The sequence below is a fragment of the Lysinibacillus sp. fkY74-1 genome (assembly GCF_053165895.1).
The window spans coordinates 57,672-115,342 of the sequence record NZ_CP170173.1 but is presented as its reverse complement, the minus strand read 5'-3'; the positions used below and the strand labels follow the sequence as shown (position 1 = coordinate 115,342).

Genomic DNA, 57,671 nt, shown 5'->3' with positions numbered 1-57,671 from the left:
GGTCGGCTACGCATCGTCGCCTTGGTGAGCCGTTACCTCACCAACTAGCTAATGCGCCGCGGGCCCATCCTATAGCGACAGCCGAAACCGTCTTTCAATATTTCACCATGAGGTGAAACAGATTATTCGGTATTAGCCCCGGTTTCCCGGAGTTATCCCAAACTATAAGGTAGGTTGCCCACGTGTTACTCACCCGTCCGCCGCTAACGTCAAAGGAGCAAGCTCCTTCTCTGTTCGCTCGACTTGCATGTATTAGGCACGCCGCCAGCGTTCGTCCTGAGCCAGGATCAAACTCTCCATAAAAGAAATTTGATTAGCTCAAATTGTTTTGCTGGCATCAATTTTGATGTCCAAAATTTTTTTTCGTTCACTAGCTAGGCTAGCTACTTAAAACTTTATTGATTACGTTTTGCTTGTTCAGTTTTCAAGGTTCATTTAGTTAAATAAGTTGAATGGTGGAGCCTAGCGGGATCGAACCGCTGACCTCCTGCGTGCAAGGCAGGCGCTCTCCCAGCTGAGCTAAGGCCCCATATTTTTTGGAAATGGTCGGGAAGACAGGATTCGAACCTGCGACCCCTTGGTCCCAAACCAAGTGCTCTACCAAGCTGAGCTACTTCCCGTTCGTTTTATGGCGCGCCCGACAGGAGTCGAACCCATAACCTTCTGATCCGTAGTCAGACGCTCTATCCAATTGAGCTACGGGCGCATAAAATGGTGCCGAGGACCGGAATCGAACCGGTACGGTAGTCACCTACCGCAGGATTTTAAGTCCTGTGCGTCTGCCAGTTCCGCCACCCCGGCACATTTGGAGCGGAAGACGAGGTTCGAACTCGCGACCCCCACCTTGGCAAGGTGGTGTTCTACCACTGAACTACTTCCGCATGTGCATAAGTTTTTTTATCTGGCATATTTTAAAAATGGTGCGGGTGAAGGGAGTCGAACCCCCACGCCTTGCGGCGCTAGATCCTAAGTCTAGTGCGTCTGCCAATTCCGCCACACCCGCTTAATATGGTTGGTACTTATAAATGGTGAGCCATGAAGGACTCGAACCTTCGACCCTCTGATTAAAAGTCAGATGCTCTACCAACTGAGCTAATGGCTCGTCTAAAATGGTGCCGGCTATAGGAATCGAACCCACGACCTACTGATTACAAGTCAGTTGCTCTACCTGCTGAGCTAAACCGGCAAATGGTGGAGGATGACGGGCTCGAACCGCCGACCCTCTGCTTGTAAGGCAGATGCTCTCCCAGCTGAGCTAATCCTCCTGGGTATTATGCCTAGCGACGTCCTACTCTCACAGGGGGAAGCCCCCAACTACCATCGGCGCTAAAGAGCTTAACTTCCGTGTTCGGTATGGGAACGGGTGTGACCTCTTTGCCATCATCACTAGACTTATTCAAAAGACAAGATTTATTATAACATATGTAGTTATAAAATGCAAGTTTTTTTAAAACTTTCTTATTCTTTCAAAACTGGATAAACGGTTCATTGAATGCTTCAAACTTTTTTGGTTAAGTCCTCGATCGATTAGTATTCGTCAGCTCCATGTGTCACCACACTTCCACCTCGAACCTATCTACCTCATCGTCTTTGAGGGATCTTACTTACTTGCGTAATGGGAAATCTCATCTTGAGGGGGGCTTCATGCTTAGATGCTTTCAGCACTTATCCCGTCCACACATAGCTACCCAGCGATGCCTTTGGCAAGACAACTGGTACACCAGCGGTGTGTCCATCCCGGTCCTCTCGTACTAAGGACAGCTCCTCTCAAATTTCCTACGCCCACGACGGATAGGGACCGAACTGTCTCACGACGTTCTGAACCCAGCTCGCGTACCGCTTTAATGGGCGAACAGCCCAACCCTTGGGACCGACTACAGCCCCAGGATGCGATGAGCCGACATCGAGGTGCCAAACCTCCCCGTCGATGTGGACTCTTGGGGGAGATAAGCCTGTTATCCCCGGGGTAGCTTTTATCCGTTGAGCGATGGCCCTTCCATGCGGAACCACCGGATCACTAAGCCCGTCTTTCGACCCTGCTCGACTTGTAGGTCTCGCAGTCAAGCTCCCTTGTGCCTTTACACTCTACGAATGATTTCCAACCATTCTGAGGGAACCTTTGGGCGCCTCCGTTACCTTTTAGGAGGCGACCGCCCCAGTCAAACTGTCCGCCTGACACTGTCTCCTGCCCCGCTAAGGGGCATGGGTTAGAATTTCAATACAACCAGGGTAGTATCCCACCGACGCCTCCTTCGAAGCTGGCGCTCCGAGATCTCTGGCTCCTACCTATCCTGTACAAGTTGTACCAAAATTCAATATCAGGCTACAGTAAAGCTCCACGGGGTCTTTCCGTCCTGTCGCGGGTAACCTGCATCTTCACAGGTACTATAATTTCACCGAGTCTCTCGTTGAGACAGTGCCCAGATCGTTACGCCTTTCGTGCGGGTCGGAACTTACCCGACAAGGAATTTCGCTACCTTAGGACCGTTATAGTTACGGCCGCCGTTTACTGGGGCTTCAATTCGCAGCTTCGCTTGCGCTAACCACTCCTCTTAACCTTCCAGCACCGGGCAGGCGTCAGCCCCTATACGTCACCTTACGGTTTTGCAGAGACCTGTGTTTTTGCTAAACAGTCGCCTGGGCCTATTCACTGCGGCTCTCATGCGCTTGCACGCTCAAGAGCACCCCTTCTCCCGAAGTTACGGGGTCATTTTGCCGAGTTCCTTAACGAGAGTTCTCTCGCACACCTTAGGATTCTCTCCTCGACTACCTGTGTCGGTTTGCGGTACGGGCACCTCTCACCTCGATAGAGGCTTTTCTTGGCAGTGTGAAATCAGGAACTTCGTCCATACGGACTCGCCATCACAGCTCAACGTTACAGTGTGCGGATTTGCCTACACACACGCCTTACTGCTTGGACGCGCATAACCAACAGCGCGCTTACCCTATCCTACTGCGTCCCCCCATTTCTCAAACGGTGAGGAGGTGGTACAGGAATATCAACCTGTTGTCCATCGCCTACGCCTATCGGCCTCGGCTTAGGTCCCGACTAACCCTGAGCGGACGAGCCTTCCTCAGGAAACCTTAGTCATACGGTGGACGGGATTCTCACCCGTCTTTCGCTACTCATACCGGCATTCTCACTTCTAAGCGCTCCACCAGTCCTTCCGGTCTGACTTCAACGCACTTAGAACGCTCTCCTACCACTGACATCGTAGATGTCAATCCACAGCTTCGGTGAATCGTTTAGCCCCGATACATTTTCGGCGCAGCGTCACTCGACCAGTGAGCTATTACGCACTCTTTAAATGATGGCTGCTTCTAAGCCAACATCCTGGTTGTCTGTGCAACGCCACATCCTTTTCCACTTAACGATTACTTTGGGACCTTAGCTGGTGGTCTGGGCTGTTTCCCTTTTGACTACGGATCTTATCACTCGCAGTCTGACTCCCGTGTATAAATATCTGGCATTCGGAGTTTGTCTGAATTCGGTAAACCGGGATGGCCCCCTAGTCCAAACAGTGCTCTACCTCCAGTATTCTCATCACGAGGCTAGCCCTAAAGCTATTTCGGAGAGAACCAGCTATCTCCAAGTTCGATTGGAATTTCTCCGCTACCCACACCTCATCCCCGCACTTTTCAACGTGCGTGGGTTCGGGCCTCCAGTAAGTGTTACCTTACCTTCACCCTGGACATGGGTAGATCACCTGGTTTCGGGTCTACGACCACGTACTATTTCGCCCTATTCAGACTCGCTTTCGCTGCGGCTCCGCCTTCTAAAGCTTAACCTCGCACGTAATCGTAACTCGCCGGTTCATTCTACAAAAGGCACGCTATCACCCATTAACGGGCTCTAACTACTTGTAGGCACACGGTTTCAGGATCTCTTTCACTCCCCTTCCGGGGTGCTTTTCACCTTTCCCTCACGGTACTGGTTCACTATCGGTCACTAGGTAGTATTTAGCCTTGGGAGATGGTCCTCCCGGATTCCGACGGAATTTCACGTGTTCCGCCGTACTCAGGATCCACTCAGGAGAGAACGAACTTTCGACTACAGGGCTTTTACCTGCTCTGGCGGACCTTTCCAAGTCGCTTCATCTAACTCGTTCTTTTGTAACTCCGTATTGAGTGTCCTACAACCCCAAGAGGCAAGCCTCTTGGTTTGGGCTCTTCCCGTTTCGCTCGCCGCTACTCAGGGAATCGATTTTTCTTTCTCTTCCTCCAGGTACTTAGATGTTTCAGTTCCCTGGGTCTGCCTTCAAGACGCTATGTATTCACGTCAAGATACTACGCGATTAAACGTAGTGGGTTCCCCCATTCGGAAATCTCCGGATCAAAGCTCACTTACAGCTCCCCGAAGCATATCGGTGTTAGTGCCGTCCTTCTTCGGCTCCTAGTGCCAAGGCATTCGCCGTGCGCCCTTAATAACTTAACCTATCAGCTTTCCATACACTTCACATTTCGTTGTCAGCCTCACTCGTTCAATCAGTCACGTACTGAAGTACGCTCCTTCATTTACTCGATTGCTTCCTAGAACTGCTCGTGTCTGAAAACCTTATCATGTTATTAAGCCTATAAAAAAACTTAAAAAATAAATGTGTTTGTTACAATTTCAATGTCGTTTTATCCAGTTTTCAAAGAACAAGTTTTGAAGTATTTCATTCAGAAAGAATGAACCTTCAAAACTGAACGCAAAACGTAATCTTACAAACCCTAGGTTTGTATTCCGAAAATATCCTTAGAAAGGAGGTGATCCAGCCGCACCTTCCGATACGGCTACCTTGTTACGACTTCACCCCAATCATCTATCCCACCTTCGGCGGCTGGCTCCAAAAGGTTACCTCACCGACTTCGGGTGTTACAAACTCTCGTGGTGTGACGGGCGGTGTGTACAAGGCCCGGGAACGTATTCACCGCGGCATGCTGATCCGCGATTACTAGCGATTCCGGCTTCATGTAGGCGAGTTGCAGCCTACAATCCGAACTGAGAACGACTTTTTCGGATTAGCTCCCTCTCGCGAGTTGGCAACCGTTTGTATCGTCCATTGTAGCACGTGTGTAGCCCAGGTCATAAGGGGCATGATGATTTGACGTCATCCCCACCTTCCTCCGGTTTGTCACCGGCAGTCACCTTAGAGTGCCCAACTAAATGATGGCAACTAAGATCAAGGGTTGCGCTCGTTGCGGGACTTAACCCAACATCTCACGACACGAGCTGACGACAACCATGCACCACCTGTCACCGTTGCCCCCGAAGGGGAAACCATATCTCTACAGTGGTCAACGGGATGTCAAGACCTGGTAAGGTTCTTCGCGTTGCTTCGAATTAAACCACATGCTCCACCGCTTGTGCGGGCCCCCGTCAATTCCTTTGAGTTTCAGTCTTGCGACCGTACTCCCCAGGCGGAGTGCTTAATGCGTTAGCTGCAGCACTAAGGGGCGGAAACCCCCTAACACTTAGCACTCATCGTTTACGGCGTGGACTACCAGGGTATCTAATCCTGTTTGCTCCCCACGCTTTCGCGCCTCAGTGTCAGTTACAGACCAGATAGTCGCCTTCGCCACTGGTGTTCCTCCAAATCTCTACGCATTTCACCGCTACACTTGGAATTCCACTATCCTCTTCTGCACTCAAGTCTCCCAGTTTCCAATGACCCTCCACGGTTGAGCCGTGGGCTTTCACATCAGACTTAAGAAACCACCTGCGCGCGCTTTACGCCCAATAATTCCGGACAACGCTTGCCACCTACGTATTACCGCGGCTGCTGGCACGTAGTTAGCCGTGGCTTTCTAATAAGGTACCGTCAAGGTACAGCCAGTTACTACTGTACTTGTTCTTCCCTTACAACAGAGTTTTACGAACCGAAATCCTTCTTCACTCACGCGGCGTTGCTCCATCAGGCTTTCGCCCATTGTGGAAGATTCCCTACTGCTGCCTCCCGTAGGAGTCTGGGCCGTGTCTCAGTCCCAGTGTGGCCGATCACCCTCTCAGGTCGGCTACGCATCGTCGCCTTGGTGAGCCGTTACCTCACCAACTAGCTAATGCGCCGCGGGCCCATCCTATAGCGACAGCCGAAACCGTCTTTCAATATTTCACCATGAGGTGAAATAGATTATTCGGTATTAGCCCCGGTTTCCCGGAGTTATCCCAAACTATAAGGTAGGTTGCCCACGTGTTACTCACCCGTCCGCCGCTAACGTCAAAGGAGCAAGCTCCTTCTCTGTTCGCTCGACTTGCATGTATTAGGCACGCCGCCAGCGTTCGTCCTGAGCCAGGATCAAACTCTCCATAAAAGAAATTTGATTAGCTCAAATTGTTTTGCTGGCATCATTTTGATGTCCAAAATTTTGTTTCGTTCACCAGTAAATCTAGCTACTTAAAACTTTATTGATTACGTTTTGCTTGTTCAGTTTTCAAGGTTCATTTGGTTGCTAGTTTTTTAATAGCAACTCTTAAATTATAATGTACTCAGTCATCATTGTCAACAACTTTTTTCAAAAAAGTTTTTTTCGTTCACAAGAGACAACTTTTAAATCTTATCACAATCACATTTTGATGTCAACAATTTTTTCGTTTGTCGAATCTTTATGATGGTGTTGTTCTTACGTCTTTTTAACGACAAGTAATAATTTATCATGTTCGCAATTACTTCGCAAGTGTTTTTTTCATAGAAATCAATATTATTGAAAAAACATGCATTAGTAAGCTATTTTATACACTTATGAGAATGTAGATTTTATATCATTCTCTGTTCTAACTTAAATGATTTGTTTTACTATACATTGCTTTCTTTTAAAACTCAACTAATTAAAAACTAAAACATATAAATATAAGCAGGAGTTAAAAGCATCCGCTTCATTTTCTCCTGCTTACTCAACTAAAAAACCTCATCGTTTGTTATTCAAGCTTCGCGCTACTACTTTAAGCCATCATCTTGTGGATCAACTATATTTAAGCACCACAGGAAATTATCCCATGCGGAATACCAGCCACTAAAAATTTCAGAAGAATCATCCCAACGAACATCAAACTTCTTATGTCCGTCGACCTCTACTAAATATAAAGTAAGATTCTCATCTTTTTTGGCAACTACTAATTTCATTCCATGCTCAAGTTCTTCTTCTGTAAATGGAACATCCGATACAGAACGTAATTGAGCCTGTTCAAATACTTGTTTGTTAATAATTTTGTAATTCATTATATGCCCCCAATAAAAGTACTTCTTTTTTATCTACTGTCATTTATAAAACATAGAACTATAAAAGTATAACCTAAATATAATCCACGTTTAAACAACTTAATTTTTTTAATACAAAAAAGAGGAGAATTGCCTTATCCAGCAAATTCCCCTCTTCATTCATTTTATTCTTACTAGAAAAGATGCTTCGACTATTTTGTAATATGACGCATTGTCGGGAATAATAATACATCACGAATGGATGGTGAGTTTGTTAATAGCATGATTAATCGGTCAATACCGATACCTAGTCCACCAGTTGGAGGCATACCATATTCCAAAGCTTCAATGAAATCATTGTCCATTTCATGCGCCTCATCATTACCAGCTGCTTTCTCCGCTAATTGTGCTTCAAAGCGCTGACGTTGATCGATTGGGTCATTTAATTCTGTGAAGGCATTTGCATGCTCACGACGAACAATAAATAGCTCAAAGCGATCTGTGAAACGCTCGTCCTCTGGATTTTTCTTTGCAAGAGGCGAGATTTCCACAGGGTGTCCATATACAAATGTAGGTTGTACTAACGTTTCTTCTATTTTTTGCTCAAAGAATTCATTGATAATATGACCTACTTCATGAACATCTTTCACTTCTACTCCATGTTCTTTAGCAAGAGCCTGAGCTTGCTCTTTTGTCATCGGCTGCCAGAAGTCTACACCAGTTGCTTCTTTTACGGCATCAACCATGTGAACTCGTTTCCAGCCCACTGCTAGGTTAATTTCATCTTCACCATATTGAACTGTAGTCGTTCCAAGAACTTCCTGAGCAACGTGAGCTATCAGGTTTTCAGTGAGAGACATGATATCTTGATAGTCAGCATATGCTTCATAGAGCTCAATCATTGTAAATTCAGGGTTATGGCGTGTAGAAATCCCTTCGTTCCGGAATACACGACCGATCTCATAAACTTTTTCTAAACCACCTACAATTAGGCGTTTTAAGTGCAATTCGATTGCAATTCGCATATATAATTCCATATCAAGTGCATTATGATGAGTAATAAATGGACGAGCAGCCGCACCACCAGCAATTGTATGAAGCATTGGTGTTTCTACTTCTAAATATCCAGCGTTATCTAGATAGTTGCGGATAGCACGGATAATTTTAGAACGTGCTATAAATGTTAGTTTGCTGTCTTCATTCGTCATAAGATCTAAATAGCGTTGGCGATAACGTTGTTCAACATCCTGTAAACCATGGAATTTCTCTGGCATAGGACGTAGCGCCTTTGTTAGGAATGTGAATTCCTCTGCCTTTACTGAAAGCTCCCCAACCTGTGTACGGAATACATTTCCTCGGATACCTACGATATCTCCCAAATCAGCTTGTTTAAATAATTCATACGCTTCTTCACCAACATGGTCTTGACGTACGTAGATTTGAATTTGGCCACCTAAATCCTGAATATGTGCAAAGCCAGCTTTTCCTTTACCGCGTTTTGTCATTATACGACCCGCAATAATAACCTCTTGCAGATTCTCTTCTAGCTGTTCTTTTGTTTGGTCTGCAAATTGCTCCTTTACTTCTGTTGACAAATGCGTACGCTCAAAACGGCTCCCAAATGGATCTTGTCCGTTCTCTAATATAGTCGTCATTTTTTGGCGTCTCACCAAAAGCTGGTCATTTAATTCTTCTATGTTTGACACTTGTTTCACTCCTTAAATAAATAGCGTTTACGTCCATAATATTTCTATTGTACACAATTTTAAAGCTGTAATCATCTGTTTCAGTTTATTTTCAACACAAGATTAGATAATTAATAATTCTAAAAATTAAAGGCCGTAAAATAAAAGCGTCTCTGTCAAAACTAGAGACGCCAACAATACCTTTATCTTAAATAATGAATTCTTTAGCTTCAGGAATGAAGAAATTGGACTCCGATTCTTCATACTCTCGTACAAGACCATTTAATAACGCGCGAAGCTCTGCTGCCGTTTCTGTTTGGTTAATAGCGTTCCGTGCTTTACCATTACCGCGAATCCCCTTCAAATACCATGAAGCATGCTTACGCATTTCACGAACTGCAATACCTTCTCCTTTTAATTGTAGAAGACGTTCAAAGTGAAGTAGACATACATCCATTTTTTCACGTACGCTCGGTTCTTCCTTTAATTCACCCGTTTCTAGGTATTGAACTGTACGATAAATCATCCATGGGTTACCCAAAGCAGCACGACCAATCATCACTGCATCTACACCTGTCGTTTCAAGCATACGTTTAGCATCCTGTGGTGTTTCTACATCACCGTTACCAAGAACAGGAATTTTCACGTTTTCCTTTACCTGACGAATGATATCCCAATTCGCCTTCCCTTCGTACATTTGTACACGGGTACGACCATGAACTGCTACCGCTGATGCTCCAGCACGCTCAACAGCCTGGGCATTTTCAATAGCGAAGATATGCTCGTCATCCCAACCAATTCGCATTTTTACGCTAATAGGTTTTTTCACTGCATCCACCACAGCCGCTACCATTTCATACACTTTATTGGGATCTAATAGTAACCGTGCTCCCGCTTCACATTTAATAATTTTATTAACAGGGCATCCCATATTGATATCAATAATATCAGCGGTTGTATTTTGATCTACATACTTAGCTGCCTCTACTAACGTTTCTTTATCTCCACCAAAAATTTGCAGTGACAGGGGATTTTCACGTTCATCGATATAAAGCATACCTAATGTTTTTTCGTTTTTTTGAACAATGCCCTTATCACTAATCATTTCAGCATATACGAGCCCTGCTCCAAATTCCTTTACGGTTAAGCGGAAAGCAGAATTACAAATTCCAGCCATTGGAGCTAATACAACACGGTTGTCCATGACAATATCGCCAATTCGAAAGGGCTTCTCTGTTGTTTGACTCAACGTTGTCTTCCTCCTATATAGGCATGTACCTATTTATCCTTAATTAAAAATTTTATATAAAGCGCCTACCTAATTCACTGTAAGAGGTTCGTTAGTTGGCTTCCACAAGCTGATACCTTCACTCTCACAGTCCATCTGTTGCAATAAATGATGTGCTTGTTGTAGCTGACCTCCGAATGGCGTTGGAGTAATCTCTACTAATGGCACTAAGACGAAAGCTCGCTCATACATTCTTGGGTGAGGAACAATTAGGTTCTCTGTTTCAATATTTTCGTGATTGTAAAGTAAAATGTCAAGGTCGATAATTCGTGGACCCCAACGAAATTCTCGCACACGTCCTAGTTCCTGTTCAATTGATTGGCAAATCTTCAGCATTTCAGTAGATGATGCATCGGTTTTGAGATGAACAGCAATATTCAAAAAATCTGCCTGATCTGTATAGCCTACTGCTGCCGTTTCATAAACCGACGAAACACGAACAACCTCAATGTTCACCTTCTCTCTTAAGAGAGCAATAGCCTTTTGAAGGTTTTCATATCTCTCACCCATATTTGTACCTATTGATAGATAGACATCTTTCATTAAAAATCACCTCTCGTTACTTCAACAGACACTTCTTTGTAATAGCCATGAATTGGTGGGTCTGGCTTGATCAGTTCTACACGGACACCTTTTACTTTTTCGGGGTAGGTTGTTAAGATCACGTTTGCTATTTTTACAACAAGTGCCTCAATAAGCTTAAAAGGTTCTCCTTCAACAATATCACGGCACACTGCATAGACCTCTGCATAATTTACTGTATAGGCTAGGTCATCTGTTTCTCCAGCCATGGTCATATCTACAGCCAGCGAAACATTTGCTCGAAAACGTTGACCAAGAGTTGTTTCTGCCGCTAATACGCCATGGTAACCATAAAACTGCATGTCCTTTAAATGAATGTAATCCATTATGCCTCCTCCTTATACAGTCGCTTTCCTACTAACACATCCGCCATATGTGCTGCACGTGCCATTTCCTTTACATCATGAACACGTATCATATGACAGCCCTTTTCAATTCCATAAACTACCGTTGCTCCCGTGCCTTCAAGACGTTCATCCACAGGTAGCTTCAGCACATTACCAATCATAGATTTACGTGATGTTGCTAAAAGTACAGGGTAGCCCATCTCCACTAAATCCTCTAAGTGTTGCATCATGGCTATATTATGCTCAGTATTTTTGGCAAAGCCAATGCCAGGATCTAGGATAATATGATGATCAGGAACCCCTGCTTGATGTGCGATAACAATACTTTTTTCTATGTCTGCCTTTGCCGATGCCCAAAAATCAACACCATAATCCAAATTTTCACGATTGTGCATTAAAATTATTGGAACATGTAAATCAGCAGCAACCTGTGCAATTTCCGGTTCAGCTTTTGCTCCCCAAATATCATTTATCATATGTGCTCCTGCCTCAATGGCCGCTCGCGCTACATTTGCTTTATACGTATCCACCGAAATAATGGCATCTACTTCTTTCAGCAAAGCTTGTATAACAGGTACAATACGTGCAATTTCTTTTTCATCTGAAATACGCTCGTAGCCTGGACGTGTAGACTCTCCGCCTACATCAATTATTTTAGCCCCATCAGCCACCATTTTTTTTGCTTGAGCTACCGCAGCTTCGACACTGTTGAACTTTCCTCCATCAGAGAAGGAATCTGGTGTAACATTTAGAATACCCATTATAAAGGTTTCTTTCGTAAAATCTAATGGAATACCATTAATCGTTAATGGTTTCATATATTTTTCTAGCATAAAAACGCTCCTTCTATCGTTGCTCCACTTCTTGAGCAAATGCATCATGCAAACGCATATAAACAGGTCCTCTATTACCTAATAATTGCTGGTTCTCTACGTTAATGATTGGTACAAGCTCCTGCACAGAATTGGTAATAAAGCATTCCGTACTTTGTTGTAAATCTTCCTTCCTATAAAAGCCTTCGCTTACCTCAATACCCAGGGCATTGGCTTTCTTAATAACCCAAGCTCGAACAATGCCAGGTAGTATACCTGTTTCCAAGGAAGGCGTATATAGTATATCATTTTTTACCCAAAAAACATTTGAGGTCACACCTTCAGCAACGTAGCCTGCTTCCGTTAAAAAGAAGCCTTCTTGTTCCGCCAATGATGGTAGCTCAAAACGCCCCAGCACATTGTTGCCAAAGTGATGTGATTTAACTCGCAGCCCTTGTTCAGGTGAATTACGTGGTGTAGTAAGCCATTGAGCAGTCTTTTCAGTTCCACGAGGTGTATCCTGTAATTCCTTACGAAAGAGAATGACGTTGGGTGTTGTGTATTCTGTTGGCTGTAAACCAATATTATGTTCACCTGCTGAAACATTAAGGCGGAAATAGCCATCCTGACCGCCGGCTTGTTGATTTAATTCTTGCACAACCTCCAGTAATACACTTTCAGGATAGGTAAGATGAATGCGATATTGCGATAGAGCCTGCTGTAATCTTTCCATATGTGCGTCCCATCCAAATACTTGTCCTTTATATGTTCGGAATGTTTCAAAGAAGCCCAAACCATATAAAAAACCGTGGTCAAAGGGGGAAATCCGCAGATCCTTTTCTGCCATATAGCTTCCGTTTATCCAGCACCGCATCTATTTCACTCCTTCTACGTACATTTCTATAAATTGACGCAGGAGTTTTTTTCCTTGCTCAGTCATAATAGATTCTGGGTGATATTGTACGCCCTCTATTGGATAATCCTTGTGACGAAGTCCCATAATTTCTCCCTCTTCTGTCCAAGCGGTTACTTCTAGGCACGTCGGTAGCGTCTCTTTTTCGACAATAAGAGAATGATAGCGAGTAGCTTGAAATGGGTTTGGCATAGCTTTATGTAAACCAACTTCAGCATGTAATACAGGGGATGTCTTCCCATGCATAAGGCGCTCAGCTCGGATTACCTGGCCGCCAAACACTTGTGCAATAGCCTGATGTCCAAGACATACTCCTAAAATCGGAATATTTCCCGCGAAATATCGGATAATGTTCAGACTTTCACCAGCCTCATTTGGGCTACACGGCCCCGGTGAAATAACTATCATATCAGGTGCAAGTTGTTCGATGTCCTCTATTGTTAATACATCATTTCGTTTTACTATTATTTCATGTCCAAATTCCCCCAAATATTGTACGATATTATAAATAAATGAATCATAGTTATCAATCATTAAAATCATTTTGCTCGCTCCTCCGCCATTGCCTTAGCCTGCCACATTGCCTTCGCCTTATTTAAAGATTCCTGATATTCTCTTGCTGGAACAGAATCAATGACAATACCGGCCCCTGCCTGAATATGGGCAACCCCATCTTTTATAAATGCTGTACGGATTACAATATTAAACTCCATATCTCCGGTATAGCCGAGCCAACCAATAGAACCAGTGTATAGACCACGTCGCACAGGCTCTAACTCTTCGATAATCTCCATTGTACGTATCTTTGGTGCACCAGTAATAGTACCTCCTGGGAACATTGCACGGATAACATCAGCATTTGTTTTACCTTCTGCTATTTCTCCCCTAACATTCGATACAATGTGCATGACATGCGAATAGCGTTCAATGACCATAAATTCATCCACTTCTACTGTTCCATAGGTTGATACTCGTCCTAAATCATTACGCTCTAAATCTACTAACATCACGTGTTCTGCGCGTTCTTTATCATTGTCAATTAATTCTTGAGCTAATGCTAAATCTTCCGCTTCAGATTTCCCTCTTGGTCGAGTTCCTGCAATTGGTCTCGTCGATAACTCTTTACCCTGGCGTTTGACTAAAAGCTCGGGTGATCCAGAAACAACTGCAAAATCTGGAGCTTCCATATAAGCCATATAAGGTGACGGATTAAAGGCTCGTAATGCCTCATATACATCCATCGCTGTCGCACTTAGATTTTTGGATTGACGAACTGATAAATTAACCTGAAAAACATCACCTTCCGCGATATAGGTTTGTATTTTCTTCACCGCCGCCTCAAATTCAGTCCCTGCGAATGACACAAGCAATTCACTCTCGTCATTGTCTACTTCTATAGCATTTGTTTTTTCAAATTTGCGCGTAGCTAATCCATCTTGGGCTGCAACTTGCCAATTAGTAGCCCACTCATCTAGGTCAACAACACAATCTTCTAGCTTCATTAACGTGACCGTATTGCTTTTCACATCGTGTACTGCCCAGCAATCAAACAGATAAAAGAAAATATCGGGTATATGCAAATCATCTATAGCTGTATTGGGAAGCACTTCTATATTGCGCGCATAATCATATGTCACAAATCCAATTGCCCCCCCCTGAAAGATTGGAAGCTCCGCATTATAAGAAACTTGATAATCCGCCACGAGCTCTTCTAGTAACGCAAGAGATTCACCTGGTAAAACTTCACTTCTACCGTTTCTCCAATTTACTAAAAGTCCGTTCTCTACTGCTTGTGCAGTTGCTAATGGATTCCAAGCTGCTATTGTAAAATGACCACCCCGTCCACTTTCTAAAAAGACATGCGAATGTTGTGTCTCTGTTTGCTTTTTATAACTATAAAAAAATGAATCTGCATCCATCTCTACTGTTTTCGTCAGAATTGTCTTCAAGTTAGTTTTCCCCTTTTAAATCATATGATGTGATTCCATCTTAACTTGAATATTACTTAGAAGCGAATATTTTTATAAGGCTCTATGAAATTCTAAGCGCACTAAAAAAGACCCCTCATCATGTAGGAGTCTTTTTGTATTAACTTATATTAGTCTTCAAATTGATAGAGAGGTGTTGATAGGTAACGTTCACCATTAGAAGGCACAATAGCAAGCACATTCGAACCCTTACCTAAACGTTTTGCAGCTTCAATGGCAGCATAGATTGCAGCGCCAGATGAAATACCACATAAGATACCTTCTTCACGCGCTACTTTACGAGCTACCTCAAAAGCTACCTCGTTTTCAACAGGGAATACAGAAGAATAGATATCTGTATCTAAAACTGTCGGCACAAATCCTGCTCCAATCCCTTGAATTTTATGTGGACCCGGTTGACCACCCGAAAGAACAGGTGAATCTTTTGGTTCTACAGCGATAATTTCAATTGTTGGATACTTTTCTTTTAATACGGAACCAGCACCTGTAATAGTACCACCCGTACCAACCCCAGCTACAAATGCATCTAGCGTTAAGCCATCAAATGCTTCAACAATTTCAGGACCTGTAGTTAGACGGTGAATAACAGCATTCGCTGGATTTGTGAATTGTTGTGGCAGGAAATAGCCATGCTCTGCAGATAATTCTTCCGCTTTAGCAATCGCGCCTTTCATCCCTGCTGGTCCAGGAGTTAAGACAAGCTCCGCACCATAAGCACGAAGTAGGTTTCGACGCTCTAGACTCATTGTTTCTGGCATTACTAAAATTGCTTTATAGCCTTTAGCAGCAGCAATCATCGCAAGACCAATACCTGTGTTGCCAGACGTCGGCTCGATAATCGTACCACCAGGCTGTAACGTTCCATCTTTTTCTGCCGCTTCAATCATTGCTAAAGCTAAACGGTCTTTCACTGAGCTTCCCGGATTAAAATACTCTAATTTTACATAAACAGTACCTTCATTTTCACTTGTTGCATGATTTAATTTAACGATTGGTGTTTTACCAACTAATTCAGCTATTGAGTTTGCTAATCTACTCATTTAATAATCCACTCCCAATCCCTACTATTTTTATAGGTTTTACTTATTTTGTATTTTATCAATTTTTCCATTCGATTGTCAATAAATAAAACTTGTATTTTCAGAATATTTATCTACCGTCAGTGGATAGAATATTTTACAGTCAATCAAACATCGCACAAAGATAAAAAGAATCTACAACATTTGTCGGGTAAGTCCATTCTGATGACTTCAAATGTCTGCAAGTTGTTTCAGACTCATGCTACCCGCAAACAACTTGCAGATTCCTCTATTTATTATTTTTCTTTTTTAGATTCTCCATAATACCACGTAGCATTAAATTCAGACCAAAACGCTTCTGGTGTAACAGATTGTGGCAACTGCTCTAAAGCCAATTCACGCTCGATATGTTCTTTCACATCGTCATATGTAAAGGATTGTCCCTCTAAAATCTCTTGCACCTGAACAATGCCATAATGACCATTATCTAACTTAAAGGCTTTACTTACCTCATTAACCTTTGTAGACTTCACAGCATTAATAATGGCAGGGTCCACGTTTTCCTGATTTTCCGTCAGGAAACCAACATCTCCCCCTAGGCTTGCCGAAGCACTGTCTAAGGAAATCTCGCGGGCTAGCACTGAAAAATCAGAGCCATTTTTTAACTCACCCAACGCCTCATCAGCAGCTTTCTTGGCGTCAACCTCGATAAAATTGGTACGATAGCTTGTTTTTGTATTGTAAAGTCCCTGATTTTCCTCATAGTACTTTTCAATACTCTCTTCATTTATCACTACATCTTTCGTGAGTACCTTATCTAAAATAAGTTGTGAACGAATTTTTTGGCGAAGTTGCTCCGCAGTAAGGTTTTGCATCGCTGTATCAAATTTATCTTGAGCAGAGCGCATTAAGGCTAACTCGAGATCAATTTCTTGATCAGTAACTTTTATTTTATATGTCTTTGCAGCCTTTTCCATTACAGTTTCATTGACTAAACTTTGTAGGGTTTCTTTGCCATATCGTTCTTCCATAGCAATCATCCACTCTTGTCGCGTGATAACATCCCCGTCAATGGCAGCGACTTGTTCGTCGCTACCAATCTCCTGACCTTTATTTGGGATGACCCATCCAATGAACCATAAAATATTACCTAATAACAATATGGCAATGACAGCCAAAGCTGGTTTGGTTTTTAAACGGCGCTGTAATAAAGGGGTTTGGTTTGTTGTTGCAGTGGCAGAAGGTCGTCTATTACGATTTGAGCTCATCAATAAACCCTTCTAACTCTTCTTTTGAAAAATGATAGGTCTCTAAGCAGAAATGACATTGTGCATCAGCACTGCCATCCTCTTCAATCATTTCTTTAATTTCTGCTATTCCTAGACCTAAAATTGCTGCACCAAACCGTTCTTTTGAACATTGACATTTAAATTCAACTGGCATGGAATCTAAAATTTGTAGATGTCCATTGCCTAATACAGCTTCTAAAATTTGCTCCGGTGTAAAGCCTTTTTCAATCATTTTCGAAACCGGCTCTATTGTAGCAAGATGCTGTTCGATTTCATTAATTGTTTCTTCTTCACAACCTGGCATTAATTGTAGAATAAATCCCCCTGCTGCAAGAATAGTGTTGTCCGGATTAACCAATACACCCAAACCAACTGATGAAGGTACTTGCTCAGATGTAGCGAAATAATAAGTAAAATCTTCAGCTATTTCACCTGAAACAATGGGCGTTTGACCCGAAAACATATCTCGTAAACCAAGGTCCTTAACGATTGTTAGAGCTCCTTCAGTTCCAACACCTGCTCGAACATCCAGCTTACCCTGCTCGTTTAAATCGAAATGAACATGAGGATTCGTGACAAATCCACGTACTTCTCCATGTGCATTACTATCGATTACCATTGGACCAATCGGACCATTACCCTCAATCTTAATAGTGATCTTCTCTTCACCTTTTAACATAGCACCCATCATGACAGCCGCCGTCATTGAGCGTCCTAGAGCCGCTGATACTACTGGCCATGTATCGTGACGACGTTGCGCTTCTGCAACCGTTGCTGTTGTACGAGCAGCAAACACACGAACCTGTCCATTAAATCCTAAACCTCTAACTAAATAGTCCTTCATAAATGAAATGTCCCTCATTTCTTATTGGTTACGTTTATATAGTTTATATAAACCCTTTAGCGTTAAAAACGGATCCACAACATCAATAATTTGCGTTTCCCCTGCAATTAGATTTGCTAATCCACCTGTAGCAATTACTAATGGTTCCTCTTTACTTTGTCCCTTCATCCGATTAACAATGCCCTCAACTTGTCCTACGAAGCCATAAAAAATTCCGGCCTGCATGGCGGAAACGGTTGTTTTTCCTACAATATGTGCAGGTCTTACTATTTCAATACGAGGCAATCTAGCAGCCTGCGTATAAAGTGCCTCTGTAGAAATGGTAATACCTGGGGCAATAGCACCACCCATGTAATCGCCTTTTTCGTTTAAATAGCAGTAGGTTGTTGCTGTACCAAAATCAACTATAATACAAGGTGCTTTATATAAGTCTAAAGCTGCTATCGCGTTGACAATACGGTCAGAACCAACCTCGCGAGGATTTTCGTATTTAATATTCAAACCTGTTTTGACACCAGGACCCACTACTAGAGGTTTTTTTCGAAAATACTTTTGACACATTGCCTCTAATGAATACATAATCGGTGGCACAACTGAAGATATAATAATGCCCGTTACTTGTTCAAATGAAATACCTGCATGATTAAAAAACGAAAGAACTTGCATAGCATATTCATCTTCTGTTTTATAAAGGTCTGTCACCATACGCCAATGGAAGGCTAATTGTTCTTTTTCATCATACACACCTAACACAATATTAGAATTCCCTGCATCTAGAACTAAAATCAAGGTTGACACCCCCATATCATCATTGTAACTTTCGTCAACCTACTGTTACAACTTACATTATCCATCTAACTTGAAGTTAAAACACTTTAGAAAATGATACCATACTTTTTATCCGAGGAAATAGTATTCCAGCCTTCTTTAAAAAAGAGCATCCTTAGTTAGGACGCTCCTTAAAAAATTATTTGAAATTAAATTTTTCCGGATCTGGACCACAGCGTAATCCGTCATTTAAAGCATCCAATTGAGTCATTTCATCATCTGTTAATGCAAAGTCAAAAATATCAAGGTTTTCAATCATACGAGTTTCTGTCATCGTTTTCGGGATGGTTACAACGTTATGCTGTACATCATAGCGTAATACGATTTGAGCAGGCGTTTTACCATACTTAGATGCTAACTCTTGAATCAATGCTTCCTCCAATAATGCGCCGTTCATTAAAGGAGACCAAGCCTCTACTTGGATACCCTTGTCTGTACAATAAGCACGCACTTCCTCTTGTGTTAAATGAGGATGGAATTCAATTTGATTAATAACAGGGACAACTGTAGCTTCTTTCAAAAGATATTCTAAATGATGTACATGGAAATTACTAACACCAATTGAACGCACACGGCCATCTTGATATATTTTTTCGAGTGCCTTATAGACATCCAAATAATTTGTGTCAATGCCTGGCCAATGCACTAAGTAAAGATCCAAATAGTCTAACCCTATCTTCTCTAAACTGCTATCATAAGCAGCAAGTGTTTCTTCATAGGAAAGTCCATCGTTCCAAACTTTAGATGTTATAAATAATTCTTCACGAGTTACCAAACCTTCTTCAATGGCTGCTCTTATACCCCGTCCAACACTTTCTTCATTACGATATACTTGTGCCGTATCAATGCTTCGATAACCTTTCGCAATAGCCGTTTTTACTGCTTCAGCTAAATCCTCACCTTCCGGAACACGAAATACACCGTAACCAACCAAAGGCATTTTAAGTCCATTATTCAATGTTACAGTTCCCATGCGCAAACACTCCTATCGATTTTTATTTACAAATACATCTTGTCTACATCATAAGTGCAGAGTCACATGTAGCTATCTTTCACTAATATCCTAATGCTTCTTCATAATAAAAGGCAAAGAAAAAGGCTGTTTACTCATTTTACAGTAAACAGCCTTTTCAATTTATTCACGTTTTTCGTCGATACCCTTAGGTGTATCATTAGATTCCTTGCCTTCTTTTGCAAGGTCTAAAGTTGTTGGATTTGGGCCTTTACTTAAAAGCTCTTTTTCAACAACTGGTTCACCAATCGTATCTAACGTTGGCTTCGCTTCCACTTTCGGAGTGTTATTCCCCTCAACGATAGCCTCTGGTTCTGGTAAAACACCATGATCACGCAAATGCTCGATTTCCTGCGCATTTAATGTTTCTTTCTCCATTAATGTGTTAGCGATTAAATCAAGTAACTCACGTTTCTCTGTCAGAATACGTTTTGTACGCTCATATTGCGTATCGATAATTTTTTGCATTTCTTTATCAATTTCATAAGCTATTGAATCAGAGTAATTTTGGTCAGAATTAAAGTCGCGGCCAAGGAATACATTTCCACCCTGACTTGAACCGAATTGCATTGCACCAAGATTTTCACTCATTCCATATTCAGTAACCATTGCACGAGCGATACTTGTAACCTTTTGGAAATCGTTATGTGCCCCCGTAGAGACTTCACCAAGAACGATTTCTTCAGCTACGCGACCACCAAGCAGTCCTGCAATACGGTCTAAAAGCTCTTGTCTTGTTGTAAAGAAACGTTCTTCCTTCGGTAACATAATGGCATATCCACCCGCTTGACCGCGTGGAACAATTGTTACTTTGTGAACTGTATCTGCTTCATCAAGCTCTAGACCCACAACTACGTGACCAGCTTCATGGAAGGATACAAGTTTTTTCTCTTTGGCTGAATATACTCGGCTCGCTTTAGCTGGACCAGCGATTACACGGTCAGAAGCTTCATCGATATCTGCCATATTAATGGTACGTTTACTTTTACGAGCTGCTACAAGTGCGGCCTCGTTAAGTAAGTTTTCTAAATCTGCACCTGAGAAACCTGGCGTACGTTGTGCAACTGCTGCTAAATCAACTGTATCTGCTAAAGGCTTATTTCGTGCATGTACCTTGAGAATCGCCTCACGTCCTTTTACATCAGGATGTCCTACTGTAATTTGACGGTCAAAACGACCTGGACGTAATAACGCTTTATCTAAAATATCTGGTCTGTTTGTCGCAGCGATGATAATAATACCCTCGTTTGCTCCGAAACCATCCATTTCAACTAACAACTGGTTCAGTGTTTGTTCACGCTCGTCATGACCCCCGCCTAGACCAGCGCCACGTTGACGACCTACTGCATCAATTTCATCTATAAAGATGATACATGGTGCATTTTTCTTTGCATTTTCGAATAGGTCTCGGACACGTGATGCACCGACACCGACAAACATTTCTACGAAGTCAGAACCTGAAATAGAGAAGAAAGGAACGCCTGCTTCGCCCGCCACCGCACGTGCAAGTAATGTTTTACCTGTACCTGGAGGACCTACAAGTAAGATACCTTTTGGAATACGCGCACCAATTTCTGTGAATTTTCGATGGTCTTTTAAGAAGTCTACAACTTCTACAAGCTCCGCTTTCTCTTCATCAGCACCTGCTACATCTGTAAAACGAACCTTTTTCTTTTGGTCATCATAAAGTTTAGCTTTACTTTTACCAAAGCTCATCACTTTATTACCGCCACCTTGAGATTGGCTCATTAGGAAGAAGAACAAGAAAATGATGATAATGAAAGGAATAATCCCTGTAAAGAATTGAATCCATCCGCTCGTTTCTGGCGCCGCTAAATATTTAATATTACTATTTTTTTCCTTAGCAGCCTCATCAATGCGATCCATTAATGATTGGTTATCGCGAGGGATATTCACTGTAAAGCTTTGACCCTTTTCATAACCTTTCAATGTACCTTCAACGACGTAAACTGATTTATCAGGTTGAATTGTAGCACTTGTTATTTCTTTCTTATCTAGAGCTTGTTGGAACTCATGATAAGTTAACTCTTTCGTTGGTGACTTACCACCATTGAAAGTACCAAAAATACCGATAATCACTAGGAAAATCAGTAGATAGAATATGGTATATCGAAATATTCGATTCATCTCCAGCCTCCTCATTACAAACAGAAAAATTATAAGTAAAATCTTAACATATCATGATTTCATCATACAACGAAAAGCCCTACTTAAAAAATGTTTCGTTCATTTTTTGCTATTATCAAAACAGTTTTTAGGCCATCTTAATACATCCCAGCGTAATTGTACCTGTTCCATAGGCTCGAAATAGCTGAACATTGTGTCAAGATTTCGAATTATGTTAACCATAACGAAAAACATATGACTGCGCTGGAGGCCATAACTTTTAAAGCTGGTGGTTTTCTATCTTAAAATGAATACACTTCAGGTTTCAAGATACCAATATAAGGTAAATTACGATATTTTTCAGCGTAATCTAAACCATATCCAACCACAAAGCCGTCCGGAACTTCAAAACCAACATAATCTGCCGATAGGTTCACTTTTCGACCTGATGGTTTATCAAGTAAAGTAACAATTTTAATTGATTTTGCTTTACGATATTTAAATAAATCTACTAGATAGCTTAACGTTAAACCGCTATCGATGATGTCTTCGATAATTAATACGTCACGCCCTTCAACACTCGTATTTAAATCCTTTAAAATTTTTACTTCTCCAGATGACACGGTAGCATTACCGTAGCTAGAAACATCCATAAAATCTAGCTCAATGAAAGAATCGAAACGTTTCATGAGGTCTGTCATAAATGGCATTGCTCCTTTAAGTACACCAACAGCTAATGGGAAAGCATCTTTGTATTCCTCTGTTAATTGTGCACCTAGATCTGCAATTCTTTCTTGCAATTGTTCTTCTGTAATCATAACTTTTTCGATGTCATTTTGTAACATATCGATTCCTCCTCGTGATGTATCAACAAATCTTCAACCAATTACGGTGAAATATTTTACAAAGACCTTAGTCTACGATGAGCACTGTATCATCGTTTGGTTGCGGAGTGGTTGAAAAAAACATTCCCATACGCACACCAATTACCGCTACCACCTCATCAGACTGAGAAATCAGTAACGGCCAGCTATTCCGCTCATTTAAAGGAATCTTTTCATCTATAAAAAGGCGAGATAAGCGTTTTGGCTGATCCATTCCTTTTAACAGCATTCTGTCTCCATCCTTGCGTGCTCGAATATAGAGCGGAAGGTGGAGTTTGCTAGCGTTAAAATAAAAAAGTTGTGCAGTATCCGTTATCAATTCGGACGATAAATCGTGCAACTTGACTACGCATAAGCGTTCACCATTCATCAGTGTTGTCCACCCATTAGCAGCCGAAATAATTATTTTTTCAGAAGAAGCATGGTCCTCTGTTGAACTATTCTTCCGAATTATTAATTTTCCGTAACGGCGAACTGCAAGGAAATCTTCAGGCAAGTGAATTTCAGCATACCCTGCTGTCGTATCACAAAGCTTTAAAATTGAAGTCAATAAAGCATAACTTTGTATCGTATTTGAATCTTTGTAAAGATAGTTTAATAGTATTAAAATGAGCCTCCTTTGTAAAGCAAGTGGTACCAATTGAAAAGCCTCAATTTCCATGCTATATGTATTTTCGTTACTTCTTTTAATGGTTTTGGAAAATACATCTTGGGCTAATGTCATTAAAAAGGCATTGTCTTCTTGCAATTGCGATGTAAAATGAGTCACCTGCTCGGTCACTCTCGGGTTTTCTGCTTCAAGTAAAGGCACCACATGATGTCTAAAACGATTTCGTACATAAGTATCTTTTGAATTACTGGCATCCTCTCGATAATTTAAACCTTTTCTAAGTAAATATTCCCCTATTTCAGTCTTTGTAACCGTTAAAAACGGACGAATTAATGTTTTTCCTTCAAAATGTCGTTGAGGGCGTATGCCTTGCATGCTATTCATTGTTGCATTTTTTGTCAGGGCCATTAATACTGACTCCAGTTGGTCATCCGCATGATGTGCAGTTACAAGCTTATTAGCATTCGTTTCGTACAAGACTTCTTTAAAATATCGATACCTTTCTCTACGGCATATTAGCTGTATATTGCCATTCTCCTTTGCAAGTATTGTTGGTATGGAGATCGCTGTGGCATGTAAATAAACGCCATTATCATCACAATACTTTTGTACAAATGCCCTATCTTCCGCAGAAGCTTCTCCTCTCAGCATATGGTCAACATGTACTGCTTCCACCCGAATGTTCCAGTGCTCTTTTGTTTGAACAAAATAATGAAGTAAAGCCATAGAATCTACTCCCCCCGAAACGGCGATGAGAAGATGGTCGTCTTGCTGTAATAATTGCTCTTTTTCAATAAATGTCTTAATCTTTAATTCAAATGACAAACGCTTCTCCTCCCCTTTTCGATAACATAAAAGATGATTAACTCACAGAATATTGAGCTGGTCTAAATACAGCCCATGTAGGTACAACATGTGTCACCTCTAACATGAGTACTGTACAATCATCTTCTATTTCAAAATAATCTTGGAATGACTGCATAATCGTTGTTAGTTTTTCTTGAATAGTATTATTTGTACTGGCTACCTGCTGTGCATAGGCTAAAAATGTCTCTTCTTGTTCATCCCAGTCAGCAACACTAGAAAACAGGCCATCTGAATGCATTAAAATGACATCACCAGCTTTTAGCTTTCTTTTTTCAGCCTCAACTGCAGAAATAGATAAAAAACCTACAGGTGCTGCATTGCTTTCAACCTTTATGATTTCCTTCCCTCGTAAAATATAGGTCGACATTCCCCCAGCCTTCCACGACCATAAATCACCATGCTGTAAATCAACTAGTGCAAAATCAAGGGTTGCATACATATCATCCTGTTGCTTTAACGACATGACATAATGCAACGTATGCATTGCGGTTTCAGGATTCATATTGTAATTAAGGCACTCTCGCATTAAATGTATTAATTTTCTACTTTCATGTTGCGCTTCTTTACTTTGCCCCATACCATCAGATAACAAAATGGCAAAAAGTCCTGGATGCAACTGAAAAAGCGCGTGTGAATCCCCAGAATACAAGGTCGCATCTTTAGACATGCTATATATATCATACTCTACTTCAAAGCTAATAGCTGATCTAAAGCATATTTGAATATGTCGAAAAGGTATTTCACAAGCCACCACTTTTTCAATTTCAAATGGTTCATTAAAAATTTCGTAAAGAATCGGCAAAATCATCCGTTCAGCTAATGTCGTATCTTTTTCCCAATCGACCCGCGCTGGCGCCAAAGCACAAACTATCTTTCTAGCTCCTGGCTTATTGTTAAGTACATCAAGCTGAAAGCATTCAATATGGGCATCCTTTAAGCGTTCAATAATATCCTTTTCAACACTTACAAAAGAGACCGTATCCTCCTTCATTTCAGCAATTAACTGGTTTAAATGATTACTCATATCACGAAGCTGTAGTGCAATCATTTTTTTCCCATGAAAGTACTGCCCGTTAATGCGTTCTCTGTATAATTCAGTATCTAACTCCTCAAAAATCTTTGTCGATTTCACGCATTTATAGCGCATTTGTTCTTCTACACGATGAATGGCTGATTCCTTGCCTACTCCCTTCATATGAAACCAGTCTGTCATCAGCTTGTCCATCCCATTATTTTGTGCTCCCCAGCAATGATCATAGCGGAAACAGCTTAAACATGTATTCATCGGGGATACTTCCTTCGCTTCCTCAACGGGTGCGGTCATAAAACGCTCAAATACCAGCTCCTTCATAAATTGCACGAAATGCTGAAAATGTTCTAATTTATATGTGACGTGTTCAGTTAACCAATTTTGTCTTGCGATTAAAACCTCCTCCCGTTGTGGGAAGAGCTTGTCCCGCACCTTATCTGAATATTTTCTTGGGATGGTTAGGAAAAGAACGCTTCCAATGGCAATGGAAGTGAAATACACACTATCTAATGGCAATGTCGCATCATAAAATAAAAAAAACACACTAGGTAAGATACTCCCAATGGCAACACCGAATCTACCACCTTTAGCTCCCATACCTGCACATAGTCCTGTTAAGGTGGCAACAGATAGCATGCCGGTAAAGGAAAGCTTAGCAACACCAATGAGGGTTCCTAATACCGCTCCGATTACCGTTGCCAGCGGCACACTTCCAACTAATGCCCCAAAACAAATAAAAAGCTGCAATAAAAATATAGGAAGCGAAAAATAGCTAAACACAACTGCTTGCATCCCTGTAAGCATGGCAGCAAACACTACTAACCCTGACCCGAGCTTTTCGTAGGTCCAATGGCTTGTAAACCATTCATACGAGTTGACGAAAAGCACTTGCATAAATAGAGTCATAATTAAAGCTAGTGCCGCTTCACAGCCTACATAAAATTGTACAAGCACTGGTGGTAAGCCTTGATACATCGCCCCTTGCCACATAAATTGCACTAATAGAACCGCTAAAGAGACGGCAATACTTTGAGGTAGTCGCCAGTAACGGAAACGCATAATACATTCATACATAATAATTTGTAGTGCTAAAATAACGACCTGTCCAAAGCCTAGGAAAAAACAGCCCGCCAAACTTCCAAATAAAACAAATTTGGCATACTCCCTATACTTTGTTCGAATAATTGCCCAAAAAGGAACTGAGAATGGTACGGCCGCTTCAAATACAACGGATTGAGCCAAAAAAAAGGATGTTAAAAAAAATAGGGAGCCTATGAAGATTTGCTTCTTTTTGATCCCTAACTTTCGGTCGTCTACATCTGCTGTATTATACCAATCAATACTTGTCATTTAATTATCCCCTTTCCCGCACTTTTGGCTATTATAAAGAATTATGCACGGAAAGATTGTCTGACGTTGGCATAAAAAAATATAAACATTTCGACGAATACGTATACATAAATACGTAAATTGGCAACAATTACCTTTATAATTGTCGGTCAATTTGAACCTACGTGAAGTTATCTGTCCCTGACAATACAACAGATTTCATCGACCTTTTAAATAAAACCTTCTTAAATAGGCGTGCTATCTACTTTCTCCCAATGACGGCGATACAATTCTACTTAAGAACAAAAAATCCGCTAAAACAGCTATATATAGCTGACTCTGTCTTATATTGTTTAACCAATTTTATTGCAAATTATATTTTTTGATATTTTTTTATTAATTTTCTTGACACTAGCGCCAATGGCTTGTATTATTTAACTTGTTGCTTAAACGACATGCGGAAGTAGTTCAGTGGTAGAACACCACCTTGCCAAGGTGGGGGTCGCGAGTTCGAACCTCGTCTTCCGCTCCATCAAAAATTGGCGGCCTAGCTCAGCTGGCTAGAGCGTACGGTTCATACCCGTAAGGTCGGGGGTTCGATCCCCTCGGCCGCCACCATAATAGGCCCCTTGGTCAAGTGGTTAAGACACCGCCCTTTCACGGCGGTAACACGGGTTCGAATCCCGTAGGGGTCATCTCAAATAGGCGTCTCAGAATGATATTCTGAGACGCCTATTTTTTACTCTATAATGTCGATGTGTCCAAGGTTTAACTATGTGACTAAGTATAAAATATGGCATACTACATATAAGATTGTATTTTTAGGAGGTTTATTTTCCTTGAGCGCATTAACTAAAGCTGCTTTAATTTGTGGAAGTGGCTCAATGATTATTCTTATTTCAATACTTATTAATTTACCATTTGTTATTCAAATAATGTTACTACTTTGCGGGCTCGCTGTGAGTGTATACGGAGTCTTTTTGCTTGTTAAAATGGTTGTTCATCCATCAGAAAAAGTTTCCATTGCTCCTGCCGATGAAAAAGTAGTTACACCTATCAAAAAGAAAAAAGGACCTTCCTCAACTTTATAGGTCAATCCACTAAAAAGGGATTAGCTTCTTATCAAAGCTAATCCCAACTCTATATCATACACTTTTTCTACGATTAAAACAGTCAGCAAACTACCCTCTTCTAGCTCCGCGACCTCCGCGTTTTGACTCTGTAGCACGTTTAAGTGTTGCTAGACGTTCATCACTATCTTTTAAGAAGCGTGCCATTTTTTGCTCAAAATTTTCTTTTGGCTGGTGGCGGTCGTTACGATCGTTAGAGCGATTATCGCGACGTGGACGTGCTGGACGCTCTGGACGCTCTGGTCTCTCAGCTTGAGGCTTTGCTTTACGGATTGAAAGACCAATCTTTCCGTCCGCTTCAACATTCATCACTTTTACTTCAACTTCATCTCCAACTTTTAGATGCTCATTGATATCTTTTACATAATTGTCAGCAACTTCACTAATGTGAACTAAGCCTGTTTTGCCATCTGGCAGCTCAACGAATGCTCCAAAATTTGTGATTCCTGTTACTTTACCTTGTACCTTGCTGCCTACTTCAATTGACATAAAAAAAATGCTCCTCCTTAAAAATTAAGCGACTCTTTTGAGCCATGTAATCAATTTAATTAAACTTTTTACTGCAATAAGCTTCTCTTTTCATTATATATAACTAAAAAAGTGTGTCAACAATACATAGCTTTTCAGTCGTCTTTTTTATCTTCCTTATCTGGAATTATAAAAATAATCTCACCTTTTTCAGACAAGTAATACTCTTTTCTTAATAGTTTTGCGATATATTCATCATCCTGTAATTGTTTGATTTTTAGATTTAAAGAATCCTGTTCCTCTTTCAATTCAGAGAGATGCTGTTTCGCTTCTTCCTTTGATTTCTCTTTTATTGCTAATGTTTCGTGTTGGTTGGATAGCACATTTAAGAGAAGGGCGATAATAATGACTGGTACAATCGCAAAAAAGACGATACGACGCAATTTACGTTTTCGTGCCTGCTGCTTGCGATTTATAGCTTTATCCGTGTTACGGACATAGTCATTATCAAGCTTTGTAAAGTTCTGTTGTTCATCATTTGATGAATGACGTCTTGTCATGCCCGCACCTCCGAAAATTATTGTTGCTTTTTATTATACTTCAAATATCGTAACTTTTTTAAAAAAGTGTAGGACAAATACGAATAAATTTTGACAAAAGGTCTTATAACAATCATCACTATATTTAATAAAAATTGCAAAATATGTCGAATAACAGAGACGATGAAGCGCACAATGAACCAAAAGGGTCTCCATGTAATATTCACCAAAACTCTAGCTATGAAACGTAAAATAGTTTGAAAAAATGATTGATACAAAAAAATTCCGGCTATTTGCGCTAGCGGGTCGTATGCCCGCCATGCGCCGTCTTTTAGCCAAAATAATAAATAATATGTCAGCCCTCCAAGTAGAATCCATGTCAGTAATTCAAAAACCATCATCCACTTTCGAAGGCTTGACCTTTTTGGAGTTGAGAAAACAATAAGCCTTACGCTATCAATAATGAAACCAACTGCTATACCGCTCACAACCATGACAATTAATTGAAAGAATTGTTCACTAACAATCATCCAAATAATTTATGAAGGAAACCCTTCGAGAAGCCACTTTCCTCCTCGTCGTACTGTAAAGTTTTTACGGTTCCTTCAAGTGTCAATAATCCTTTGTCAACATCTAAATGAACGATATGCAGTTCCTCTCCACGGATTAACAAATGCCCTTGGGACGTCTTAATGAAAAACTCTTCCTGATCAAAGCGTTCAATTGATTTTACAGAAGTCATGTCCATTCTTTTACGATTACGAATCGTTAAAATATGCTCTCCAGATGGAATTGTGTAACGATTACTTTCTTGATGTAGCGTCATTTTTTTCCTCCTTTAGTCGTCCTAGCTTCTGTTCACTTTATGCGGACAACCATCAAAGCATGACAACTTTATTTAAGTTGTCTATTTCTTTCATCCATAAATGGAAGCAGGAACAACATTAGGAGGTTAAAAAAGAAATTTATTCTTCATCATCTATAAATTCAGGTTCAATTTTTTCTAGTCTCTCTTCTTTCAAAATGGTAAACATTTTGGCTGCATCTTCTTTTTTCACTGTCTCACGTATTTCTTCTACACGTGCTGTTACTATTTTTTGACCAAATCGGATGGCCAGTTCATCTCCAGCTTTTACTGAACTGCTTGCTTTCGCTACCTTCTCATTGATAGTGATACGCCCCTGATCTGCCACCTCTTTAGCTAAAGTACGACGTTTGATTAAACGTGAAACTTTTAAAAATTTATCTAATCTCATAGTTCTTTCTCCCTTTCTAGTTGCTTCGCTTCATTCCAGAACCTATCTAATTGATCTAAAGTAAAGTCAGCAAATGATTTTCCACTTGCCTTTACTTGAGCTTCCACATAGCCAAATCGTCTAGCAAACTTTTCATTGGCATGCAGGATTGCCTCTTCTGGAGATAATTTATAGAAACGTGCTAAGTTCACTAATGTAAATAATACGTCTCCTAATTCATCAAGTCTGGATATACTAGAGCCATTCGTCACTTCATGGCTAAATTCCTGCCACTCCTCCGCAAACTTATCCCATGCACCTTCTACATCCGGCCAGTCAAAGCCTACTTTGGCAGCTCTATTTTGATAATTAAAGGCTGTCTGTAGCGCCGAGGACGCCCTATACTCCCCGTCTAATAGTGGTTTATCAGTCATACCCTTTTCTTCAGCCTTTATAGCCTCCCAATTGGCTACAACACCATCAGCATCTTCCACTGCAACATCTCCAAAGACATGTGGATGGCGACGAATCATCTTCTCACTAATAGAAGCTAAAACATCTTCAAGCGTAAAGTAACCTTGATCTTCACCTATTTGTGCATGTAAAAACACCTGTAAGAGCACATCACCAAGTTCCTCAATCATTGCAAAATCGTCTTCAGCGTCTACTGCAGCTAAATATTCATGTGCTTCTTCGAGTAAATATTTTTTTAAGGACTCGTGAGTTTGCTTTTGGTCCCATGGACAGCCATTCGGACCTCTTAATGTTGCAATAATCGTACGGAATGTTGTCCAATCTCTTAAAGCCTCTTCCTGTGAATTTACAGGTGGCACATAGACTGTTGTTAAATTATTAACCTCAACACTTTGATCGAGCTCATAGAGTGGTACAGTAACAATTTTTTCTTCCGAAGATCCCGCAGCCGTCACTACTGTCACTGGATACTCGTCATCATATTTCTCCATCAAAGTTAGCTTTACTTCTGAAGCACTAAATGTATCGTACACTTGGGCAATTAAGATATGCTGACGCATATTAATGTCATGCATGGAAAAGCTAGTGCCATCTAGCAATTGAAAACCTTCAATCGGATCAATTTTCAATGCACCAAATATAGGATCCAAGAAACTCTGTCCACCTTCTATAACAAGATTGAAAGTTCCCTCATTCGCTGCTTCTATAAGCAATTGGACTGTTTGTTCGGCAACCAATGGATGACCTGGTACTGCGTACATAATATCCTCTATTGCGGTAGCTGCTATAAGTGATTCTGCAATTTCGGCATACACTGGCTGGAATGCGTCATGTTTTTCATATACTTTGTCAAAGCTTTCAAACGTTATACCTTCTGCCGCTAATTCTTCTAGTACCGGATGATCAACTGTACGAACAAATAATTTTTTTGTAGCTTTTAATTTTTTATATACGCCCATCTGCAACTGATTAAAATCACCTGCACCTAGACCAATAATAGTTAAAGTATTCAATATTTCCACCTACTTCTTTGAATTTAACCATAGTTGGTAAACAGCCATCCTACGTCCAAACGGCAGTAAATACCACTCTTTTTCTACTAAAACTCGTTTCTTCGCAATCATTGTAAGCATAACAAACGCCCCCAAGCCTACAGCTGTAAATCCTGCGATCACAGCCACTGAACGTGGTGACAGTAAATGGCCTAAAAAAGCCGATACCAGCTGTAGCCATACTAATACGACCACTGCCATACTTATTGATGCGAGCCCCACTTTTTTATAAAATTCTTTGGATGCTAATTGAATACCAGTTATTGTTTTTAAATAAACAATAAGCAAGAATGCTGTTACTAATAATCCAATATCATTTGCAATAGCTGCTCCTAATACACCAAGCCAGCCTATCAAACGAACATTTAATATAATTTTTAACACAAATCCTATCATTAAGAATAATGCTGGCTTCTTTAATTTTCCATAGCCTTGTAAAATGGCTGTAAATGTAAGAATAATTGATAAAGGCACTATTTGGAATACATACACAATTAATACTTCGGACAATGCATTGGTTTTAAAAAGCATTTCATTTAAATACGGCATAACAAGCATTAATCCTAACGAAGCAGCCCATCCAAACAAGATAGAAGCTTTGTACGTTAATTGGATAAATGGAATGGCACTTCGACCTTCTTGTTTTTTCGATAGATGAGCAACAAGTGGAACAATTGCAAGAGATAAAGAGGATGCGATAACAACTCCTAATTGTACTAGCGGCTGTCCACGATCATAAATCCCCTTCGTTTCTTTAGCAACTGTAGAGTCCATACCATGATCGATTAATAACGAATAGATTGTAAAGGAATCAACTAACTGATAGCCAAGTAATAATAGGCCACTCATACTTACACTTAAGCTAAGCCATGTAACTTCTTTCATAATAGGCAAGCTTTTAGCCTTGTGTAGACGAAGATGCACACGGAATAGACCAAAGCGTTTAGAAAAAATATAGGCAAGTAATACAAATGCGATAATTTCCCCAACCACTGTACCAATAACGGCCATTTTCCCTGCAGCATATAGAGATTTTGTAGTAGTCATAATGACAAATGTTCCTGTTAAAATAACGGTTACCCTAATCGCCTGTTCAACCACTTGAGCATAAGCAATAGGCTCCATAATCCCTCTAGATTGGAAGCCACCTTTCAAAATAGCAAGTGCCGGCATTACCAATACTACAAGAGAGCCTGTACGTATCAACGGTGCTAGTTGAGTATCACCCATCAACTGGGCTATTTTATCAGCCCCCCCAAATAGGACAGCAAAAAACAACAATGAGAGCACCGTCAAATAACGGAAAACGACACGCATTATCATGCTTCTTTTTTCATTACGTTCTATTGTATCAACTATGCAATCATTATCTGCAAGCATTTTTGAAATGGCTATAGCAAAGCCACTGGATGTCCAAACAACGAAAATTGAAATAACTGGATATACCTGTTGATAAATATAAAAGCCTTCATCACCAACTAGATTTTGAAAAGGTACACGGTAAATTGCACTAAGGACTTTTACGATAAGGGCAGCGATTGTCAATAAGGCCGCTCCCTTCATGTAGCTTTTCATACCAAAACGTTGCGACATAAATTGCCCTCTTTCCTTCTTAACAATGCCAATAGTATAGCATATCTTAAAAGTTTGACGCGCCAGGCACTACTACTGTTCCTAAATTGGCCTATATTTATGTACGCAAAAAAAGTTATTACTCGGCCTTAAAGGTCATCGCAATAACTTTTACATGCATCAGCTATTCATTTGTTTCGCTAAGAAGTTTGCAGCTGTTTCCACTACTTTTACTTCTACCTCACCAACAAAATGCACTTTAGACAATACTATAATGCAGCCAATTGGGTCACCATTCACCATAATAGGTGTTGCACAATATGATTTTACTTGCTCATATTGTCCAGGAACAATTTCAATAGATGTCTCCATTTTTTCAATCTTTGTGGAGCGCTCCTCCATGAAGCCTTCTGCAAAGGACGTAATACGACGATTGATATATTCTTTTTTACCTATCCCTGCTACGGCAATCACTTCATCACGGTCTGTGACAAATGCTGGTGTTCCTAATGTTTCATATAATGTTTCAACATATTCTCTTGCAAATTCTCCTAAATCGTTAATCGGAGAATATTTTTTTAATATGACTTCACCTTCACGGTCCGTATAAATTTCAAGCGGGTCGCCTTCACGAATACGTAGCGTCCTACGAATTTCTTTTGGAATAACTACACGCCCTAAATCATCAATACGACGAACAATTCCTGTTGCCTTCATTCTAATGCCTCGCTTTCGCTACAATAAAATTTTTTATTCAACTATAGTATGGTTTTTATTTGAGCAATCTATGCAAAAACTGAAGAAAAAGGATTTCACAACCATTAATTTTTTCAAAAAAATTTGCATTACATCAATCAACTCCTTATTAGAGTACCCAAGGAATAAGTTTCTATAATACATTTATTAAAATTGTAACGAAAAAAGGCAGTCTTATCTTTATTTGAAAAGATAGGACTGCCATCTACTATAGCTTCTTTGCTTTATCAATAATTTGCATCAGCTCTTCCAAAATGTCGAAGGGTTGATATTTTCCGCATTTCCGCTCATCAATCGTTAGTTTTAATTGCATGCCATCCATACCAAAACCAACAGCACGTTCAAATTTCATGGATTCTTCAATAATTTTACTACCATCAACATTTGCCGTCCCCTGTTCAGACAACAATATAGTTATAAGCTTCTGCTTCTCTTTTACAGAGATGACTCCCGCGCCTAATCCCCATACTTTCATTCGTGCTACACGTAGTAAACGCTCTGTTTCAATTGGAAGATCACCAAATCGATCTTCTAATTCCTCCATGATTTCACCATACTCTTCCACCTGATCCATTGCTTTAATACGTTTATACATTTGAATTTTTTGGTATCCATCAGGAATATAGACATCAGGAATATACGCATCGACACTTAATAAAATTTCAATCTCAGGTTTTTCTTCTTTTTTCACACCTGTTTGACGCTCTGCAATTGCCTCTTGAAGCATCTGTGAATATAAATCAAAACCAACTGAATCAATAAAGCCATGCTGTTGGGCTCCAAGTAAGTTCCCAGCTCCTCGAATAGATAAGTCTCGCATAGCAATTTTAAAGCCTGATCCCAACTCCGTAAATTCTTTAATGGCCTGCAATCTTTGCTCGGCAACATCTGTCAATACTTTATCACGCTGGTACATAAAATAGGCATAGGCTACCCGGTTAGAACGCCCAACGCGCCCACGCAATTGATAGAGCTGAGCTAAGCCCATTCGATCAGCATCGTGAACAATTAGAGTATTGACATTAGGAATATCTACACCAGTCTCAATAATAGTCGTTGTTACAAGTACATCATAATCGCCTTCTAAAAAGGATAATATGACTGACTCTAATTCAGTCTCTGACATTTTCCCATGTGCATGACCTATTCGTGCCTCTGGAACAAGCACTTGAATTTCCTCAACTTTTCTAGCCATATCTTCTACGCGATTATATAAGTAAAACACTTGTCCGCCACGTGCCATCTCTCTTTCGATTGCCTCTCGTACTAGTGCCCCGCTATGTTCCATCACGTATGTTTGAACTGGGAATCGATTGGCTGGTGGTGTTTCAATAACAGACAAATCTCGGACGCCTACCATTGACATATGGAGTGTTCTCGGAATTGGTGTTGCTGTTAAAGTTAACACATCGACATTTGTTTTTAACTGCTTAATTTTTTCTTTATGCGTTACACCAAAACGTTGTTCTTCATCAACAATTAACAAACCAAGGTCTTGGAATATTAAATCCTTCGATAAGATTCTGTGTGTTCCAATAACTATATCGACTTGCCCTTCTTTTAGCCCTTTTAATGTAGCTGTTTGCTCTTTCTTAGACCTGAAGCGTGATAGCAATCCCACATTAATAGCAAAATCCTGGAAGCGTTCACGAATTGTTTCATAATGCTGCTGGGCTAAAATGGTCGTAGGGACAAGGAAGGCAACCTGTTTGCCATCTTGAATAGCTTTAAATGCTGCACGGATAGCCACTTCTGTTTTACCATAGCCTACGTCACCACAAACTAGGCGATCCATAGGACGCTCACGCTCCATATCCCTTTTTACTTCAACAATAGAACGTAGCTGGTCCTCAGTTTCTTCATAGGCGAACATTGCCTCGAAGTTACGTTGATCATCATTATCAGGTGTAAAAGCATGCCCTTTTTCAGCTTCCCGCTTCGCATAAAGCTTAATTAAATCATCTGCAATATCCTGTACAGCAGATGATACCTTGGCCTTCGCTTTTTTCCACTCTGCGCCACCTAATTTGTGTAGCTTCGGTTCACGATCCTCTGATGCCACATATTTTTGTATTAAGTCTATTTGCTCGACAGGTACATATAATTTATCGTCTGCACGATATCGAATATGCAAGTAATCCTTATGTGTTCCATTTACCTCTAACGTTTCTACACCAATGTATTTCCCTATTCCGTGGTGAACGTGAACAACATAATCACCAGGTTTAATTTCCGTATAGCTTTTAATACGTTCAGCATTCGTCATTTTTTGCGTACGTGCTTTTTTCTTTGCCTGCTGCTTAAATAGCTCATCCTCTGTTACAATGGCCATACGTTGGAGTGGTAATTCGAAACCACTTGACAATGCTCCATCGACAATATAAATTCCAGGCTCTGTAGGCTCACCTATCGCCGCATGGATATCATACTCTTCTAGCATTTGCTGAACACGCTTCACACGCTCTTTATCTCTAGCTACGATGAGTACTGTAAACTTCCCAAGTAACCAACGTTCAATCTCACTTTGTAACAAGGCCATTTGACCGTGAAATTGTTGCATTGGCTTGCAAGAAAAGTTAGTGGTCTTATTAAACGTTATTCCCGAAAATGTACGTGAGAATAATGAAAAGGAAAGCTTTTGTTGCGACAGCATGGCCACTATTTCCTTTAATGTGAAGGCTGGTTTAACATCATGAACCATTTTCCCTTCTTCAATTAAAGATAAGAACCATTCCTCTTCTTCACGTTCCCAAGCGTCCATAACTTCTTGGATGCGTCCAAGCTCATCAAACAGAACAATTCCATCTTGGGCAAAATAGTCGCCTAAATAAGCCGATTTATCATATAATAATGATCCATATTTATTGACATAGTCTGGAAGATTCCCTTGTTGTAGCAATTCAATATCATACTGAATATGCTGATAAAGGAGTTCTTTGGTCTCCTGCCTTTTAACTTTCTTTAGGCTTGCCCCTAACGCTTTTTCTAAACGTTCTGCCAATGTCTGTCTTTCTGATTTTGTAAGAATAACCTCAGAGGCAGGAAGTATACGAATTTTTTGTAGTTTATTAATAGAACGTTGATCATCTGCCGAAAATGTTCTTATAGAATCTACTTCTGTGTCAAATAATTCAATACGAATAGGTGATGCTAAATACGGTGGATAAATATCAAGTATGCCTCCACGTAAGGCAAATTCGCCAGGTGTAGTCACCATGGAATTACGTACATAGCCCATTTCAACTAATGTTTGTAGCCATGCATCCACTTCAATTTCATCGCCCACAGTTGTTTGTAAAAAATAGTGTAGCCAATGTTCCTTCGGCTGCATGATCTTTCTTAAACCGGCAACAGGGATTACATAAACAGCCTTCTCACCTCTAGCTAAGCAATCAAGCGTTGCGATTCGTTCCGCTCGTAATTCTGGAGAGGCCACGGAAAGGTCTGCAGCAATAAATTCGTCAGCCGGGTAATAGTGAACATTTTCTTCACCTAATAGTCCAGCAAGCTCATCCACCATTCTTTGCGCCTGCAGTAGATTAGGAGAAACAATGTAAATCGGCTTCTTTACATATTCAAATAACGCATCGACCATCACGGGACGTGCGCTTCCAGTTAAACCTGTAATCAGCTGCGATGCAGTTTGACCGCTCTGAATATCCTGTAAAAATGATGTAATATGTTTATCCCGCGACACAAGCTGTCGTAAAACTTCCACAGTCAAAAGCTCCTTTCAGCATAAAATTCCATTTGTCATTACTAGTATTCTAGTGCTAGTTTATATATTTTTATTTATTAGCCATTTTACGAAATGGAAAAAGCCTTGAACACACATGAAGTGTGTCAAAGCATCCTTCCAATTATTGAATCCATTTATTGAGTGCATGATAATCTGGATATTGTCTCAGCGAATCCTCACATTGCTCACAAATACAGTGCACAGTCGTATGTCCATGCTGATCTTTCTCAACATAATCATCGGCTTCTCCCAATTCGAAAATATGTAGTTTTCGAATTGTATCATCTGCATCAAATGGTAGTGTCCCTATTTCTACTTCACAATGTCGACATCGATAGCGAACTGACATCTCCAAATCATCCTCCTTTAAGCAACTTTCTACTTAAAGTATAGACATTTATAAATCGGATTATGCACTTTCTTGATGTCTTCAGCATTGTATGAACTTAAAAATTAGAGAATTAATTTTTGCTTATAGGAAAGACTTATCCATATAAGCATGAGCTTAACTTAGACTTTTATATCCAAATATTTTAACTAAATTCCGCGACTTTACTTGTTAAAATGATTCATCACATCAAGAAACGGCTTTGAAAGAGATACTTCTACAGCATTTACAGACTTTTCAATAGCTTCATTCATAGAAACCTGATCTTCTTTTGAAAACTTTCCTAATACATAATCTGCAACCTTCATGCCAGCAGGTGGGCGACTAATACCTACCCGGATTCGATTAAATTCCTGTGTCCCTAAATGTTGAATTAAGGACTTAATGCCATTGTGGCCACCCGCACTTCCTTTTTGGCGCAAGCGCAATTTCCCAGTTTCCAAATCTAAGTCATCGTATATAACAATTAGATCTTCCACATCAATATCAAAATAATCCATTAAGGGACCTACACATTCCCCTGATAAATTCATATATGTTAAAGGCTTAACAAGTAGAACCTTTCCCTCAGGTCGATGAACAGTTGTATACATACCATTAAATTTTGAATTTGTTAAAGGCGTCCCCCATTTTTCTGCTAACGCATCGATCACATCAAAACCAATATTATGTCTAGTATGCTCATACGGTTTACCCGGATTTCCTAAACCAACGATAATTTTCATAAGTACCTCTCTTCTTTCAAATCTAATAGTCATTATTTTACCATACCACATGCCTAGAAAGCATTTTGAACAATTACTAAATCCCATTAAACTTACAAAAAAAGCTAGCAAGAAAGTTTTTAGCTTTCTTACTAGCCTGAAAAATAATTTATTTTACACTTGCTCTTCTTCTACACTCGCTGAAACTTCTTCTTGCTCTGCCGAAACAGGAGCTACAATCGTTACTAATAGATAATCATCTTCACTAATAATTTCTACAGGCGTTTGATGTCGAATCTCTGCCACTGTCAGAGATTCCCCTACTTTTAATGATGAGATATCAACTTCAATGGAATCAGGTAATTCAGCTGGTTTTACCTTCACTTTTAATTCTAAGTTAGGCTGCATTAAAATACCGCCTTCACTCACTCCAACTGACTGACCAATTAATTTAATTGGCACATCTACCTCTAATTCCTCCGCCATATTAATTGCTAAAAAGTCTACATGATTAACTTCATCTTTTAATGAACATTGCTGTACTTCTGATACAACCACATTCACTTTTTTCCCCTCTAAATCTAGTGAAAACACACTGTTTTGCCCATTTTTTTGAATGGATTTCTTAAATTCTTTTGCAGAAATAGAAATTGGGGTTGAATCTAGCTTATAGCCGTAAATAACTGCAGGAATGGCTCCCCCTTTTCTAAGTTGGGTTAATGTCGAACGATGCCCAGTTTCGCGCTTTGTAACACTTAATACTGTACTCATACCTCTTTATTCCCCTTCCAAGAAAATTATTTACGCCTTATCAACAATTAGCCACTCCTCATTTTGTGACTGTTTTGTTAAAGGCTATAATAATATTTACCTCTATTAGTTAAAGTAGTGTAAATATTATGAAGACACATTTACTATTATACCCCTTTATTAGGAGATTCACACATAATAAACCCTTTCCTTTGCTTAAATAAAGAAAAAAGGACAAATCCATCTAAAAAGATAGGTTTGCCCTTTATATAATATCTTGATGATTAATCGAATAGAGTACTTACAGATTTGTTTTCGTAAACGCGAGAAATTGCATCAGCCATTAATTTAGCTACAGAAAGCTCTGTAATTTTTGGAGATTTTTTATCTTCCGCAAGCTGAATTGTATTTGTCACGACTAATTCTTTAATAGAAGAGTTTTCGATACGTTCGATAGCTGGGCCAGATAGTACAGGGTGAGAACAGCAAGCATACACTTCTTTTGCACCCGCAGCACGTAATGCATCAGCACCGATCGTAATTGTACCTGCAGTGTCAATAATATCATCAATCAAGATTGCCACTTTACCATCAACATTACCCACAATGTTCATAACTTCTGCAACATTTGGTTTTGGACGTCGCTTGTCAATAATTGCAATTGGTGCTTTTAATCGTTCAGCCATTTTACGAGCACGTGTTACCCCACCATGGTCTGGTGAAACAATAACGATTTCATCTTCTGGAATACCTTTAGATTTGAAGTAATCAGATAATAATGGTACTGCCATTAAGTGGTCAATTAAGATATCGAAGAAACCTTGAATTTGAGGTGCATGTAAATCTAATACAATCACTCGTGTTGCACCAGCTGTCTCGAGTAGGTTTGCCACTAATTTAGCTGTAATTGGTTCACGCGCTTTTGCTTTACGATCTTGGCGTGCATAACCATAATAAGGCATTACGACGTTTACTGTACGAGCAGATGCACGTTTAACTGCATCTACCATAATTAAAAGCTCCATTAAATGTTCGTTTACTGGTGCAGAAGTTGACTGCACGATAAACACATCACAACCACGAATACTTTCTTCAATGCTAATTTGAACTTCTCCATCGCTGAAGTGCTTAACAGAAGATTTCCCTAATTCTACACCCATTTCTTGCGCAATTTCTTGAGCTAGTGGGTTATTTGAATTTAGAGAAAATATTTTTAATTGTGAGTTTGCATAATGATACGGCATGATGGCCTCCTGTTTAGTTGATAATTATTTTGAATTTAATTTGCTTACATAATTAGGTTTGTTTTCTTGTCTTGCACGAGCAATTGCAAGTGCATCTTCAGGTACTTCTTTTGTAATTGTAGAACCTGCTGCAATAAATGAACCTTTTCCAACTTTCACTGGCGCTACTAAGTTAGTATTACATCCTACAAATACATCATCTTCAATAATTGTTTTGAACTTATTTTTCCCATCATAGTTAACTGTAATGGAACCGCAGCCAACATTGACGTTACTGCCAATTTCAGCATCACCAATATAGCTTAAATGCGATACTTTTGTGTCATTACCTAGCTTGCTTTTCTTCACTTCTACAAAGTTACCAATTTTCACATGGCTACCGATGTCTGATAGTGGTCGAATATGAGCAAATGGTCCAATGGCTGTATCTTCCGCAATAGCGCTTTCACGTACAACAGAAGAATGCACCGTCGTACGATCTCCAATACGGCTATCTGCAATTTGAGTATTTGGGCCAATGTTGCAATCTTCTCCGATTACAGTGGCTCCTTCTATCATACAACCTGGTTGAATGACAGTATCACTTCCAATAACAGCTTCCGCGCTAATATATGTCGTTTCAGGGTGGATAATTGTCACACCATTACGCATATGCTTTTCATTAATTCTAGCTCGCATTAATGTCTCGGCCTGTGATAAGGCAACACGGTCATTGACACCAAGTGTTTCTTCAAAATCATCTGTCACGTATGCTTCTACAATATCACCTTGCTTTTGTAGAATTTCAATAACATCTGGTAAATAGTATTCACCCTGAGCGTTGTCATTCTTCACTAATTTCAAAGTTTCAAATAGCAACTTGTTATCAAAGCAGTAGGTGCCCGTGTTTATTTCTTTTACTAATTGCTGTGCTGCTGAAGCATCCTTTTGTTCAACAATTTGCTCTACTTGCCCGTTCTCGCTACGTAAAATACGTCCATAGCCAGTTGGATTTTCCGCAATTGCAGTTAAAATTGTTGCTTTAGCCTTCTTTGCCTGATGATGCTCAAATAGAGCCTGCATAGTTTCGGGGCGAATTAGCGGTGTATCACCACACACAACTAAAGTTGTTCCTTCTTCATTCCCCAGTATTCCCTCAGCTTGTTGAACAGCGTGTGCTGTCCCTAACTGTTCGGCTTGAAGAACATACTCACTTTTATCTCCAAGCTGTTGTTGCACTTTTTCTGCACCATGTCCAACAACCGTTACAATGCGATTGACATCTAACGTTTGAATATGATCCACCACATGTTGTACCATCGGTTTCCCACAAACTGGATGGAGCACTTTATATAATTTGGACTTCATACGTGTACCTTGACCTGCAGCCAAAATGACAGCAAAAATATTGCTCATCTGTAAGTCCTCCAATACGCTCATTTTCTCTTATGACTATATAGCATAATTCATCTATTTTCAAGGCATGTAGAGTTGACAAAAAGATGAATTCCAAAATCCACTGCACCTTCTGCTCGAATGTCATGGAGTATATCGTAAAACTGCTGGTTTTCTCTTTTTATCAAAATAAAAAGAACTCTTCAAATTTGAAGAGTTCTTAAAATTCTTACCCATAAAACCAACTTTAGATTATGATAACTTCTTAAATAGTAAGTTATTACCTTTTAACTATACACCCATACTCTCTAATTCTTCTTCTTTATCCGTTTCTTCTAATTCACTAGAGTTATGATAGGCGTTTAAAATAATCTCCTGAATTTTATTACGAGTGTCAGAATTAATTGGATGAGCGATATCCCTAAATTCACCATCTGGCGTTCGTTTACTTGGCATGGCTACAAACAACCCAGTATTTCCATCAATTACACGAATATCGTGAACAACAAACTCATTGTCAAGTGTAATGGAAGCAATCGCACGCATGCGACCATCCGTCTGCACCCGACGTAATCTCACATCAGTAACTTCCATTTTCTCACCACCTCTCTCTTGGATGCCTAAATAAAATTACCATATTCTTAATTACCGAATATTTTCCTTTTTATAGTCTATCAAATTTTCTAAAAAATTTGAATACTTATGAGAATAATATTTTTTCTTATTTACGGAATTTTTGACAATTGTTTGTCACCAATAAAAAAAAGCCCTCTAAACAGAACGAATGCTCTTAATAGTGGGCTTCATGAATTTATTCTTTATTTAACAATAGCAATAACTTCGATTTCTACTTTTACATCCTTTGGAAGTCGAGCTACTTCTACAGCCGAACGAGCAGGCTTATGCTCACCAAAGTGACTTGCATATACTTCATTCATTGCGACAAAGTCGTTCATATCCTTCATAAACACTGTAGTCTTTACAACATTTTCTAAAGATGTTCCCGCTGCCTCTAATACTGCTTTTACATTAGCGAATACCTGATTTGTTTGTACAGTAATATCCCCTTCGACTAATTCACCTGTAGCTGTTAATGGAATTTGTCCAGAACTATAAAATATACCGTTCACACTAATACCTTGTGAATATGGCCCAATTGCTGCTGGTGCATTTGATGTTGCTACTACTTTCATTTGTCATGTCCCCTTTTAGAAAAATAGTTACCTTCACTTAATGCAATTGTTCGATCTTTTTCGTTCACTTCATGAAGCTTTACAAGTGAATAGTAATCGTCTACTAACGTTTCGTCCGCATGCTCCGCCTCAACCAGCACTGCAATGCCAGCTAATTGACAATCAAACTCTTCTAATAAATTTTTCATGCCATTCATAGTACCGCCGACTTTCATAAAATCATCGGTAATCAAGACACGTTGCCCACTCTTCATGCTTCTTTTTGATAATACCATTGTCTGAATTCTTCTGGAAGAACCAGACACATAATTAATACTTACTGTCGAACCTTCTGTTACTTTACTATCTCTTCGCACAACAACTACTGGCACATTTAAATGTCTTGCAATGGCATGTGCTATAGATATTCCCTTAGTTGCTACCGTCATTATGACGTCAATCTGTTGATCTGCAAAAGCAGAGGCAAAAACCTTCCCTACTCGGTTAATTAAATCTGGGTTCCCTAATAAGTCTGTCATAAACAAGTAACCACCAGGCAATAAGCGATCTGAATGCTCAAGCTCTGCCTTTAAATCCTGAATAACTGAACGTACCTCTGCCTCGGACATTTTAGGAATATATTTCACTCCTCCTGCAGCGCCCGGCACTGTCATCAATAACCCGATTCCTTTTTCTTCGAAAGTTTCTTTTACAATCGTTAAATCCTCACTAATGGATGACTTCGCAGATTGATATAGTTCTGAAAAATAAGTTAGCGGGATCAGCTGATGTGGATGTTCTAGTAAATAGTACGTCATATCAACTAGTCGTTCACTACGTTTCCATTTCATGCGACCCTCTCCTAAACACGAATATTTATAGGTAAAATTAACACAAATTTGCGTTTCTAGGCAAGCGTATTTCGCTCTCCCAATATTCTTACTGCATAAACTTCTTCACAAAAACCACGTAAACCATTATAAATACGACTGACACGAGCCTCACTATCCACTAGCCCAAATACAGTAGGACCGCTTCCGCTCATTAATGTAGCATCTGCTCCAAAGCGTTTCATTTGTTCCTTTAACATGATGACTTCTGGATGTAGCTTAAATGTTACAGTTTCCAAAACATTCCCTAACGATGAACATAACAGCTCATAATCCTTCGTTTCAATAGCCTGTATCATTTGCTTCGTATTAGGATGTTCCAGTCCTTCAACCTTAAGACCTCCATATACTTCAGCAGTGGATACACCGATTTTAGGTTTTGCTAATACTACCCAGCAGTTAGGAGGCGCAGGAATTTCCTTTATTTTTTCTCCACGTCCTGTGGCAAGTGCCGTGCCACCATAGACACAAAATGATACATCTGAACCGATTTTAGCACCTAGTTCAGCCAATTCATCTATCGATAACCCTAAATTCCAAAGTTCATTAAGACCCTTTAGTGTAGCAGCTGCATCACTACTACCACCGGCAAGCCCAGCAGCGATTGGGATTTCTTTTTCAATAGTAATGGATACACCTTGTTTAATGCCATATGTATCTTTAATGAGACGCGCTGCCTGGTAAGCAAAATTACGATGATCATTCGGTACAAAATTATCCGTTGAAATTATTTGGATTACACCATCTTCTCGAGATTCAAGACTGATACGATCAGCTAAATCGACAGTTGTCATAACCATCTCAACTTCGTGAAAATTATCTGGTCTTTTATAAAGTACATCTAATGTTAAATTAATTTTTGCAGGCGCCTTTACATAAAGCATCTTTCTTCCTCCCTTATAGCTACACATATAAACAATTCCTTTTCGCACAAGTTTATTCATTTTATTTTACCATACTGAGATTACGAAAATGGAAAAAAAGAACCGTTTACCCTGTTCAGAGTAACGGTTCTCTCTCGTCAGCTGTATTTGTTGTGTCAGTAAGGATTTTCATCCTTGCTGAATGAAACTTAATAAGTCGTCTATTTTATTAGAAATAGTCTACTTACGCTCTTGCTCATTACTTGCTCGCTCAGCCATTTCAATGGCACGCTTGACCATATTACCAGCATCTCGAGCTTTTATGCCGCCCCAGCCTTCCTTTTGCACAACATCATAAAATCCAAGTTCTTTTGCGATCTCTTCTTTTAATCGAGGTGACATGATACCCTTTCTAGGCATATAAACTCCTCCTTTAACAACTGACCACATTAGTATGCCCCATGAAAACGCAAAACACTCATGTAGTTTTTAACATACATGAGTGTTTCAAAAATATAGAAATAAGTACTAGAAACTATTTTGCGACAGCAGCCTTTGCTTCGTCTAAAAATGTAATCTCTACTGCTTCAGTTAAAATATCTGTGTAACTATACGATACGCGCTTGCACGTATTGTCTTCTTGATCGAGTTCAACTACAAAGATGGCGCGATATGTCTCACGTAATATCCCTGCACACTCAACCGTTTTCTTGCGACCACCGTTTGCTTTTAATTGCAAACGTTTACCCAAATGACAATCCAACGACTTTTTAATGTCCGCTAAAGTTTTTGGCATTTTCGCTTACACCTCACTAATAACTAGTATAAGCGAATCGCCCAAAAATGTCAACAAAATATAATATTTTATCAGCACCTAATAAATCTTGTCAACTTATTTTTTATAAAAAATATATATTTTTTTACATCTTAGAAAAAATGTTAACAAAATTTTTCACTTTGCAAATACGGGATAAAGCGCATCTGCTAATTTTCCAAACTCTTGAATTGTTAAAGTTTCACCACGACGTGTTGGTTCTATATTAGCAGCAGCTAAGGCTTCTAGAATGAAGTCCTTTTGGGTTTTACCATTCGGTAAACCAGCTTGTAGGTTATTATAAATCGTTTTTCTACGCTGTACGAAAGAGGCACGCGTCACGACAAATAGAAAATCCTCATTAATTACCTTTACTGGCGGTTCATCGTGCTTGATAAGGCGGATTACAGCAGAGTCGACGTTAGGCTGTGGCATGAAAACCGTTTTAGGGACTGTCATAGCAATGTCTGCCTTCACGTAATATTGAATCGCAATTGATAATGATCCATATTCCTTCGTTCCTGGTTTAGCCGTTATACGATCTGCCACTTCTTTTTGCATCATGACAACGAAACCACGGATTGGTAATCGATCATTCAATAATTTCATTAGGATTGGTGTAGTTACGTAATACGGTAAATTGGCCACAACCATAATATCTTCAATTCCTGGCATTTCCTCTGCAATCACTTTAGCAACATCAGCCTTTAATATGTCAGAGTGGACAATAGACACATTATTGTATGGACTTAGTGTATCCTCTAATACTGGTAATAGTCGTTGATCAATTTCAAAGGAAACGACCTTTTTAGCACTTCTCGCTAAATGCTCAGTTAATGCCCCAATACCTGGACCAACTTCAATTGCCCCACTATTCTCTGTTAGTTTGGCATGACTAACTATATTTCTTAATATGTTTGGATCAATTAAAAAGTTCTGTCCTAAGCTTTTTTTAAACGAGAATCCGTATTTTTTTAAAATTTCCTGCGTTCGAATTGGTGTTGCAATATCCTTATGCATCATTTTCCTCCTGATCTAGCTGTGCGACTGCGGCACCAAATTGCTTTTCTGTAATTTGAAACATTTTTAATCTTTTATGGAGCTGCTTACCATTTGTAGCACCTATATTCAATAATTCACCGAGACGATCACGCCTATGCTTTGACTGGGGATGTCCAATTAAACGGGCTGTCATTAAATCCTCTAGTGTTATATCATCTTCGTTTGGTTCCTCAAGATGAGGGGTATAGACAAGACGTAGCGCTTCACGAATATCGTCATCTGCAGCGTGCTCAATTCCTAATCCTTTGCCATTCTTAGCAATCGTTTTTGCTTTCGGTAAAAATGCGTGCTTGACCCCTTTAACACGCTCCTCAATAATGGCACGTATTCGACGTCCTGGATAATCAGGATCAGTAAATACAATAACTCCACGCTTTTCCTGCGCATGCTGGATCCGTTTCAGCGTCTCTTCAGATATAGCAGAACCGTTTGTTTCGATAGTATCTGCTTGTACAGCTCGCTTAATAGCTGTCGTATCATCTTTTCCTTCAACCACAATAATTTCTTTTATTTGCAAAAAGGCTCCTCTTTTCTACCTTATCTTCTGACCATTTTACAACTGCATGATACAGTTTGTACAGGAATACAAGACTTACACGTACCTATACTTATACCACTGCTTGGGCACTAAAAATAAAAAAAGAAGCTTCCCCGCCAGTCAAAACAGGAAAGCCCTTAGTGAAAAACATTTTGATTTATTTTACAATTTTTTTAATTTAATACTTTAATACGCACTTTTTTACGTCCCCAGTTACGTGCTTGGGCATCTGTTTGTACAAGTATATCGATCTTATTACCCTTAATTGCACCACCAGTATCTCCAGCAATAGCTGTCCCATACCCTTCAACCCAAACTTTTGAGCCTAGCTTAATAACAGAAGGGTCAACTGCTACCACCTTCAAGTTAGAATTTGAACGTAAGTTTATACCAGTTGCTGATGTACCAGAGCAACCGTTGCAATATGGTGTATAGGCTGTTGCCGTTACATAGAACTCCTTACCGCTTGCAGGCTCTGCAGAACCACGTGATACAGTTGCCGCGCTTGCAACTACAGTTTTAGTTCCAACTGCAACTACTTGTTTTTTTGGCTCTTTTAAAACTGCCTCAGATTGTAGATTTTTCGCTACAACCTTCCCATTTTCTTTGACAACCTCATACGTACGAGAAACCGAACCTTTCTCGCCTGTTGCCACTACCTTTTCTTTCCCCTTTTGCAATGAAGCATCTCGCTTCTTTTCAACTGCGAAATCTAAAGAGTCTTCCACTACATCGATAACCTTTTCTACGCGAACTACTGTGATTTTACTCGCCGGAGTAATAACGTCCTCCAGGTTATTTTCGACACGATCGAATTCATTTAACTGAATTCCTTGTTGTTTTAAAAAGTTAGCGACCGTAGTCGAAGTGGACCATACTTGTCTTTTGTTTACGCCATCGACAAGCGTTAATTGAAACGCTCTTTGAATATCGATTTTGTTTTCTGCGCCTAGTTCAGTATCTAGACCTTGTGCTAAAGTGTCATGTTTAGATACTTCAATATTCGCTTCCTTCAAAATGTCTTTCACTAGTGTTTCAGTTGTCCATACTTTTGACTGATTTCCATCAACTGAAATTGTTACTTCTTTTGCCTGTTCCCATTGAATTGCTAAGCCATTAACAATTTTGGTGTTCAGAGAGGGTGATATTTTGTCATGCTCTGCTACATCTATATTTTGATCTTGTAATAATTGTTCTACAGTTTTGGCATGTGTGGATACTTCGATTGTTTCTCCATTTGCTTCAAGCTTTACGGCTTTTTTCGTACCTTGGTAAAGCACGAAAGAGATTACAGATACAAACAGGACAAGTGAAATAATTCTTATCACTGTTTGCTTACTCCTCAATGATCCTAAGAACAAGTTTTTCATGGAATTATTTGACATGAAAAAACGCCTCCTTAATACAAGGTTGGATTATACGGACTAGTTTTGGCACTGTCAACCCGAAAGTATTTCTCTGAAAATTGACTTCTTCGTCTTTGCCAACCAGAAACCCTGTATTGGAGGCATCTTAGCTAGTTAACTGTCAATCCCAAAAAAATTTTTCGCATTGTCGGTAGTTGCTTGTGCAATTTCCTCGATAGTCAACCCTTTCAAACGTGCAATTTCTTCTGCCACTAAAGGCACAAAAGCGGGTTCATTGCGCTTTCCACGATAAGGATGTGGCGCTAAATAAGGGGCATCTGTTTCAATCATCAAGTGCTCAAGAGGAATCTCCGTAGCCACTTCTTTTGGCAATCGTGCATTTTTGAATGTCACGGGACCCCCAAGACTAATCATAAAATTCATAGCAATACATTCCCGTGCTGTTTCTACACTCCCACTAAAGCAGTGCATCACACCTCCTACAGATGCTGCATTTTCTTCACGTAAAATTTTTACAACATCCCCTGTTGCATCCCTATTATGAATAATAATTGGTAAATTTATCTTTTGCGCTAACTGTATTTGTTTGCGGAAAATTACCTGTTGAACATCCTTTGGTGATTTATCCCAATAGTAGTCCAAACCAGTTTCACCAATACCGACTATTTTTGGATGTGCTGCTAATTCCTCAATCCACTCTAAATCTTCCTGAGTGCAATCAATGGCGTCTACTGGATGCCAACCAATAACACCGTAAATAAAATCAAATTGCTCTATCAGCTCCATAGTTCTTTCAATGGTTTTACGATCAAAACCTATAACCACCATTTTTTCTACTTTAGCTTCTAGGGCTCTATTGATTACCTCTTGAAGGTCTTCCTCGTATTGATCTGCGTTTAAATGTACATGTGTATCAATAAACATCTTCATTCTCCTAACAATGATTTTATTAAAATTTATTATTTCATATTTTTCGTAAGCATTACAAATTTGTTACAAACCATTCGGGATTGTGACATTCCACTTAATCGACAAAGCTCGCATTGGTTCTATATGCCTAAAAAACCATTATTTTTACAGCTAATAAATTATTTTGAAATAACAATAAGGCGAATTCAACTGACCGATTTGAAAAGCCTGCTGAATAATATCTATTCAGCAGGCCATTCTTCGTTTGTTACTTTACTTTTGCACCATTTTCAAGTTTTGAATCTACAGATGCTAATTTCAAAATCCCATCTTTTTCACCAGCTAGGATCATACCTTGTGATAATTCACCACGTAATTTAACTGGCTTTAAATTTGCTACCACAATCACTTTTTGACCAATTAATTCATCTGGGGAATAAAATTTCGCAATGCCTGAAACTACTTGACGTTGCTCATATCCTAGATCCACCTGAAGCTTTAATAATTTATCAGCTTTTGGGACCGTTTCACATGCAGTTACAGTCGCAACACGCAAATCAATTTTCATGAAATCGTCAATAGTAATTTCAGGAATTTCTGGATTCTCATCACTCTTTGTCCCACTATTAACTTCTTCTTCTTGTGAGGTTTTTACTGAACCACGCATTTCTTCACGAATATAAGCAATTTCAACTTCGCTTTCCAAGCGAGGGAAAATAGGTATCCCTTTTTCTACCACTTTAATGTTTGCTGGAATAGTATTGCCGAATGTTTCAATTGTATCCCATGCTAAGAATTTGTCATCTAAACCAAGCTGTTCCATCATACGTTTAGGCGTTGTTGTCATAAATGGTTGTAACATGACAGCAATTTGGTGTAAACTCTCTGCCAAATTTCGCATTACTGTACCTAATTTTGGTTTATCCGCCTCTTCTTTTGCTAATACCCATGGTTGTGTTTCATCTATATATTTATTCGTACGTGATACTAATGTCCATAGGTCTGCTAATACCACACTAAATTGCATTTTTTCCATACTTTCTTCATATTTAATACGTACTGACTCAGCCTGCTCTTTTAATGCAGCATCAAATTCTGTCGATTGAAGATTCTCTGAAGGAATAATTCCATCAAAATATTTGTTAATCATTGAAATAGTACGGTTTAATAAATTTCCTAAATCATTTGCAAGATCAAAATTTGTTCGTTCAATAAATGATTCTGGTGAGAATACACCATCAGAACCGAAAGGTAATTCACGTAAAAGGAAATATCGTGTCGCATCAAGACCATAACGCTCAATTAACATTTCTGGATAAATGACATTACCTTTAGATTTAGACATTTTCCCGTCTTTCATCATAATAAAACCATGTGCAAAAACCTTTTTCGGTAATGGTAAATCTAAAGCCATTAAGAAAATTGGCCAATAAATCGTATGGAAGCGAACGATATCTTTTCCTACTACATGCACATCTGCTGGCCAATATTTATTGAACAATGTTTCATCATCTGAAAGATACCCTAGAGATGTAATATAATTCGTTAATGCGTCTACCCATACATAGATAACATGTTTAGCATCCCCAGGTACTTTGATGCCCCAGTCAAAGGATGTTCTCGATACTGATAAATCTTCTAATCCTGGTTTAATAAAGTTATTGATCATTTCATTTTTTCGAGACTCTGGTTCAATAAATTCAAGGTTTTCTTCATAATAAGCTAATAAACGATCAGCGTATTTCTTCATATTAAAGAAGTACGATTCCTCTTTTACTTTGTGAACAGGTCGACCACAGTCTGGACAATTCCCATCTACTAATTGAGTCTCTGTAAAGAATGACTCACATGGTGTACAATACCAGCCTTCATATTCACCTTTATAAATATCACCATTATCTAAAAACTTTTGGAATATCTTTTCGACAGCTTTTGTATGTCGTTCTTGCGTTGTTTGTATAAAATCATCGTAAGTAATATCCATTAACGCCCAAAGCTTTTTCGCAGACTCTGCAATTTCATTGACATAATCTTGAGGATGCTTGCCAGCTTCTGCTGCCTTTTCTTGAATTTTTTGTCCATGCTCGTCCATCCCTGTCAAAAAACGAACATCATAGCCACGTAAACGTTTATAGCGTGCTATCGCATCTGATGCAACCGTTGTATATGCCGTACCAATATGAAACTTCCCACTTGGATAGTAAATGGGTGTTGTTATATAGAATGTTTTCTTTTGTTCACTCACAAGAACTGCCTCCATTGTTTTACAATATACTTTCTATTCTAACGAAGTACGAAATTCGTTTCAATGAAAGTTTATCATTCGCGAAAATTGTCGAATAATATATTTAATCCATTTACTGACTTAAATAAGAACCTTTTTTACTATAATCAAAAATATTTATTAAAAACCTTTTAAAAAAACAGAAATAACAGCATTCTTCTCAAAAAATTTTTTTTAAAACCATAATATTAGTGCATTAATTAATTGACGTTTATGGCATTACTTGGTATGATAACTATCAGACAAAGAAATAATGTCGAAATTTGACGAAATGCCAATATAACTTATATAAATTAGGAGGAAAACTATTATGAAATCAACAGGAATTGTACGTAAAGTCGATGAGTTAGGACGTGTAGTTATACCTATCGAATTACGTCGTACACTAGGTATTGCTGAAAAGGATGCTTTAGAAATCTATGTGGATGATGATAAAATCATCTTAAAAAAATATATGCCTAATATGACATGTGCTGTTACTGGTGAAGTTTCTGATGATAACTTCCGTCTAGTTGGAGGCAAATTAATTTTAAGTCCAGAAGGCGCAGAAATGTTAGTAAAAGAAATTCAATCAAACTTAAAAAAATAATGTTTACACACCTAAATCAATACAGTGATTTAGGTGTTTTTAATGTAAACGTATATATTATTTACTATACCCAAATTCTGACCCCCTTATAATGTCCAGATCTGACCTTTATCTTTAAGATTACTATTATTTACATTTGTTATCAAATTAAAAAATCAAGAGCTACCCAAAGGTAACTCTTGATCGTCATTGTTTATGATATTCGTTATAGACATCTCGCTTCGCAAGTTGCCGTTGTTTGGCTACTTCTTTAATGGCTTCTTTAGAACTTACATCCGTTTGTTCAATGATATAATCCACGTGTTCGATAATAGACAGTGTATGCCAATAAGCCTCTTCAGAATCTTCCTCTTCTACTTGCTGATTCCCCTCAATGACAATACAAAATTCCCCACGTATTTCTTCTGCTTGCGACCATTCTACAGCTTCTGCTAGAGTACCACGCAAAAATTCCTCGAATTTCTTAGTCAGCTCTCGCGCTAAAACAATACGACGATTTCCGAGAATAGCTTCCATATCTTTTAATGTTTCCTTTATTCGATGAGGTGCTTCATATAACAAAATCGTTTCTTGTCGTTTTTTTAACAGTTCTAATTGCTGGCGACGTTCTTTTTTTCCACGATTCAAAAATCCATAAAAGAAAAATGGCTGTGGCGTTAATCCAGAAGCAATTAATGCTGTTATTGCTGCATTTGGACCTGGTATAGGCACAACCGGAAAGTTTTGAGCAATTGCTTTTTCAACTATATCTGCACCAGGATCAGAAATACAAGGCAAACCTGCATCACTCACTAATGCAATGGTCTTCCCTTCCTGTAGGAAAGTTAATAATTTTTCCCCACCTACTGCTAGATTATGTTCATGATAGCTCATTAAAGGTGTTTCGATTTCAAAGTAGTTGCATAATTTTCTGGTATTTCTAGTATCTTCGGCTGCAATAATATCCACTTCTTTTAGAATACGGAGCGCTCGCACACTAATATCCTCTAAATTTCCAATAGGTGTCCCTACAAGATATAAACATCCTGTCTGATCGTGTATTGTACTTTTTTGTGATTTCACGATTCACCCCTCCTTATATACATTATTTTTTGTGTTCTTGTAAGTTGCTTAAAAGCATATTCGGCGCGCATTGCCTCTTCTTTCGTTTCATACTCTTCCTTATAAATACACTTTACTGGCCCTCTAGCTCTTGTATATTTTGCCCCTTTACCAGCATTATGTACAGCTACACGCTTTTCTACATTATTTGTATAGCCTGCGTACAACGATTGATCCGCACATTCTAGCACATAAAAATAGTGATTATTGCTCTTTTCCATAAAGAATCTCTCTCACTTCTGCTGTGTATTCATTATTGTTTTTATAGACATACAATGGTGGTAATATTTTCAAATCAGGCTTTCCATCCTTTATTCCTTCTATTAATAATGTATTCGCCTCTTTTCCTTCTTTCGGATAAATAAGCTGCATTCTTTTTGGCTCTAAACGATTTGCACGCATGGCAGTGACTATATCTAATAATCGACCTGGTCGATGCACAAATGCTGCCTTACCACCTTGCTTTAATAATTTACTTGCTGATTGAATCGCCTCTTCTAATGTTAAATAGAGTTCATGTCGCGCAATGGCATGATGTTCACTAAGATTTTTATCACTTGCTTCATGTGCTAAAAAATAAGGGGGATTGCACGTAACGACATCGTATTTTTCAATGCCCAGTTGTTTCGGAATTTCTTTCACATCTCCAAGAATCATTTGAATTTGATTCTCTAATTGATTATAGCGAATACTTCTCTCTGCCATATCCAACAGACGTGGCTGAAGCTCAACTCCTGTTATTTGACCTTTCGTTCGTACACTTAAAAAGAGAGGGATTACGCCATTTCCCGAACATAAATCCACAATATTTCCTTTATGATAAGGAATATTGACAAACTTTGAAAGTAATACTGCATCCAATGAGAATGAAAAGACAGATGGACTTTGAATAATACGTAAATTCTCAGCCAACAAATAGTCTAGACGTTCATCATCTTTTAGCCATTTTTCCATGCTAATTCCTCCTATGCTACAAAAGAAAAGACTGATACCACCTCGGTGGGAATCAGCCTTCTATTATACATTTTGTTTATTTAAAAATGATAGACAAAACAGACAATCTTCACCTTTACGGGAGCTTCCAAAATGAACATGACAAACATGGAAACCTTCCTGGTATAGACGAGCTAGGTTATCATAACCTTCACCTATATCTAGCGGACTCTCTTTCTTTACTTCAGCAGCTTGTACGGAGTGTGTATTAGAAAGTAGTTCTTCTAGACGTGTGCGAAGATGATGATTTTCTGTTTCAAGCGCCTTATGCTCTTCCATCATTAACGCTACAAATTGTTTCAATGCACCAAATTGCTCCTGCATTGCTTCGAGCTGTTGTTCGAACTCCATAACGGTATCTAAGAAATTACGGTCCTTCACCCAAGCCACCTCGTTAAATTCTCTATCTTATATAAGATTTTTTTCGCATGCTAGCAGTTCTTCTAGTGTATACTCAACTGTGCGCTCCTGCTCTTGTAAATATACTTGAACAAGTCTTTCCAGCACATTTAAACCTACAACTTTACCGCGGCCATCTGGTGTCATAGCTACTTCACCTAAATCTGGCATACCCTCTTTTGCCTCTTCATACTCATCATTCTCATACTTTAAACAACACATTAAACGTCCGCAAAGTCCTGATATTTTTGAAGGATTTAAAGATAAGTTTTGATCTTTAGCCATTTTTATAGAAACTGGCTCAAAATCTCCTAAAAATGTGGAGCAACATAGCATACGACCACAAGGCCCAATGCCCCCTAATAACTTTGCTTCATCACGAACACCGATCTGGCGAAGTTCTATACGTGTTCTAAATACCGAAGCTAAATCTTTTACAAGATCCCTGAAGTCAACTCGTCCTTCAGCTGTAAAATAAAAAATGATTTTATTACGATCAAATGTATACTCAACATCTACAAGCTTCATTTCTAGATTATGTTCTATAATTTTAGTACTTGCAAGTTCAAATGCTCGTTTTGACTCAGCCGCATTTTCTTCTACTTGGATACGATCACGATCATCAGCTGGTCGAAGTACTTGTTTAAGTGGTAATACAACATCATTATCACCTACTACTTTTTGAGGGACAACCACTTTACCATATTCAACGCCTCGTGCTGTCTCAACAATAACATATTGACTATCTTCTAATAGAAATGATGCTGGATCAAAATAATATATTTTACCCGCTTTTTTAAAGCGGACTCCTACTACATTATACAAATGTATATCCCTCCTGCAGATTTAGCATTAACTGCTCCATCAATAACGTCCTATTCATGTTACGCTGTAAAGAGGCACGCGCCTGTAAAATAGATTCCATTTGCTTAGACAATTGCTCATAAGTGGAATATAACGCGATTTCTTTGAATAGTGGTAACATGTCTGGATAAGTACAAGCTGCCTCGGGATTAGCTTTTATTGACACTATATCACGGTAAGCAAATAGTAGTAAATCCAATGCTTGCTCCATTTCGCTTTTTTCTTTAAAGTGTGGTAACCACTCCTCGTGTACAATAAGCATAGCCTCATGTACATTTTGCCGAATAGCTTCTACTAATTTTAACACTGTTTTTCGAGCGAGTGCAAACTGCTCATCACTTGCTAAAGAGATTGCCATTTCGAGCTCGTTCGTCATCATACTTACAGTTGAAGCCATTGAGTGCGAAATATTATTTCCCTGTAAATGCTGTAATAAAGCATGACGGGGCATTTTTTGGAATTTTATGTGTTGGCAACGAGAGCGAATTGTTGGTAGTATGGATTGCATTTGCTCTGTAATTAAAATAGCAGTAACCTCTCCATCCGGCTCCTCTAAAAATTTAAGTATCATATTGGCAGAGGCAGTATTGAGACGATCTGCATGATGAAGAACGTAAATTTTGCGCCCCTCTTCTACACCCATCATTTTCATTTCACCAATTAATTCTCGCATCTGGTCAATCTTAATAAATTGACCCTCTGGATAAATTTGATGAATATTAGGATGATTTCCCGAATCAACACGTCTGCAATTTCGACATGTTTCACATGGAACATTTTCATTTGGGTGCTCACACAGCATTAGTTTGACAAAAAAGTGCATAATATCTGCTTTGCCTGTCCCTTTTTCTCCATCGAAAATGTACGCATGTGCTAATCTATTTTTGTCAAAAATCGTTTGAAGTTGCTTCATTACGACTGGTTGTAGCACGAATAGCTCTTCAACATTCTTGGCCATATATTTAAAATTCCTTCCTGTTTCTATTATAAGGGTGGGACTGTTCCCACTTCTAACTTTCTATAGAAACATTGCAGTAGTTCATTATTGGCGATTGCTTTTTGCGTAAAATTGCCAAAGTCTCCTCATATTTGGGCAGATAAACACCGCATTCTTAATTAGCAGATATTCTTGACTCAAAAATGAATGATTGGTATTTAAACTCCTGTTTGGTATTTAATTGATCATGGGTTTACTACTCAATGAAGGTAAAATTCGAAAAAAGCCCGCGCCTATAGGAGAATGAGACACGGGTTTTACATATATAAGTTAATTAGTAAGCCTTTAATCTCACCGATTTTATCAAGGAGGTCAATCGCTTCTTTTTCTTCGTCTAAAATATCCTGTGCAAGTTCGACAAGACGCGTATCAATAGTATCAATGATTTTTAAACGTCTTCCTTCACCGAAACGATTCCAAGTATGCGATTGCTTTAACTCCATACCATGTTCTACTGTCTCTTGTAGAAATCGTTTTACTAGCATTTTAAACCTAGCTAGTTCTCGTAAATTACGGGATCTCGCAACTCGGTCACCTGCAGTAGATATATCTCCTAACAATCTTGTTAATTGTTCAGTTTGCAGCTTAGTACCTTGCTTGACGACCATATCTCCAAATCGGTTATTTTGATTATTATTTTGTAGTGGCTCTTTGCGATTTGTATTTAACCCGACGCGTATATCTTGATTAATTTTCAAACTTGTTTCGCCCCCACGATCTTTATCTATTCTCCTCTGCATGATTGTCTTAGGATAACAATTGGTTAAATCCT

General features: G+C 39.3%; 52 protein-coding genes, 12 tRNA genes and 4 rRNA genes (1 of these 68 only partly in view). 5 read left to right on the top strand and 63 right to left on the bottom strand.

Annotation, left to right across the window (positions count from 1 at the left end):
• The 31 genes from ACE1MS_RS00595 to ACE1MS_RS00445 form a co-directional block, all read right to left on the bottom strand.
• Positions 1 to 303 (bottom strand): 16S ribosomal RNA (locus ACE1MS_RS00595) (it extends 1,249 nt beyond the left edge of the window).
• A gap of 150 nt (positions 304 to 453) precedes the next feature.
• Positions 454 to 529: transfer RNA gene (locus tag ACE1MS_RS00590), tRNA-Ala, on the bottom strand.
• Between the two features lie 14 nt (positions 530 to 543).
• A tRNA-Pro gene (locus tag ACE1MS_RS00585) sits at positions 544 to 620 on the bottom strand.
• Between the two features lie 9 nt (positions 621 to 629).
• Positions 630 to 706 (bottom strand) — tRNA-Arg (locus ACE1MS_RS00580).
• Between the two features lie 6 nt (positions 707 to 712).
• Positions 713 to 801: transfer RNA gene (locus ACE1MS_RS00575), tRNA-Leu, on the bottom strand.
• Positions 802 to 806: 5 nt separating this feature from the next.
• A tRNA-Gly gene (locus tag ACE1MS_RS00570) sits at positions 807 to 881 on the bottom strand.
• Positions 882 to 918: 37 nt separating this feature from the next.
• Positions 919 to 1,003: transfer RNA gene (locus tag ACE1MS_RS00565), tRNA-Leu, on the bottom strand.
• Positions 1,004 to 1,026: 23 nt separating this feature from the next.
• Positions 1,027 to 1,102: transfer RNA gene (locus ACE1MS_RS00560), tRNA-Lys, on the bottom strand.
• Between the two features lie 8 nt (positions 1,103 to 1,110).
• Positions 1,111 to 1,186, bottom strand: a tRNA-Thr gene (locus ACE1MS_RS00555).
• A gap of 3 nt (positions 1,187 to 1,189) precedes the next feature.
• Positions 1,190 to 1,265 (bottom strand) — tRNA-Val (locus tag ACE1MS_RS00550).
• 10 nt (positions 1,266 to 1,275) lie between these two features.
• Positions 1,276 to 1,391: ribosomal RNA gene (gene rrf / locus ACE1MS_RS00545) — 5S ribosomal RNA — on the bottom strand.
• Between the two features lie 116 nt (positions 1,392 to 1,507).
• Positions 1,508 to 4,435: ribosomal RNA gene (locus ACE1MS_RS00540) — 23S ribosomal RNA — on the bottom strand.
• 307 nt (positions 4,436 to 4,742) lie between these two features.
• Positions 4,743 to 6,294: ribosomal RNA gene (locus ACE1MS_RS00535) — 16S ribosomal RNA — on the bottom strand.
• The 16S, 23S and 5S rRNA genes sit together here with 9 tRNA genes alongside, the layout of an rRNA operon.
• A 623-nt stretch (positions 6,295 to 6,917) precedes the next feature.
• Complete coding sequence (locus ACE1MS_RS00530) at positions 6,918 to 7,199, bottom strand: hypothetical protein (protein WP_012291910.1); 282 nt, start codon at positions 7,197 to 7,199, stop codon at positions 6,918 to 6,920.
• Positions 7,200 to 7,390: 191 nt separating this feature from the next.
• The gene (gene lysS / locus ACE1MS_RS00525) at positions 7,391 to 8,893 is read right to left on the bottom strand and encodes a lysine--tRNA ligase (RefSeq protein ID WP_012291909.1); all 1,503 of its coding nucleotides are present in this window, start codon (positions 8,891 to 8,893) and stop codon (positions 7,391 to 7,393) included.
• A 178-nt stretch (positions 8,894 to 9,071) separates the two neighbouring features.
• A complete protein-coding gene (gene dusB / locus ACE1MS_RS00520; RefSeq protein ID WP_012291908.1) occupies positions 9,072 to 10,112 on the bottom strand; it encodes a tRNA dihydrouridine synthase DusB in 1,041 nt (346 codons plus the stop codon).
• A gap of 69 nt (positions 10,113 to 10,181) precedes the next feature.
• Positions 10,182 to 10,694, bottom strand: coding sequence for a 2-amino-4-hydroxy-6-hydroxymethyldihydropteridine diphosphokinase (gene folK / locus ACE1MS_RS00515; protein WP_012291907.1), 513 nt, complete (start codon positions 10,692 to 10,694; stop codon positions 10,182 to 10,184).
• Positions 10,694 to 11,059 (bottom strand): dihydroneopterin aldolase, encoded by a 366-nt coding sequence (gene folB / locus ACE1MS_RS00510; protein ID WP_012291906.1) that lies wholly within the window; start codon positions 11,057 to 11,059, stop codon positions 10,694 to 10,696. Before folB ends, folK begins: the two co-directional genes overlap by 1 nt.
• The gene (folP, locus tag ACE1MS_RS00505; protein ID WP_031416136.1) at positions 11,059 to 11,913 is read right to left on the bottom strand and encodes a dihydropteroate synthase; all 855 of its coding nucleotides are present in this window, start codon (positions 11,911 to 11,913) and stop codon (positions 11,059 to 11,061) included. Before folP ends, folB begins: the two co-directional genes overlap by 1 nt.
• A 13-nt stretch (positions 11,914 to 11,926) precedes the next feature.
• Positions 11,927 to 12,766, bottom strand: a complete 840-nt coding sequence (gene pabC, locus ACE1MS_RS00500; RefSeq protein ID WP_447402636.1) for an aminodeoxychorismate lyase — start codon at positions 12,764 to 12,766, stop codon at positions 11,927 to 11,929.
• Positions 12,767 to 13,348 carry an aminodeoxychorismate/anthranilate synthase component II gene (gene pabA / locus ACE1MS_RS00495; protein ID WP_012291903.1) on the bottom strand — a complete coding sequence of 194 codons (582 nt, stop codon included), beginning with the start codon at positions 13,346 to 13,348 and terminating at the stop codon, positions 12,767 to 12,769.
• The gene (locus ACE1MS_RS00490; protein WP_031416134.1) at positions 13,345 to 14,754 is read right to left on the bottom strand and encodes an anthranilate synthase component I family protein; all 1,410 of its coding nucleotides are present in this window, start codon (positions 14,752 to 14,754) and stop codon (positions 13,345 to 13,347) included. Before ACE1MS_RS00490 ends, pabA begins: the two co-directional genes overlap by 4 nt.
• A 149-nt stretch (positions 14,755 to 14,903) precedes the next feature.
• Positions 14,904 to 15,833, bottom strand: coding sequence for a cysteine synthase A (cysK, locus tag ACE1MS_RS00485; protein WP_012291901.1), 930 nt, complete (start codon positions 15,831 to 15,833; stop codon positions 14,904 to 14,906).
• 275 nt (positions 15,834 to 16,108) lie between these two features.
• Positions 16,109 to 17,080, bottom strand: a complete 972-nt coding sequence (locus ACE1MS_RS00480; protein WP_031416132.1) for a peptidyl-prolyl cis-trans isomerase — start codon at positions 17,078 to 17,080, stop codon at positions 16,109 to 16,111.
• Positions 17,064 to 17,945: an Hsp33 family molecular chaperone HslO gene (gene hslO, locus ACE1MS_RS00475; protein ID WP_031416131.1), complete on the bottom strand. Its 882-nt coding sequence runs from the start codon at positions 17,943 to 17,945 to the stop codon at positions 17,064 to 17,066. Before hslO ends, ACE1MS_RS00480 begins: the two co-directional genes overlap by 17 nt.
• A gap of 21 nt (positions 17,946 to 17,966) precedes the next feature.
• Complete coding sequence (locus ACE1MS_RS00470) at positions 17,967 to 18,734, bottom strand: type III pantothenate kinase (RefSeq protein WP_031416130.1); 768 nt, start codon at positions 18,732 to 18,734, stop codon at positions 17,967 to 17,969.
• 178 nt (positions 18,735 to 18,912) lie between these two features.
• Positions 18,913 to 19,746: an aldo/keto reductase gene (locus tag ACE1MS_RS00465; RefSeq protein ID WP_031416128.1), complete on the bottom strand. Its 834-nt coding sequence runs from the start codon at positions 19,744 to 19,746 to the stop codon at positions 18,913 to 18,915.
• A 162-nt stretch (positions 19,747 to 19,908) separates the two neighbouring features.
• Positions 19,909 to 21,933 carry an ATP-dependent zinc metalloprotease FtsH gene (gene ftsH, locus ACE1MS_RS00460; RefSeq protein WP_031416127.1) on the bottom strand — a complete coding sequence of 675 codons (2,025 nt, stop codon included), beginning with the start codon at positions 21,931 to 21,933 and terminating at the stop codon, positions 19,909 to 19,911.
• Between the two features lie 281 nt (positions 21,934 to 22,214).
• On the bottom strand, positions 22,215 to 22,757 hold the full coding sequence (gene hpt / locus ACE1MS_RS00455) for a hypoxanthine phosphoribosyltransferase (RefSeq protein WP_012291895.1): 543 nt from the start codon (positions 22,755 to 22,757) through the stop codon (positions 22,215 to 22,217).
• Positions 22,758 to 22,824: 67 nt separating this feature from the next.
• Positions 22,825 to 24,231: a tRNA lysidine(34) synthetase TilS gene (gene tilS, locus ACE1MS_RS00450; protein ID WP_031416125.1), complete on the bottom strand. Its 1,407-nt coding sequence runs from the start codon at positions 24,229 to 24,231 to the stop codon at positions 22,825 to 22,827.
• Between the two features lie 37 nt (positions 24,232 to 24,268).
• Complete coding sequence (locus tag ACE1MS_RS00445; RefSeq protein WP_012291893.1) at positions 24,269 to 26,653, bottom strand: SpoIIE family protein phosphatase; 2,385 nt, start codon at positions 26,651 to 26,653, stop codon at positions 24,269 to 24,271.
• A 436-nt stretch (positions 26,654 to 27,089) separates the two neighbouring features.
• Between ACE1MS_RS00445 and ACE1MS_RS00440 the strand changes: the two genes are divergently transcribed.
• The 4 genes from ACE1MS_RS00440 to ACE1MS_RS00425 all read left to right on the top strand — a co-directional run bounded on the left by ACE1MS_RS00440 (position 27,090) and on the right by ACE1MS_RS00425 (position 27,723).
• Positions 27,090 to 27,164 (top strand) — tRNA-Gly (locus ACE1MS_RS00440).
• A 9-nt stretch (positions 27,165 to 27,173) separates the two neighbouring features.
• Positions 27,174 to 27,250, top strand: a tRNA-Met gene (locus ACE1MS_RS00435).
• Between the two features lie 5 nt (positions 27,251 to 27,255).
• Positions 27,256 to 27,327: transfer RNA gene (locus ACE1MS_RS00430), tRNA-Glu, on the top strand.
• 144 nt (positions 27,328 to 27,471) lie between these two features.
• Positions 27,472 to 27,723, top strand: a complete 252-nt coding sequence (locus ACE1MS_RS00425; protein ID WP_416278062.1) for a hypothetical protein — start codon at positions 27,472 to 27,474, stop codon at positions 27,721 to 27,723.
• 90 nt (positions 27,724 to 27,813) lie between these two features.
• Here the strand turns inward: ACE1MS_RS00425 and ACE1MS_RS00420 are convergent, their stop codons facing one another.
• The 25 genes from ACE1MS_RS00420 to metG form a co-directional block, all read right to left on the bottom strand.
• Positions 27,814 to 28,251 (bottom strand): S1 domain-containing RNA-binding protein, encoded by a 438-nt coding sequence (locus tag ACE1MS_RS00420; protein ID WP_008180281.1) that lies wholly within the window; start codon positions 28,249 to 28,251, stop codon positions 27,814 to 27,816.
• Between the two features lie 134 nt (positions 28,252 to 28,385).
• Positions 28,386 to 28,790, bottom strand: coding sequence for an FtsB family cell division protein (locus ACE1MS_RS00415; RefSeq protein ID WP_012291890.1), 405 nt, complete (start codon positions 28,788 to 28,790; stop codon positions 28,386 to 28,388).
• A 17-nt stretch (positions 28,791 to 28,807) separates the two neighbouring features.
• Positions 28,808 to 29,299, bottom strand: a complete 492-nt coding sequence (gene yabQ, locus ACE1MS_RS00410; protein ID WP_012291889.1) for a spore cortex biosynthesis protein YabQ — start codon at positions 29,297 to 29,299, stop codon at positions 28,808 to 28,810.
• Entirely contained in the window at positions 29,296 to 29,595 is a 300-nt protein-coding gene (gene yabP / locus ACE1MS_RS00405) for a sporulation protein YabP (RefSeq protein WP_004229167.1), read from the bottom strand. The genes yabQ and yabP overlap by 4 nt, the downstream gene beginning before the upstream one ends.
• A 139-nt stretch (positions 29,596 to 29,734) precedes the next feature.
• Positions 29,735 to 30,025, bottom strand: a complete 291-nt coding sequence (locus ACE1MS_RS00400) for an RNA-binding S4 domain-containing protein (RefSeq protein ID WP_008180273.1) — start codon at positions 30,023 to 30,025, stop codon at positions 29,735 to 29,737.
• A complete protein-coding gene (locus tag ACE1MS_RS00395) occupies positions 30,022 to 31,491 on the bottom strand; it encodes a bifunctional methyltransferase/pyrophosphohydrolase YabN (RefSeq protein ID WP_036215140.1) in 1,470 nt (489 codons plus the stop codon). Before ACE1MS_RS00395 ends, ACE1MS_RS00400 begins: the two co-directional genes overlap by 4 nt.
• A 9-nt stretch (positions 31,492 to 31,500) precedes the next feature.
• The gene (locus ACE1MS_RS00390; RefSeq protein WP_012291887.1) at positions 31,501 to 33,123 is read right to left on the bottom strand and encodes a putative polysaccharide biosynthesis protein; all 1,623 of its coding nucleotides are present in this window, start codon (positions 33,121 to 33,123) and stop codon (positions 31,501 to 31,503) included.
• 159 nt (positions 33,124 to 33,282) lie between these two features.
• On the bottom strand, positions 33,283 to 33,819 hold the full coding sequence (gene spoVT / locus ACE1MS_RS00385) for a stage V sporulation protein T (RefSeq protein ID WP_012291886.1): 537 nt from the start codon (positions 33,817 to 33,819) through the stop codon (positions 33,283 to 33,285).
• Between the two features lie 247 nt (positions 33,820 to 34,066).
• Positions 34,067 to 37,576, bottom strand: coding sequence for a transcription-repair coupling factor (gene mfd / locus ACE1MS_RS00380; RefSeq protein ID WP_012291885.1), 3,510 nt, complete (start codon positions 37,574 to 37,576; stop codon positions 34,067 to 34,069).
• Positions 37,577 to 37,718: 142 nt separating this feature from the next.
• Entirely contained in the window at positions 37,719 to 37,946 is a 228-nt protein-coding gene (locus ACE1MS_RS00375) for an anti-sigma-F factor Fin (RefSeq protein ID WP_008180264.1), read from the bottom strand.
• 203 nt (positions 37,947 to 38,149) lie between these two features.
• Complete coding sequence (gene pth, locus ACE1MS_RS00370) at positions 38,150 to 38,710, bottom strand: aminoacyl-tRNA hydrolase (RefSeq protein ID WP_031416108.1); 561 nt, start codon at positions 38,708 to 38,710, stop codon at positions 38,150 to 38,152.
• A gap of 153 nt (positions 38,711 to 38,863) precedes the next feature.
• Complete coding sequence (locus tag ACE1MS_RS00365; protein WP_012291883.1) at positions 38,864 to 39,460, bottom strand: 50S ribosomal protein L25/general stress protein Ctc; 597 nt, start codon at positions 39,458 to 39,460, stop codon at positions 38,864 to 38,866.
• A gap of 263 nt (positions 39,461 to 39,723) precedes the next feature.
• Positions 39,724 to 40,683: a ribose-phosphate diphosphokinase gene (locus ACE1MS_RS00360; RefSeq protein WP_012291882.1), complete on the bottom strand. Its 960-nt coding sequence runs from the start codon at positions 40,681 to 40,683 to the stop codon at positions 39,724 to 39,726.
• Between the two features lie 24 nt (positions 40,684 to 40,707).
• Positions 40,708 to 42,078, bottom strand: a complete 1,371-nt coding sequence (gene glmU / locus ACE1MS_RS00355; RefSeq protein WP_031416107.1) for a bifunctional UDP-N-acetylglucosamine diphosphorylase/glucosamine-1-phosphate N-acetyltransferase GlmU — start codon at positions 42,076 to 42,078, stop codon at positions 40,708 to 40,710.
• A gap of 270 nt (positions 42,079 to 42,348) precedes the next feature.
• Entirely contained in the window at positions 42,349 to 42,651 is a 303-nt protein-coding gene (spoVG, locus tag ACE1MS_RS00350; protein ID WP_031416105.1) for a septation regulator SpoVG, read from the bottom strand.
• Between the two features lie 224 nt (positions 42,652 to 42,875).
• Positions 42,876 to 43,250, bottom strand: a complete 375-nt coding sequence (locus ACE1MS_RS00345; protein WP_012291878.1) for a RidA family protein — start codon at positions 43,248 to 43,250, stop codon at positions 42,876 to 42,878.
• A complete protein-coding gene (purR, locus tag ACE1MS_RS00340; RefSeq protein WP_012291877.1) occupies positions 43,247 to 44,080 on the bottom strand; it encodes a pur operon repressor in 834 nt (277 codons plus the stop codon). The genes ACE1MS_RS00345 and purR overlap by 4 nt, the downstream gene beginning before the upstream one ends.
• Before the next feature lie 56 nt (positions 44,081 to 44,136).
• The gene (ispE, locus tag ACE1MS_RS00335; RefSeq protein WP_031416102.1) at positions 44,137 to 45,003 is read right to left on the bottom strand and encodes a 4-(cytidine 5'-diphospho)-2-C-methyl-D-erythritol kinase; all 867 of its coding nucleotides are present in this window, start codon (positions 45,001 to 45,003) and stop codon (positions 44,137 to 44,139) included.
• A 219-nt stretch (positions 45,004 to 45,222) separates the two neighbouring features.
• Positions 45,223 to 45,402 (bottom strand): small, acid-soluble spore protein, alpha/beta type, encoded by a 180-nt coding sequence (locus ACE1MS_RS00330; RefSeq protein ID WP_025116349.1) that lies wholly within the window; start codon positions 45,400 to 45,402, stop codon positions 45,223 to 45,225.
• 115 nt (positions 45,403 to 45,517) lie between these two features.
• Positions 45,518 to 45,778, bottom strand: a complete 261-nt coding sequence (gene veg / locus ACE1MS_RS00325; protein WP_004229199.1) for a biofilm formation stimulator Veg — start codon at positions 45,776 to 45,778, stop codon at positions 45,518 to 45,520.
• Positions 45,779 to 45,934: 156 nt separating this feature from the next.
• The gene (gene rsmA, locus ACE1MS_RS00320; RefSeq protein WP_012291874.1) at positions 45,935 to 46,816 is read right to left on the bottom strand and encodes a 16S rRNA (adenine(1518)-N(6)/adenine(1519)-N(6))-dimethyltransferase RsmA; all 882 of its coding nucleotides are present in this window, start codon (positions 46,814 to 46,816) and stop codon (positions 45,935 to 45,937) included.
• Complete coding sequence (rnmV, locus tag ACE1MS_RS00315) at positions 46,809 to 47,375, bottom strand: ribonuclease M5 (protein WP_012291873.1); 567 nt, start codon at positions 47,373 to 47,375, stop codon at positions 46,809 to 46,811. Before rnmV ends, rsmA begins: the two co-directional genes overlap by 8 nt.
• A 194-nt stretch (positions 47,376 to 47,569) precedes the next feature.
• Positions 47,570 to 48,781 (bottom strand): G5 and 3D domain-containing protein, encoded by a 1,212-nt coding sequence (locus ACE1MS_RS00310; protein WP_031416099.1) that lies wholly within the window; start codon positions 48,779 to 48,781, stop codon positions 47,570 to 47,572.
• Positions 48,782 to 48,916: 135 nt separating this feature from the next.
• Complete coding sequence (locus ACE1MS_RS00305) at positions 48,917 to 49,687, bottom strand: TatD family hydrolase (RefSeq protein ID WP_036168048.1); 771 nt, start codon at positions 49,685 to 49,687, stop codon at positions 48,917 to 48,919.
• Positions 49,688 to 49,940: 253 nt separating this feature from the next.
• Complete coding sequence (metG, locus tag ACE1MS_RS00300) at positions 49,941 to 51,932, bottom strand: methionine--tRNA ligase (protein WP_012291870.1); 1,992 nt, start codon at positions 51,930 to 51,932, stop codon at positions 49,941 to 49,943.
• A 334-nt stretch (positions 51,933 to 52,266) separates the two neighbouring features.
• On the opposite strand from metG, the gene ACE1MS_RS00295 reads away from it, so the two are divergent.
• Complete coding sequence (locus tag ACE1MS_RS00295) at positions 52,267 to 52,545, top strand: AbrB/MazE/SpoVT family DNA-binding domain-containing protein (RefSeq protein ID WP_004229214.1); 279 nt, start codon at positions 52,267 to 52,269, stop codon at positions 52,543 to 52,545.
• Between the two features lie 186 nt (positions 52,546 to 52,731).
• On the opposite strand, the gene rsmI is transcribed toward ACE1MS_RS00295, so the two are convergent.
• The 7 genes from rsmI to ACE1MS_RS00260 form a co-directional block, all read right to left on the bottom strand.
• Entirely contained in the window at positions 52,732 to 53,607 is an 876-nt protein-coding gene (gene rsmI, locus ACE1MS_RS00290) for a 16S rRNA (cytidine(1402)-2'-O)-methyltransferase (RefSeq protein ID WP_012291868.1), read from the bottom strand.
• Positions 53,604 to 53,867 (bottom strand): GIY-YIG nuclease family protein, encoded by a 264-nt coding sequence (locus tag ACE1MS_RS00285; RefSeq protein WP_031416093.1) that lies wholly within the window; start codon positions 53,865 to 53,867, stop codon positions 53,604 to 53,606. Before ACE1MS_RS00285 ends, rsmI begins: the two co-directional genes overlap by 4 nt.
• Positions 53,851 to 54,600: a tRNA1(Val) (adenine(37)-N6)-methyltransferase gene (locus ACE1MS_RS00280; RefSeq protein WP_012291866.1), complete on the bottom strand. Its 750-nt coding sequence runs from the start codon at positions 54,598 to 54,600 to the stop codon at positions 53,851 to 53,853. Before ACE1MS_RS00280 ends, ACE1MS_RS00285 begins: the two co-directional genes overlap by 17 nt.
• A gap of 63 nt (positions 54,601 to 54,663) precedes the next feature.
• Positions 54,664 to 55,020: a DNA replication initiation control protein YabA gene (gene yabA, locus ACE1MS_RS00275; RefSeq protein ID WP_025116340.1), complete on the bottom strand. Its 357-nt coding sequence runs from the start codon at positions 55,018 to 55,020 to the stop codon at positions 54,664 to 54,666.
• A gap of 27 nt (positions 55,021 to 55,047) precedes the next feature.
• The gene (locus ACE1MS_RS00270; RefSeq protein WP_012291864.1) at positions 55,048 to 55,863 is read right to left on the bottom strand and encodes a PSP1 domain-containing protein; all 816 of its coding nucleotides are present in this window, start codon (positions 55,861 to 55,863) and stop codon (positions 55,048 to 55,050) included.
• Positions 55,856 to 56,860 carry a DNA polymerase III subunit delta' gene (holB, locus tag ACE1MS_RS00265; RefSeq protein ID WP_200990789.1) on the bottom strand — a complete coding sequence of 335 codons (1,005 nt, stop codon included), beginning with the start codon at positions 56,858 to 56,860 and terminating at the stop codon, positions 55,856 to 55,858. Before holB ends, ACE1MS_RS00270 begins: the two co-directional genes overlap by 8 nt.
• A 296-nt stretch (positions 56,861 to 57,156) precedes the next feature.
• Complete coding sequence (locus tag ACE1MS_RS00260; RefSeq protein ID WP_025116337.1) at positions 57,157 to 57,597, bottom strand: YaaR family protein; 441 nt, start codon at positions 57,595 to 57,597, stop codon at positions 57,157 to 57,159.
• Positions 57,598 to 57,671 lie beyond the last annotated feature (74 nt).

Excerpts from the sequence above, each read along its gene's own strand:
- ACE1MS_RS00415 (WP_012291890.1), bottom strand. The coding sequence starts at position 28,790 with ATGACAAGACGTCATTCATCAAATGATGAACAACAGAACTTTACAAAG.
- ACE1MS_RS00530 (WP_012291910.1), bottom strand. The coding sequence starts at position 7,199 with ATGAATTACAAAATTATTAACAAACAAGTATTTGAACAGGCTCAATTA.
- hslO (WP_031416131.1), bottom strand. The coding sequence starts at position 17,945 with ATGAAGGACTATTTAGTTAGAGGTTTAGGATTTAATGGACAGGTTCGT.
- purR (WP_012291877.1), bottom strand. The coding sequence starts at position 44,080 with ATGAAATGGAAACGTAGTGAACGACTAGTTGATATGACGTACTATTTA.
- ACE1MS_RS00360 (WP_012291882.1), bottom strand. The coding sequence starts at position 40,683 with ATGCCGTATCATTATGCAAACTCACAATTAAAAATATTTTCTCTAAAT.
- metG (WP_012291870.1), bottom strand. The coding sequence starts at position 51,932 with ATGGAGGCAGTTCTTGTGAGTGAACAAAAGAAAACATTCTATATAACA.
- pth (WP_031416108.1), bottom strand. The coding sequence starts at position 38,710 with ATGAAAATTATCGTTGGTTTAGGAAATCCGGGTAAACCGTATGAGCAT.
- glmU (WP_031416107.1), bottom strand. The coding sequence starts at position 42,078 with ATGAGCAATATTTTTGCTGTCATTTTGGCTGCAGGTCAAGGTACACGT.
- ACE1MS_RS00310 (WP_031416099.1), bottom strand. The coding sequence starts at position 48,781 with ATGTCAAATAATTCCATGAAAAACTTGTTCTTAGGATCATTGAGGAGT.
- ACE1MS_RS00280 (WP_012291866.1), bottom strand. The coding sequence starts at position 54,600 with ATGGAAAAATGGCTAAAAGATGATGAACGTCTAGACTATTTGTTGGCT.
- yabP (WP_004229167.1), bottom strand. The coding sequence starts at position 29,595 with ATGACGCTACATCAAGAAAGTAATCGTTACACAATTCCATCTGGAGAG.
- ftsH (WP_031416127.1), bottom strand. The coding sequence starts at position 21,933 with ATGAATCGAATATTTCGATATACCATATTCTATCTACTGATTTTCCTA.
- ACE1MS_RS00285 (WP_031416093.1), bottom strand. The coding sequence starts at position 53,867 with ATGGAAAAGAGCAATAATCACTATTTTTATGTGCTAGAATGTGCGGAT.
- ACE1MS_RS00420 (WP_008180281.1), bottom strand. The coding sequence starts at position 28,251 with ATGTCAATTGAAGTAGGCAGCAAGGTACAAGGTAAAGTAACAGGAATC.
- ACE1MS_RS00345 (WP_012291878.1), bottom strand. The coding sequence starts at position 43,250 with ATGAAAGTAGTAGCAACATCAAATGCACCAGCAGCAATTGGGCCATAT.
- yabQ (WP_012291889.1), bottom strand. The coding sequence starts at position 29,299 with ATGATTGTTAGTGAACAATTCTTTCAATTAATTGTCATGGTTGTGAGC.
- ACE1MS_RS00445 (WP_012291893.1), bottom strand. The coding sequence starts at position 26,653 with ATGACAAGTATTGATTGGTATAATACAGCAGATGTAGACGACCGAAAG.
- cysK (WP_012291901.1), bottom strand. The coding sequence starts at position 15,833 with ATGAGTAGATTAGCAAACTCAATAGCTGAATTAGTTGGTAAAACACCA.
- folB (WP_012291906.1), bottom strand. The coding sequence starts at position 11,059 with ATGGATTACATTCATTTAAAGGACATGCAGTTTTATGGTTACCATGGC.
- ACE1MS_RS00365 (WP_012291883.1), bottom strand. The coding sequence starts at position 39,460 with ATGAGTACAGTATTAAGTGTTACAAAGCGCGAAACTGGGCATCGTTCG.
- folK (WP_012291907.1), bottom strand. The coding sequence starts at position 10,694 with ATGAAAGATGTCTATCTATCAATAGGTACAAATATGGGTGAGAGATAT.
- folP (WP_031416136.1), bottom strand. The coding sequence starts at position 11,913 with ATGCTAGAAAAATATATGAAACCATTAACGATTAATGGTATTCCATTA.
- ACE1MS_RS00330 (WP_025116349.1), bottom strand. The coding sequence starts at position 45,402 with ATGCCTAGAAAGGGTATCATGTCACCTCGATTAAAAGAAGAGATCGCA.
- ACE1MS_RS00400 (WP_008180273.1), bottom strand. The coding sequence starts at position 30,025 with ATGAGATTAGATAAATTTTTAAAAGTTTCACGTTTAATCAAACGTCGT.
- ACE1MS_RS00480 (WP_031416132.1), bottom strand. The coding sequence starts at position 17,080 with ATGAGCTCAAATCGTAATAGACGACCTTCTGCCACTGCAACAACAAAC.
- holB (WP_200990789.1), bottom strand. The coding sequence starts at position 56,860 with ATGGCCAAGAATGTTGAAGAGCTATTCGTGCTACAACCAGTCGTAATG.
- rsmA (WP_012291874.1), bottom strand. The coding sequence starts at position 46,816 with ATGCATAAGGATATTGCAACACCAATTCGAACGCAGGAAATTTTAAAA.
- ACE1MS_RS00390 (WP_012291887.1), bottom strand. The coding sequence starts at position 33,123 with ATGTCGCAACGTTTTGGTATGAAAAGCTACATGAAGGGAGCGGCCTTA.
- ispE (WP_031416102.1), bottom strand. The coding sequence starts at position 45,003 with ATGCTTTATGTAAAGGCGCCTGCAAAAATTAATTTAACATTAGATGTA.
- pabC (WP_447402636.1), bottom strand. The coding sequence starts at position 12,766 with ATGCGGTGCTGGATAAACGGAAGCTATATGGCAGAAAAGGATCTGCGG.
- pabA (WP_012291903.1), bottom strand. The coding sequence starts at position 13,348 with ATGATTTTAATGATTGATAACTATGATTCATTTATTTATAATATCGTA.
- hpt (WP_012291895.1), bottom strand. The coding sequence starts at position 22,757 with ATGTTACAAAATGACATCGAAAAAGTTATGATTACAGAAGAACAATTG.
- spoVG (WP_031416105.1), bottom strand. The coding sequence starts at position 42,651 with ATGGAAGTTACTGATGTGAGATTACGTCGGGTGCAGACGGATGGTCGC.
- ACE1MS_RS00375 (WP_008180264.1), bottom strand. The coding sequence starts at position 37,946 with ATGTCAGTTCGCTATCGATGTCGACATTGTGAAGTAGAAATAGGGACA.
- ACE1MS_RS00465 (WP_031416128.1), bottom strand. The coding sequence starts at position 19,746 with ATGGGAACTGTAACATTGAATAATGGACTTAAAATGCCTTTGGTTGGT.
- ACE1MS_RS00305 (WP_036168048.1), bottom strand. The coding sequence starts at position 49,687 with ATGTTTATTGATACACATGTACATTTAAACGCAGATCAATACGAGGAA.
- ACE1MS_RS00295 (WP_004229214.1), top strand. The coding sequence starts at position 52,267 with ATGAAATCAACAGGAATTGTACGTAAAGTCGATGAGTTAGGACGTGTA.
- veg (WP_004229199.1), bottom strand. The coding sequence starts at position 45,778 with ATGCCAAAAACTTTAGCGGACATTAAAAAGTCGTTGGATTGTCATTTG.
- spoVT (WP_012291886.1), bottom strand. The coding sequence starts at position 33,819 with ATGAAGGCAACAGGAATTGTTCGTCGTATTGATGATTTAGGGCGTGTA.